Annotated in this window: 49 protein-coding genes and 1 pseudogene (1 of these 50 cut by a window edge); 39 read left to right on the top strand and 11 right to left on the bottom strand. The window is 72.9% G+C overall.

The window, feature by feature from the left end; translation table 11 throughout:
• The 5 genes from AC3EVP_RS11920 to AC3EVP_RS11900 form a co-directional block, all read left to right on the top strand.
• On the top strand, nucleotides 1–63 hold the final stretch of the coding sequence (locus AC3EVP_RS11920; protein ID WP_435129029.1) for a condensation domain-containing protein. 1263 nt of this gene lie to the left of the window's left edge; the window shows 63 of its 1326 coding nt (coding positions 1264–1326); its start codon lies beyond the left edge, outside the window; the stop codon is at nucleotides 61–63.
• 34 nt (nucleotides 64–97) lie between these two features.
• Nucleotides 98–1378: an aminotransferase family protein gene (locus tag AC3EVP_RS11915; RefSeq protein ID WP_435129026.1), complete on the top strand. Its 1281-nt coding sequence runs from the start codon at nucleotides 98–100 to the stop codon at nucleotides 1376–1378.
• A gap of 10 nt (nucleotides 1379–1388) precedes the next feature.
• On the top strand, nucleotides 1389–2324 hold the full coding sequence (locus AC3EVP_RS11910; RefSeq protein WP_435129023.1) for a TauD/TfdA family dioxygenase: 936 nt from the start codon (nucleotides 1389–1391) through the stop codon (nucleotides 2322–2324).
• Between the two features lie 117 nt (nucleotides 2325–2441).
• Nucleotides 2442–3176, top strand: a complete 735-nt coding sequence (locus AC3EVP_RS11905; RefSeq protein ID WP_335974922.1) for a hypothetical protein — start codon at nucleotides 2442–2444, stop codon at nucleotides 3174–3176.
• Between the two features lie 84 nt (nucleotides 3177–3260).
• A complete protein-coding gene (locus AC3EVP_RS11900; RefSeq protein WP_435129020.1) occupies nucleotides 3261–4544 on the top strand; it encodes a pyridoxamine 5'-phosphate oxidase family protein in 1284 nt (427 codons plus the stop codon).
• Between the two features lie 42 nt (nucleotides 4545–4586).
• On the opposite strand, the gene AC3EVP_RS11895 is transcribed toward AC3EVP_RS11900, so the two are convergent.
• The 3 genes from AC3EVP_RS11895 to AC3EVP_RS11885 form a co-directional block, all read right to left on the bottom strand.
• Entirely contained in the window at nucleotides 4587–5360 is a 774-nt protein-coding gene (locus AC3EVP_RS11895) for a class I SAM-dependent methyltransferase (protein ID WP_435129017.1), read from the bottom strand.
• 31 nt (nucleotides 5361–5391) lie between these two features.
• Nucleotides 5392–7848: a non-ribosomal peptide synthetase gene (locus AC3EVP_RS11890; RefSeq protein WP_435129014.1), complete on the bottom strand. Its 2457-nt coding sequence runs from the start codon at nucleotides 7846–7848 to the stop codon at nucleotides 5392–5394.
• Nucleotides 7849–7921: 73 nt separating this feature from the next.
• Nucleotides 7922–9442: an AMP-binding protein gene (locus AC3EVP_RS11885; protein WP_435129011.1), complete on the bottom strand. Its 1521-nt coding sequence runs from the start codon at nucleotides 9440–9442 to the stop codon at nucleotides 7922–7924.
• A 216-nt stretch (nucleotides 9443–9658) separates the two neighbouring features.
• Between AC3EVP_RS11885 and AC3EVP_RS11880 the strand changes: the two genes are divergently transcribed.
• The 5 genes from AC3EVP_RS11880 (at nucleotide 9659) to AC3EVP_RS11860 (ending at nucleotide 18702) form a co-directional block, all read left to right on the top strand.
• Nucleotides 9659–10207 (top strand): GNAT family N-acetyltransferase, encoded by a 549-nt coding sequence (locus AC3EVP_RS11880; protein ID WP_435129008.1) that lies wholly within the window; start codon nucleotides 9659–9661, stop codon nucleotides 10205–10207.
• Between the two features lie 390 nt (nucleotides 10208–10597).
• A complete protein-coding gene (locus AC3EVP_RS11875; RefSeq protein ID WP_435129005.1) occupies nucleotides 10598–13759 on the top strand; it encodes an MGH1-like glycoside hydrolase domain-containing protein in 3162 nt (1053 codons plus the stop codon).
• Nucleotides 13760–13890: 131 nt separating this feature from the next.
• Entirely contained in the window at nucleotides 13891–17361 is a 3471-nt protein-coding gene (locus AC3EVP_RS11870) for a glycosyl hydrolase family 65 domain-containing protein (protein WP_435129002.1), read from the top strand.
• Nucleotides 17362–17479: 118 nt separating this feature from the next.
• A complete protein-coding gene (locus AC3EVP_RS11865; protein ID WP_435128999.1) occupies nucleotides 17480–18049 on the top strand; it encodes a hypothetical protein in 570 nt (189 codons plus the stop codon).
• A gap of 59 nt (nucleotides 18050–18108) precedes the next feature.
• On the top strand, nucleotides 18109–18702 hold the full coding sequence (locus AC3EVP_RS11860) for a YdeI/OmpD-associated family protein (RefSeq protein WP_335974951.1): 594 nt from the start codon (nucleotides 18109–18111) through the stop codon (nucleotides 18700–18702).
• A 31-nt stretch (nucleotides 18703–18733) separates the two neighbouring features.
• Here AC3EVP_RS11860 and AC3EVP_RS11855 read toward each other — a convergent pair whose 3' ends face one another.
• A complete protein-coding gene (locus AC3EVP_RS11855; RefSeq protein ID WP_435128995.1) occupies nucleotides 18734–19720 on the bottom strand; it encodes a dihydrodipicolinate synthase family protein in 987 nt (328 codons plus the stop codon).
• 5 nt (nucleotides 19721–19725) lie between these two features.
• The gene (locus AC3EVP_RS11850) at nucleotides 19726–20895 is read right to left on the bottom strand and encodes a mandelate racemase/muconate lactonizing enzyme family protein (protein WP_335974960.1); all 1170 of its coding nucleotides are present in this window, start codon (nucleotides 20893–20895) and stop codon (nucleotides 19726–19728) included.
• Nucleotides 20896–20981: 86 nt separating this feature from the next.
• Between AC3EVP_RS11850 and AC3EVP_RS11845 the strand changes: the two genes are divergently transcribed.
• The 5 genes from AC3EVP_RS11845 (at nucleotide 20982) to AC3EVP_RS11825 (ending at nucleotide 25289) form a co-directional block, all read left to right on the top strand.
• Complete coding sequence (locus AC3EVP_RS11845; RefSeq protein WP_435128992.1) at nucleotides 20982–21821, top strand: IclR family transcriptional regulator; 840 nt, start codon at nucleotides 20982–20984, stop codon at nucleotides 21819–21821.
• 55 nt (nucleotides 21822–21876) lie between these two features.
• Nucleotides 21877–23208 carry an MFS transporter gene (locus AC3EVP_RS11840; RefSeq protein WP_335974969.1) on the top strand — a complete coding sequence of 444 codons (1332 nt, stop codon included), beginning with the start codon at nucleotides 21877–21879 and terminating at the stop codon, nucleotides 23206–23208.
• A gap of 36 nt (nucleotides 23209–23244) precedes the next feature.
• Nucleotides 23245–23907, top strand: coding sequence for a bifunctional 4-hydroxy-2-oxoglutarate aldolase/2-dehydro-3-deoxy-phosphogluconate aldolase (locus tag AC3EVP_RS11835; protein WP_335974974.1), 663 nt, complete (start codon nucleotides 23245–23247; stop codon nucleotides 23905–23907).
• The gene (locus tag AC3EVP_RS11830; RefSeq protein WP_435128987.1) at nucleotides 23904–24953 is read left to right on the top strand and encodes a sugar kinase; all 1050 of its coding nucleotides are present in this window, start codon (nucleotides 23904–23906) and stop codon (nucleotides 24951–24953) included. Before AC3EVP_RS11835 ends, AC3EVP_RS11830 begins: the two co-directional genes overlap by 4 nt.
• Before the next feature lie 117 nt (nucleotides 24954–25070).
• The gene (locus AC3EVP_RS11825; protein WP_335974982.1) at nucleotides 25071–25289 is read left to right on the top strand and encodes a hypothetical protein; all 219 of its coding nucleotides are present in this window, start codon (nucleotides 25071–25073) and stop codon (nucleotides 25287–25289) included.
• A 10-nt stretch (nucleotides 25290–25299) separates the two neighbouring features.
• On the opposite strand, the gene AC3EVP_RS11820 is transcribed toward AC3EVP_RS11825, so the two are convergent.
• Nucleotides 25300–28440: an AfsR/SARP family transcriptional regulator gene (locus tag AC3EVP_RS11820; protein WP_435128984.1), complete on the bottom strand. Its 3141-nt coding sequence runs from the start codon at nucleotides 28438–28440 to the stop codon at nucleotides 25300–25302.
• A 392-nt stretch (nucleotides 28441–28832) separates the two neighbouring features.
• On the opposite strand from AC3EVP_RS11820, the gene AC3EVP_RS11815 reads away from it, so the two are divergent.
• The 3 genes from AC3EVP_RS11815 (at nucleotide 28833) to AC3EVP_RS11805 (ending at nucleotide 30369) form a co-directional block, all read left to right on the top strand.
• A complete protein-coding gene (locus AC3EVP_RS11815; RefSeq protein ID WP_335974990.1) occupies nucleotides 28833–29258 on the top strand; it encodes a nuclear transport factor 2 family protein in 426 nt (141 codons plus the stop codon).
• 177 nt (nucleotides 29259–29435) lie between these two features.
• On the top strand, nucleotides 29436–29810 hold the full coding sequence (locus tag AC3EVP_RS11810) for a helix-turn-helix transcriptional regulator (protein ID WP_335974994.1): 375 nt from the start codon (nucleotides 29436–29438) through the stop codon (nucleotides 29808–29810).
• A gap of 121 nt (nucleotides 29811–29931) precedes the next feature.
• The gene (locus AC3EVP_RS11805; protein WP_435128980.1) at nucleotides 29932–30369 is read left to right on the top strand and encodes a VOC family protein; all 438 of its coding nucleotides are present in this window, start codon (nucleotides 29932–29934) and stop codon (nucleotides 30367–30369) included.
• Nucleotides 30370–30494: 125 nt separating this feature from the next.
• On the opposite strand, the pseudogene AC3EVP_RS11800 reads toward AC3EVP_RS11805, so the two are convergent.
• Nucleotides 30495–32459, bottom strand: a pseudogene (locus AC3EVP_RS11800) (PfkB family carbohydrate kinase); the annotation flags it as partial.
• A gap of 99 nt (nucleotides 32460–32558) precedes the next feature.
• Between AC3EVP_RS11800 and AC3EVP_RS11795 the strand changes: the two are divergent.
• The 20 genes from AC3EVP_RS11795 to AC3EVP_RS11700 all read left to right on the top strand — a co-directional run bounded on the left by AC3EVP_RS11795 (nucleotide 32559) and on the right by AC3EVP_RS11700 (nucleotide 53380).
• Nucleotides 32559–32897, top strand: a complete 339-nt coding sequence (locus tag AC3EVP_RS11795) for a hypothetical protein (RefSeq protein WP_435128977.1) — start codon at nucleotides 32559–32561, stop codon at nucleotides 32895–32897.
• Entirely contained in the window at nucleotides 32897–34387 is a 1491-nt protein-coding gene (locus AC3EVP_RS11790; RefSeq protein WP_435128974.1) for a GMC oxidoreductase, read from the top strand. Before AC3EVP_RS11795 ends, AC3EVP_RS11790 begins: the two co-directional genes overlap by 1 nt.
• Nucleotides 34384–35433 (top strand): glycosyltransferase family 9 protein, encoded by a 1050-nt coding sequence (locus AC3EVP_RS11785; protein WP_435128971.1) that lies wholly within the window; start codon nucleotides 34384–34386, stop codon nucleotides 35431–35433. Before AC3EVP_RS11790 ends, AC3EVP_RS11785 begins: the two co-directional genes overlap by 4 nt.
• Nucleotides 35430–36479 (top strand): GNAT family N-acetyltransferase, encoded by a 1050-nt coding sequence (locus AC3EVP_RS11780; RefSeq protein ID WP_435128968.1) that lies wholly within the window; start codon nucleotides 35430–35432, stop codon nucleotides 36477–36479. The genes AC3EVP_RS11785 and AC3EVP_RS11780 overlap by 4 nt, the downstream gene beginning before the upstream one ends.
• Nucleotides 36476–37342, top strand: coding sequence for a hypothetical protein (locus tag AC3EVP_RS11775; RefSeq protein ID WP_435128965.1), 867 nt, complete (start codon nucleotides 36476–36478; stop codon nucleotides 37340–37342). The genes AC3EVP_RS11780 and AC3EVP_RS11775 overlap by 4 nt, the downstream gene beginning before the upstream one ends.
• Complete coding sequence (locus AC3EVP_RS11770; protein WP_435128962.1) at nucleotides 37339–38088, top strand: hypothetical protein; 750 nt, start codon at nucleotides 37339–37341, stop codon at nucleotides 38086–38088. Before AC3EVP_RS11775 ends, AC3EVP_RS11770 begins: the two co-directional genes overlap by 4 nt.
• 33 nt (nucleotides 38089–38121) lie before the next feature.
• Nucleotides 38122–40479, top strand: a complete 2358-nt coding sequence (locus tag AC3EVP_RS11765) for a lantibiotic dehydratase (RefSeq protein ID WP_435128959.1) — start codon at nucleotides 38122–38124, stop codon at nucleotides 40477–40479.
• Nucleotides 40480–40539: 60 nt separating this feature from the next.
• The gene (locus AC3EVP_RS11760; protein ID WP_335975030.1) at nucleotides 40540–40782 is read left to right on the top strand and encodes an acyl carrier protein; all 243 of its coding nucleotides are present in this window, start codon (nucleotides 40540–40542) and stop codon (nucleotides 40780–40782) included.
• Nucleotides 40772–42058 carry an ATP-grasp domain-containing protein gene (locus tag AC3EVP_RS11755; protein WP_435128955.1) on the top strand — a complete coding sequence of 429 codons (1287 nt, stop codon included), beginning with the start codon at nucleotides 40772–40774 and terminating at the stop codon, nucleotides 42056–42058. Before AC3EVP_RS11760 ends, AC3EVP_RS11755 begins: the two co-directional genes overlap by 11 nt.
• Nucleotides 42055–43032 (top strand): ABC transporter ATP-binding protein, encoded by a 978-nt coding sequence (locus AC3EVP_RS11750; RefSeq protein WP_335975035.1) that lies wholly within the window; start codon nucleotides 42055–42057, stop codon nucleotides 43030–43032. Before AC3EVP_RS11755 ends, AC3EVP_RS11750 begins: the two co-directional genes overlap by 4 nt.
• Nucleotides 43032–43805 carry an ABC transporter permease gene (locus AC3EVP_RS11745; protein ID WP_435128952.1) on the top strand — a complete coding sequence of 258 codons (774 nt, stop codon included), beginning with the start codon at nucleotides 43032–43034 and terminating at the stop codon, nucleotides 43803–43805. The genes AC3EVP_RS11750 and AC3EVP_RS11745 overlap by 1 nt, the downstream gene beginning before the upstream one ends.
• A gap of 2 nt (nucleotides 43806–43807) precedes the next feature.
• Nucleotides 43808–44569: an ABC transporter permease gene (locus AC3EVP_RS11740; protein ID WP_335975045.1), complete on the top strand. Its 762-nt coding sequence runs from the start codon at nucleotides 43808–43810 to the stop codon at nucleotides 44567–44569.
• A 62-nt stretch (nucleotides 44570–44631) separates the two neighbouring features.
• Nucleotides 44632–46188: an AMP-binding protein gene (locus tag AC3EVP_RS11735; protein WP_435128949.1), complete on the top strand. Its 1557-nt coding sequence runs from the start codon at nucleotides 44632–44634 to the stop codon at nucleotides 46186–46188.
• 23 nt (nucleotides 46189–46211) lie between these two features.
• A complete protein-coding gene (locus AC3EVP_RS11730; RefSeq protein ID WP_435128946.1) occupies nucleotides 46212–47786 on the top strand; it encodes a condensation domain-containing protein in 1575 nt (524 codons plus the stop codon).
• A complete protein-coding gene (locus AC3EVP_RS11725) occupies nucleotides 47783–48739 on the top strand; it encodes a sugar phosphate isomerase/epimerase family protein (protein ID WP_435128943.1) in 957 nt (318 codons plus the stop codon). Before AC3EVP_RS11730 ends, AC3EVP_RS11725 begins: the two co-directional genes overlap by 4 nt.
• Nucleotides 48739–49968 carry a DegT/DnrJ/EryC1/StrS family aminotransferase gene (locus AC3EVP_RS11720; RefSeq protein ID WP_435128940.1) on the top strand — a complete coding sequence of 410 codons (1230 nt, stop codon included), beginning with the start codon at nucleotides 48739–48741 and terminating at the stop codon, nucleotides 49966–49968. Before AC3EVP_RS11725 ends, AC3EVP_RS11720 begins: the two co-directional genes overlap by 1 nt.
• Complete coding sequence (locus AC3EVP_RS11715) at nucleotides 49962–50330, top strand: hypothetical protein (protein ID WP_435128937.1); 369 nt, start codon at nucleotides 49962–49964, stop codon at nucleotides 50328–50330. The genes AC3EVP_RS11720 and AC3EVP_RS11715 overlap by 7 nt, the downstream gene beginning before the upstream one ends.
• Nucleotides 50327–51094 carry a phytanoyl-CoA dioxygenase family protein gene (locus AC3EVP_RS11710; RefSeq protein WP_435128934.1) on the top strand — a complete coding sequence of 256 codons (768 nt, stop codon included), beginning with the start codon at nucleotides 50327–50329 and terminating at the stop codon, nucleotides 51092–51094. The genes AC3EVP_RS11715 and AC3EVP_RS11710 overlap by 4 nt, the downstream gene beginning before the upstream one ends.
• Complete coding sequence (locus tag AC3EVP_RS11705; RefSeq protein ID WP_435128931.1) at nucleotides 51091–52071, top strand: GNAT family N-acetyltransferase; 981 nt, start codon at nucleotides 51091–51093, stop codon at nucleotides 52069–52071. The genes AC3EVP_RS11710 and AC3EVP_RS11705 overlap by 4 nt, the downstream gene beginning before the upstream one ends.
• Nucleotides 52072–52150: 79 nt before the next feature.
• A complete protein-coding gene (locus tag AC3EVP_RS11700; RefSeq protein WP_335975075.1) occupies nucleotides 52151–53380 on the top strand; it encodes a radical SAM/SPASM domain-containing protein in 1230 nt (409 codons plus the stop codon).
• Between the two features lie 99 nt (nucleotides 53381–53479).
• On the opposite strand, the gene AC3EVP_RS11695 is transcribed toward AC3EVP_RS11700, so the two are convergent.
• Genes AC3EVP_RS11695 through AC3EVP_RS11685 form a run of 3 tightly spaced genes read right to left on the bottom strand, consistent with a single transcriptional unit; the run spans nucleotide 53480 to nucleotide 55859 of the window.
• Nucleotides 53480–54274, bottom strand: coding sequence for a hypothetical protein (locus AC3EVP_RS11695; protein WP_435128927.1), 795 nt, complete (start codon nucleotides 54272–54274; stop codon nucleotides 53480–53482).
• Nucleotides 54271–54918, bottom strand: coding sequence for an HAD-IA family hydrolase (locus AC3EVP_RS11690; RefSeq protein WP_435128924.1), 648 nt, complete (start codon nucleotides 54916–54918; stop codon nucleotides 54271–54273). Before AC3EVP_RS11690 ends, AC3EVP_RS11695 begins: the two co-directional genes overlap by 4 nt.
• Nucleotides 54915–55859 (bottom strand): NAD-dependent epimerase/dehydratase family protein, encoded by a 945-nt coding sequence (locus tag AC3EVP_RS11685; RefSeq protein WP_435128921.1) that lies wholly within the window; start codon nucleotides 55857–55859, stop codon nucleotides 54915–54917. The genes AC3EVP_RS11690 and AC3EVP_RS11685 overlap by 4 nt, the downstream gene beginning before the upstream one ends.
• A 294-nt stretch (nucleotides 55860–56153) precedes the next feature.
• Between AC3EVP_RS11685 and AC3EVP_RS11680 the strand changes: the two genes are divergently transcribed.
• The gene (locus AC3EVP_RS11680; protein ID WP_435128918.1) at nucleotides 56154–56717 is read left to right on the top strand and encodes a hypothetical protein; all 564 of its coding nucleotides are present in this window, start codon (nucleotides 56154–56156) and stop codon (nucleotides 56715–56717) included.
• 32 nt (nucleotides 56718–56749) lie between these two features.
• Here AC3EVP_RS11680 and AC3EVP_RS11675 read toward each other — a convergent pair.
• On the bottom strand, nucleotides 56750–56953 hold a 204-nt coding region (locus AC3EVP_RS11675), incomplete at its 5' end, for a zinc-binding dehydrogenase (protein WP_435128915.1).

Raw genomic sequence — 56953 nt, 5'->3', positions numbered from 1 at the left:
GGTGCCCGCTGGCGCCACTGGCTCACCACAGCCCTGTCGCGCTCTCCCGAGCGCACCTCCTGACAACCCGACGATCCATACCCTGGAGAAGCAAGGCATGCTGAATTCCCGGTCAAAAAGTGCACTGTGGCGGCCTTGGACGCCGATCACCCAGCAGGCCGACTCGATGCGGATCGTGGAGGCGCAGGGCAATCGCGTCCGCGACGCGGGAGGCACCTGGTACCTCGACGGAATCTCCGGTGTCCTGAACGCGTCCTGCGGACACGGGCATCCGCGGCTGGTGGAGGCCGCGACCCGGCAGTTCCAGCAGCTCGTCCACTACGACCCCATGGTGTCGAGCCACGATCCCGCCGAGACGCTGACCGCGCGGCTGGCCGAGATCCTGCCGGGCGAGCTCAACGAGACGTGTCTGCTCAACAGCGGTTCGGAGGCCACCGAGGCGGCGCTCAGGATCGCGTTGCAGTACTGGCGCAACCTCGGCGAGAGCCGCAACCGGGTGATCACGTTCGAGGCGGCCTACCACGGCAGCACCTTTCTGGCCCAGCAGCTGTCCGGCCTGCCCTTCACCGTCAGCGAATGGACCCCGCCCTTCCCCATCGACCACGTCTCCCTGCCCGCCTCGCCCCGGGCGGTGCGCACCGAGGAAGGAGCGGACGAGCTGATCGCGCTCTTCGCCCGGGCGCTCGAGGCCGGCCCGCCGGCCGCGGCGGTCATGGTCGAGCCGCTGCTGGGCCTCGGCGGCTGCGTGGTACTTCCCGCGGGATTCCTCGCCAGGCTGCGCCGGTTGTGCGACGAGCACGGAGCGCTGCTCATCCTCGACGAGGTGTTCTGCGGATTCGGCCGTACCGGTCGGATGTTCGGATTCGAACACGACGGGATCACCCCGGACATCGTCACGATGAGCAAGGGCATCAGCGGCGGGTACCTTCCGCTGGCCGCGGTGACCGTCACGTCGCCGATCAAGGAGTCGTTCGTCCGGGAACCCGTCGCCCAGGGGCTGCGGTACGGGCACACGACAGGCGGCCACGCCGTCGCGAGCGCCGTCGCGAACGCGGTGCTGGACGTCATGGCCGACGAGAAGCTCGTGGAGAACTCCGCGGCTCAGGGCGCCACGCTGCTGGACGGCCTACGGCAGCTCGAACCGAGCCCGGTGATCACCGATGTCCGCGGTCTCGGACTGGTCGTCGCCATCGAGGCCGACTCTCCCGAGTCCGCGGCCGCCATCGCGACGGCTTCGGCCCGGGCCGGCGTCATGATGCGCCACGAGCGCGGTGTGGTCCGGATCGCGCCTCCTTTGACGATCACCACCGACGAGACGGCGGAGATGCTCCAGAAGATCGGTGCGGCCGTGGACACCGCGGCTGAGGCACGTCGCTAGGAGGAGCCAAGTGAGCGAGACGACCCCGGCACTGCGGGAGGAGCTGTCCCTGCCTTCCTTCGACGCCCCGAGCGACGCACCGTTCTCGTGGCTGCGTGACATGGCAGGGACCGTTCGTGACCGGATGCTGAAGCACGGGGCGGTGGTCATCCACGGCCTGCCGGTGGATGACCGGGACGGTCTGGCCGAGGCGCGCGGTTCCCTGGGGATCGAGCCGTTCACCCCCACCGAGTCCTTCAACCACCGGAGCGACCGGGGCGACGGCATCCTCTCCCCCATCAGCTGGCCGCAGGACAGGATCATCTGCCCCTTCCAGGAGAGCTCCTTCAGCAGGGAGTTCCCCTCCGTGGTGCTCACCGCGTGCGTCACCCCGCCCGACGGCGACGGGCGGACCCACCTCAGTGACGCCCGCCGAGTGGCCGATCACCTGCCGGCCCAGCTCGCCGACCGGGTACGGACGGGCGGTTGGACGATGACCCGGGTCTTCCACGAGGGGTTCGGCATCTCATGGCCGGAGGCGTTCTCCGTGACGGATCGTGGCGCGCTCGATGATCTCTTCCAGACCGCGGGGATCGATTCCGCGTGGCTCCCCGACGGCACGCTGCACACCGTGCGGCACCGGCCTGGCGTCCTCCGCCATCCGGTCACCGGGGAGGAGTGCTGGTTCAACCAGATCGCTTTCCTGAACGCCGGCAGCCTGGACCCGACCGAGCGCGTGATCATGGCCAACGCCTTCGGGGAGCACCTCCCGATGAACACTTTCTTCGGCGACGGCTCGCCGCTGTCCGAGGAGGATCTGGCGGCCGTGCACCACGCCTACGACGCGGTGAGGATCGGCGTCCCATGGCGTCGGGGGGACCTGCTGATCGTCGACAACATCCTCATGGCCCAGGGCCGGTCCGCCTTCGAGGGGTCCCCCGAATTCCTGATCGCCCTCGGCCGGTAACGCCCGGGAGCACCGGTTCGTCCGTCCCAGGAGCGGAGGCAGGCCGTCGCGCCGGCAACGCTTTCCCCCATCCATCGATCCGCTGATCGCCAGCATCCACAGAAGGAGAAACAGGTCATGGTGCAGGTTGTGCCAGAGGCGACTCTGCAGGAGATAAAGGATCACCTGGAACTGGTCGTCGGCAGCGCTTCCGGCAACACCTTCCAGGGCTCGGAGTCGGTGGTCCGCCGCCTCGCCGACCCGGGGGAACTGCGATCCCTGATCGGCCAGGTCATCGCTGACGGCCAAGCCCTCGCCGAGATCGCCGCCCGCTCGTACTACCACGCGAACAACTTCCTGAAAGTCGTGCTGCTGTCCGGCGACAAGAACCCGTGGAAACTGCGCCTCCACGTCTGGCACCCGCAGCCGGACGCCTCGGGGACGATCACGGAGGACATCCACTCCCACCGCTGGGACTTCACGACCGCCCTGGTGGCGGGGGAGTACTTCGCCCAGGAGTTCACCATCGGCCCCGGAGACGAGTACCACCACTTCAAGTACCTTCCGGTAGGGGCCGGGCAGGCCTTCTCCTTGGAGGCCCAGGGCAGGGAACGGCTCCGCAACGTGTTCTCGGCCCTCCTGCCGGCCGGCACGGTCTACCACATCGATCACCAGGTGCTGCACTGCATCTCGCGATCGGCCGGCAGGGCCGCCGCCTCTATCGTCCTGCAGCAGCCCGCCGAGACCGACTTCACGAACGTCTACCGGACGTCACCTGCCGGCGAGCAAGCTAGGACCGAGATCACGGTGGAGCGGCCTTCCACCGGTCAGCTGCGTGAAGAGCTCACACACTTCCTGTCCTGGCTCGGCTGACCAGGACGGCCGCGCACCCGGGACAACGCGCCCCCGACAGAGCGGGTCGGGGGGCCCGTCCGGCGTCTCAAGGAGGGCGTACACGTGCATCAGGGTGATCGGGACGCGACCGGTGAACTCGGTCGGGCGCCCGCCGTCGAATGGGCGCGGCTGTTCTCGGATGCCGCGCAGCGACGGGGGCTGTCAGGAGACGGTCTTGCCCTGGCCCGAGCTGCCCGGGAGGAGATCAAGCAGCGCGCGCGGAGGACTTCCGCCCTGATCGACCAGGTGCCGGGCCTTCCGCTCACCACGGAGGAATGCTCGATCCTCGAACCGCCCTTCGGACGGTCCACCCATCTGCCCAGTCCTGATCGCCCCTACGCGCATCTGGCCGTCCACACCGGACTGGGAGGCGTGAGCGTCACGCCGCTCTGGGCCACCGCCGCCGGTGGGAACGTGGTCATGAGCACCGTGGAGAACAGGATCAAGGCGAGGGCCACCGCCCTGGACCCGATGGTCGCGCTGTCCGTACCGGCCGGCATCGGCAGCCCGCTCTGCTACGAAGTGGGCGGCTTCGTGCAACAGTCACCGGACCCCGAACGCACTGTCATCCGCGCTCTGGCCGCCCTGTACAGCAAGCCGGGAATCAGCGAACACACGGACGGCAACTACACGAGCTGGGATCGGCGTGAAGGCAACGAGCGGCTCCGGCTGGAGGTGCTGGCCTACCGCGTCCGCAACGACCTCGGCGACGTACCCGTGTTTCGGACCGCCCCTTACATCCGGAGACTGGCGCCGAGGTACGGCGGAACCCGTCCCCCGCGGTGGTCCGCAGCGAACCGGCACGAGGACTTCCGGACGCTTGACGCGCGCGACACGGACGGGTCGGCTCCGTATGGTGCCGGCGACGAGCTGGCCGTTCTCGGCGTGGTGCGCCACTCCGGGCATCCCGGGTACCGGCCGCTGAACGCCACCTACGGCCACCTCGCGTGCTTCGACCGCTCCGGTCTCCTGCGCTGTCGCCAGCTCGGGTTCGACGTGATCGACGTCCGCGGCGAGACCCGCATCTCGTTCCTCGTCGACAGGCGCGACTGCGAGGCCCTGCGCCGCAGTCCCGCGGCCGCCCTGTCCGTCACAAAGTTCCGCGGCGGGAGTACGTGGCTTCAGTCGCGGGGGCTGGTGGAACTCCACGACGACGCGGACGACCTCCGAAGGGCGATCCGGCGCCTCGAGGACAGGTACAGCCGCGACCACCGCCGCCTGGCCCTGGACCTGGGTGCGGCCGAACGGGCCCCCGGGGACTGCGTGCTCGCGACCCTCTCCCGGCAGAAGGTCAGCAGCCGGTACCGGGAGGCGGGGCGATCGCTGCGTTCGGCCGGCGCGCGGTGAGACGGCGGGGCCGCCCGGTCACCGGGCGGCCCCCTGTTCGTCTCACACCCCGTCTCCGGGCAGGTGCGCGGTGTCCACGTACTCGTAGAGGAAGGAGTCGTAGAATTCCGCGTCCGGCGAGGGAACGACCTCGACCAGCCGCCACCCGTCCCGGATCTCCGCGGCGGCCGCGGCGACCGGGGTCTTCTCCAGCTCGGTCCCCTGCCCGTCCGGCTGTCCCCTGCCGGTGAAGCAGAGGACCACGCGACGGGGGTGGCTGCGGATCGAGTCCTCGACCCTCTCCAGGAACGTCAGGGCCACCTCGACGGAGAAGGGTTCGTAGAAGTAGAAGAGCCCCCCGTCATCCGGAATGTCGTAGGTGGTCGCGTCGGCGTGCACGATCTCGATCCGGTCGAAGCCGTCGCGGTTCTCCGCGGCCTTCCGCACGTTGCTCGCGGCGATGCCGCACAGCGTCTCCGACGCCTCCACGCCGACGATCCGGCGGAACGGCAACTCGGCCGCCAGCAGCAGGACCCGGCCCTTTCCGGAGCCGACGTCGACGAACGTCACTTCCTCATGCCTGACGCCGCACCGGCCGAGCGCGTTGCGCACCGTACGGACCGGCGTCGGCGAGTACCTGGCGTTCCGCCCCACCGGCATCAGATCCGCCTCCGGGAGATCCCACAGTTCGACGTTCTGTGCGGTCTCCACCGCGTAGTCCGCGTCGAAGGACGTCTGCCGCTCGATCCGCTCCAGCCGATCGTCGAACACCTGACGGTACTCCAGCGCCCGTAGGAGCTTTCCTCGCTGATCCTGAGCCTGATCGTGATCCGGCATCCTGTCGTCCTCCCTCGGTCGGCGCCCTTACTCAAAGGGCCCGTCTGCTGTCGACCGTCGCCGCGAGGTCGGACAGCACCGGAGTGCGGGCGACATCGAGCAGCGACACCTGTTTTCCGAGCTTGACGACAAGCCGGATCGCCGACAGCGAGCTGCCCCCTCGCGCGAAGAAGTCGTCGTTCCGGCCGACGCTCGAAGCCGGCAGACCGAGCAGTTCCTCCCACAGGCCGGCCAGCATCTGCTCCGTCTGCGTCCGAGGCGGGACAGCCTCGGATCGCGCCACCGGGGAGTGGCCCAGCTCGTTCGCCAGGGCCTTCTTGTCGATCTTCGAGTTGTCCGTGAGCGGCATGCTGGGCAGGCGCTGGATGTGCGGCGGGATCATGTACGCGGGCAGCGCCTCCGCGAGGCTTTCGCGGATCAGCTCGGTCTCGATGGGGGACGCCGCGGTGTAGTAGCCGACCAGTCCGGTGTCGGCGTCAGCGCCTCGTCTGACGACCACCGCGGCATCGCGCACGCCCTCGATGCGCAGCATCGCGTTCTCGATCTCACCGAGTTCGACCCGCACCCCGCGGATCTTGATCTGCTCGTCGCGGCGGCCCAGGAAGTCCAGGACACCGTCCTGCCGCCACCGCCCGTAGTCACCGGTTCGGTACAGCCTCAGCCCCGGCTCGGTTCGGCTCTCGACGAAGGCCGCCCTCGTTCGCCTGTCGTCGTTCGCATAGCCCCGGCCGACGCAGACTCCGGCGAACGCGATCTCCCCCGGTGCGCCCATGGGCACCACCTGGAGGTTCTCGTCGACGATCAGTACCTGCACATTGCGCACCGGCTTCCCGACGGGCACGGACGCCGACGCCGGCGGCCGCCGCATCACATGGTGGGTGGTGTCGTCCGATGCCTCGGTCGCCCCGTACGCGTTCGTCAACGGAATGTCGCAGAACTCGAACCACCGTTCCACGATGCCCTTCTTCAGGGCCTCCCCCGTGACGACCACGTGCCGTACCGCCGGCAGCCTGCGCGCGGGCTCGATCTCCGACAGGCGTGCCGTGAGCATCTCCAGGTAGGACGGAACGACCTGGATCACGGTGGCGCCCACGCGCTCGGCCGTCGCGATGAAGTCGTCGATGTCCCGCACCGTCTCGGCGGAGACCACGGTCGTCGCCGCCCCCACGAGAAGCGGTGCGATCGCCTGCCACAACGAGATGTCGAACGTGGCGGGCGCGCTCTGCACGAGCATGTCCCCGGAGCCGATCTCCAGGTCCTCCAGCTTCGCCAGGAGGTGGTTCACCATCCCGGCGTGCTCACACATGGCCCCCTTCGGGTCCCCGGTGGAGCCGGACGTGAAGTAGATGTACGCGAGTTGGTCCGCGGCCACGGCGATCCCGGGATCACTTTCGGCCGGTTCGGCCGCGGCGGTGCCGATGGTCAGGACCCGCGCGGCATCGCCCAGGGACTCGGTGACGACCGTAGTGAGGGACTCGCTCTCCTCGTCGACGAGCACGACCCGCGCTTCCGCCTGCTTGAGAACCACCCGCAGCCGGTCGGCGGGCCACTGCGGATCGACCGGCAGGTACGCGCCCCCGGCCCGCATCACCCCGATGATCGCCGCAACCCATTCGACCGACCGCCGCAGGTTCACGGCCACCACGTTCTCCGCCGTCAGACCGCCGGCCAGCAGGCAGTTCGCGATGCGGTTGGCCAGCCGGTCGAGCTCCGCGTAGGTGCACGACCGATCCCCGTCCCTGACCGCCAGCGCACCGGGGGTCCGCGCGGCCTGCTCGGCGAAGAGCCGGTGAAACCGCTGTGCCGGCAGAGCGACCACGGGCCCGGCGAACTCACGTAGCTGGACGTCCAGTTCACCCGGCGATACGAGGCTGTGATCGCCGTGTCCGGCAAGGGGGTCACGGAGCAGCAGGTCGAGAGCGCGCAGGTAGTAGCCCGCGTAGCGCGCGACGCACTCTTCGCCGTAGCAGTCCGCTCGATACCTCAGCCGGAGGCGCGCTGAGTCCGCCGCCGTGGAGAAACTCCACAGCAGAGCCGGATCGCCGTGCTCGCTCCCGGTACTCCCGTCTCCGGTCCAACCGGTGACGTCGAGGACGGCTTCGAGATCCGCGGCGAGGTTTCCGGAAGGCCGCGGGCCCGAAGGGGCACCGTCGGACTCCCGCAGCGCCTGATCCGCCTGCCCGATCAGGTCGAGCCAGGAGCCCGCCGGAACCGTCATCCTCAGCAGACGCGGCTCGTCGCAGCCGGCCGAGCGGTAGCCGACAGAAACGCTCCGTTCCCCGGTCAGGACCGAGGCCACCTTCGCGTACGCCGCCGCCAGCGCCGCGCACTGCCGGTCCCTTCCCGACAGTGCGTGACGGACCTCGGCGGGAATCGCGAGTTCGTACGTCTGCCACCCGGTCTCCCGGGACGGGTCGGCCGACGGCCACCGGGGCAGGACGCTGGTGAGCGCGGAATGTTCCGTTGCGGTTCCGGACGAGTTGACCACGGCTGCCTTCCCTTGGACCTGTCACGGGCTGTCGTCTGGCTTCGGGTCGTACCAAGTGCTCGCCCTGAGCGGCTCAGGGCAACTCCGCGGCCCACTTCCGCAGCGTGAGCCGGTCCACCTTCCGGTTGGAGTTCAGCGGAAAGCCGTCCAGGTGGACGTATCGGCGCGGAGCGACGGTGTCCGGCAGCACCGCGCGCACCCCTTCGGCCAGCGAGGTCTCCGGCACCTTGTCGCCGGTGTAGAACACCACCAGTTCCGTTCCGAACTCCGCGGGCCGGCTGACCGTGACCGCGTTGCCCACTCCGTCGCACTGGCGGACGACATGGTCGACCTCCGCCAGCTCGACACGCCACCCGTGCACCTTGACCTGCGAGTCCATGCGCCCGATGTAGGTGAGTTCACCGCCGGGACTGGCGCGCACCCGGTCACCCATGCGGTACCAGCGCCGGCCGTCGAACTCGACGAACCGGCCTTCCTCGTCGGCCGGGTCGAGATACCCGGTCGCCATCTGTGGACCAGTGACCCACAGTTCGCCCTCCACGGACGACTCTTCGCCCTGCTCGGTCACAAGGCGGAAGTCGTGGCCTTCGTGCACCTTCCCGATCGGCACTGTGCCGTTGGCGCCGGCCAGCTGCGACTCCTCGCCCGACCAGCGGTGCCAAGTGATGTTGATGGAGAACTCGGTGGGTCCGTAGAGGTTCTCCACGTTGGCTCGCGGCGCCGCCGCCTGCCAGTCCGCGGCGTCCTGGCAGCGCAGCGCCTCGCCCGCGAAGAACGACCACCTCAGGCCGGCGAGTGCGCCCGGTTCCAGCCCGCCCATCTCCCGGGCCATCCAGATGGCGCTCGGCGTGGAGTACCACACCGTCACCCCGTGCTCGGCGAGGAACCCAGGGAGGTCCCGATACGCCGACGGCGGCACCGCCTGCGCCGTCGCGCCCGCGCCCCATGCCGAGAACACGTCGTGAATTCCGCAGTCGAAATTGAGGTCGAAGGTCTGTGAGAAGACGTCATCAGGCCCGAAGTCGCACCGCCGGTCGAGGAGGTCGAAGTAGTGCGCGAAACCGCCGTGGGTCAGGGAAGCGCCCTTCGGGACCCCGGTCGAACCAGATGTGAACAGGATGTACGCCCGGTCCGAAGGAGCCGCTTTCACCGGTGCCGAGAGTCCGGGACGCTCAAGCATCGGGATCGTCGGAAACCGGCCGGCGAATCCGCCGGTGTCGAGGACGCGTGGAGGCGCCTGCTGATCGCTGATCTCCGGGAGGACCGCCAGGCCGCGGTCGTCGACGATCAGCGTGTCCAGCCCGGACAGTTCGATCATCCGGCGGAGGAGCTCGGCGGGGAAGCCGGGCTGCAGCGGAACGACGGTGGCACCCGCGTACAGGGCCGCCAGCAAGCCCGTGTAGGCCGTCGTGCTCTTGCCCGCCAGCACCCCCACCGACCGGGGAGCGCCCTGCGCGATGAGTGAACCCGCCCAGCGCAAGGCCGTTTCGTGCGCCTCTCGATAGGTGACGACGTCCGAGCCGACCCGTACCGCCGGACGGTCAGGGGATAGTTCCAGCCCCCGCAGGAATCGCTCGGTCAAGGTGAGCGACATACTCTCGTCAACTCCTGTCGTTCGCCTGCGCAATGCGCTTGAGCGCGGTAGTCGATCTCCTATCTCTGCACCAGAGGTTCGCTTATCGGTGCTTCGTGCCGTACTGGCATCCGTCAGGAGACTCGGTCCGCAGGCGGAACCCGCCGGAGACCGTCGTCCAGCCGGTGGAACCGAACCGGGGTCCCCGGTCCGGCTCTGTGCGATAGGTTGCCGACCATGAGTGAGACCGAACTCGCCGCATGGCCGCCTGCCCCGATCAAGACCGAACGCCTGGTGCTCCGCGCGTCCGAGGCCCGCGACCGTGCGGCGTTCGTCGAACTGTTCTCCTCACCGGAGGTGGGCACCTACATCGGTGGCGCGCAACCGCGGGAGCAGCTCGACCGGGCGATGCCAGAGGTGCCCGGGCGGCGATTCGGCGTCTTCGTCGTCGAACTCGACGGCGCCATGATCGGCATGATCACGCTCGACCCGCGTGACGCGGAACGCCCGGGCCATGTCCGTCCGGATGCCGGCGAGGCCGAACTCGGCTACATGTTCCTGCCGCAGGCATGGGGGCGCGGATACGCCGCCGAGGCTGGCGCGGCGGCACTCGGCTGGTTCTCCGACGCGCGTCCCGGCGAGCCGGTGGTGCTGTCCACCCAGATCGCCAACGGCGCCTCGCTGCGCGTGGCGACGAAGCTGGGGTTCACCGAGGTGGAGCGGTTCGAGGAGTACGGCGCCGAGCAGTGGTTCGGCGTGTGGTCCCCGCTCCCGCCGACCGCCTGAGCGCGCGGCCGGCGACTACCGACAGGAAGATCCAGGGGCCCGGGGCGGCGACGCGGTCGGGCCCCTTTTCTGCCCCCATGCCCCGATCGCGCGCGGCCCCTTCAGCGCGCCGCGCAGGCTTCTCTAACGATGTAAATCCGCGGCCCCCCAGGGCTTCCCGCTCCCCCGGGCGGCGCCCCCTCACGCCCTCGGGCCGCCCCGCGCCCGCGGAAAGCCTCCGGAGCCTGCCTGCCGGCGTCACAGCGATGAGCTGCACACGTACGGGTCATGACCGCCCGTCGGCAAAGGCGCTTTGCATCAACTCCTGCCGCAACCCTTGACGGTTCCTGTGTGCCGGTGGCGGAATCTGTGCGTTACATCGTTGTAGGGCGATGACGAAAGGACCGTCAGATGGTCCCAGCAGTGGTGTCCTCGGGCAGGCGCGGGCCGCGATCGATCGGAGCGCCGAGGGGCCGTTGGCTCGCCTTCACCGCCGCCCTGGCGGCCCTCGTCCTGCTCGCGCTGGTCAGCCCGGCGTCACCGGCCCGCGCGGCCGGCGCGTACGACAGCCCCGCCGCCGGCCCCGGCAGCAGCCCCGCCGCCGGCCCCGGCACCCCGGCCTCCGCGGTCGGCGCCGGAACGCACATCCTGGACGACGCGTCCTACCTGTCCGGCTTCGCCGACCCGGACTGGTACGAGTCGAACATCCCGTTCGTCGACCTGCCGGACGCCACCATGCAGAGCGTCTACTACTACCGCTGGCGCACCTACAAGGAGCACCTGCGCTACACCGACCCGCAGGACGGCTGGATCTCCACGGAGTTCCTCGACTGCTGCGGCTACGCCGCGCCCTACCAGGCGATCGACGCGGCCGCCGGCCACCAGATCACCGAGGGCCGCTGGGTCAGGGACCAGACGTACGACGACGACTACATCCGGTTCTGGCTGACCGGGCCCGGCGCGGGCGCCAAGCCGGCGACCGACGACGTCAACGCCGACACCACCGACTGGGCGCACGAGTACAGCGTGTGGCTGGCCACCGCCGCCTACCAGCAGGCCGAGGTGACCGGCGACTACACCGAGGTCACCTCGCTGCTGCCGGCGCTGGTCCGCCAGTACCGCGGCTGGGACGAGCAGTTCGACGCGAGCCTCGGCCTGTACTGGTCGGTGCCGGTGTGGGACGCGATGGAGTACTCCGCGTCCTCCTACGCCTCCGGCGACCCCTACCACGGCGGCGCGGGCTACCGGCCGACGCTCAACTCGTACCAGTACGGCGACGCGGAGGCGATCAGCGAGATCGCGCGGCTGGCCGGCGACAGCGCGCTCGCCCGGGAGTACGCCGGGCGGGCCGCGAAGCTCAAGTCGGCGATGCAGAAGTGGCTGTGGGACCCCAGCCGCGGCTTCTACTACACGATGGCGCGCGACGGCAATCCGGACCACCAGCTGTCCGGCACCCGCGAGGAGATCGGCTACCTGCCCTGGATGTTCGGCGCCGCCCAGCCGTCCGACGCCGGCGCGTGGTCGCAACTGCTCGACCCCCAGGGCTTCGCCGGCGCCTACGGGCCGACCACGGCCGAGCGCCGCAGCCCGTACTTCATGAAGGACGCCGGCACGTGCTGCCGCTGGGACGGCCCGAGTTGGCCCTTCGCCACGTCGCAGACCCTGACCGGGCTGGCCGACCTGCTCGACGACTACCCCGCGCAGGCGTCGATCGCCAAGGGCGACTACGCCGCGGCGCTGGCCACCTACGCCAGGACCCAGACCAAGGACGGCACGCCGTACGTCGCCGAGGCCCACGACCCCGACACGGACGCCTGGATCTACGACGGCGCCGACCACAGCGAGGACTACAACCACTCCACCTACGACGACCTGGTGCTGTCCGGGCTGATCGGCCTGCGTCCCCAGCAGGGCGACACGCTGAAGGTCCAGCCGCTGGTCCCCGCCTCCTGGGACCACTTCGCCGCCGAGAACGTGCCCTACCACGGCCACAACGTCACCGTGCTGTGGGACCGCGACGGCAGCCACTACCACCAGGGCGCCGGCCTGAGCCTGTACGTCGACGGCAGGCTCGTACAGCGCTCGGCGACGCTCCGCGACACCACCGTGCGGGTCGGCGGCACCGTCACCGCCCCCGCCGGCGGCCTGGTCGACGACGCCGCCAACCCGCTGCGCACCGGCTACCCCCAGCCCATCGCCTCCTACACCTGGCAGAACGACAACGCCTGGAACGCCCTGGACGGCAAGACCTGGTACGACGAGGTGCCCGAGGACACCCGCTGGACGAACTACGCCTCCCCGAACAGCAGCGACTTCTACGGCGTCGACTTCGGCGCCCCCACACCCGTCAGCGACATCCGCTGGTCCGGCTACGACGACGGCGGCGGGGTCCGGCCGGCGGCCGGCTACCGCCTCCAGTTCTGGGACGGCTCCGCGTGGAAGGACGTGCCCGGCCAGGTGCACAGCCCCGCCCAGCCGGTGGGCAACGGCACCAACCGCGTCACCTTCCCGCAGCTGACCACCAGCAAGGTACGGCTGGTGTTCACCGACCCGCCCGGCGCCTTCGTCGGCGTCACCGAGTTCCAGTCGTGGACGCCCTCCAGCCCCGACGCCGCCCTCAGCGTCGGGCCCGCCAACCAGAGCGGCCTGGTCACCGCCACCGCGTCCACGCCGATCAGCGTCACCGTGCGCAACACGACCCAGCGGCCGCTCACCTCCGCCCAGGTCGAACTCGGCCTGCCCCCGGGCTGGTCGGCCGACCCGGCCACGCGTCCCTCCGGCGCGATCCGCCCGGGCGCCTCCGCGGTGTGGACCTACACCCTGCACGCTCCCCCGACCGCCGACCCCGGCAGCGCCGCGGCGCTCACCGCCACCGCCACCTACCGGCCCGCGGGCGGCACACGGCAGTCGACCCACCGGCTGCAGAACCTCCGCGTCGCCTACCCGGCCGGCCGCCAGGACCCGGTCGGCACCTGGACCCTCGACGAGGGAAGCGGCAGCACCGCCCACGACAGCTCCGGCTCGCACGACGCCACCCTCACCGGCGCCCCGGCCTGGGTGTCCGGCGTCTCCGGCACCGCCCTGCAACTCGACGGCTCCGACCAGTACGCCCAGACCGCCGCACCGGTCCTGGACACCGCCGGCAACTTCACCGTCTCCGCCTGGGTACGCCTGGACTCCTCCGGCGGCTTCGCCACCGCCGTCAGCCAGGACGGCACCACCAGCAGCGGCTTCTACCTCCAGTACTCCTCGGCCGACCACCGGTTCGCGTTCTCCACCAGCGGCGGCCGCGCGCTGTCGGACCAGGAGCCGCAGACCGGCCGCTGGTACCAGCTGGTGGGCGTCCACGACGCCGACGCCGGCACCTACACCCTCTACGTGGACGGCGTCGCGCAGACCACCGTGTGGAACCAGGCCACCGGGGCCGCCGCGAACGGCCCGCTGGCCATCGGGCGCGCGTTCTCCGGCGGGCACACCAGCGACCCGTGGCCCGGCGCCATCGACCAGGTCCAGGTGTGGAACCGGGCGCTGACGGCCGCGGACGTGGCCGGGCAGTACCACCCGCAGACCTGACGGCCACCCGACTGCCCCACGCCCACGGGCGATCCGGGGCGGGCCGGCCACGCGGTGGCCGGCCCGCCCCGCGCACGGCGTCCGACCACCCACGGACGGCGCCCCTCCACCCGACGGAAGGAACAACGGTGATGCGCAGAGCAGGCCGTGCGGTGGCGATCGCCGCCGCGCTGATCGTCACGGCGGGCACCGCCGGCACGGCCGCCGCGGCCGGCCAGGCGCAGGCTCAGGCTCAGGCGCGGGCTCAGGCGGGGCAGTCCCCCGGCTCCGCGGCCGCCGCCGACCCGTGGACGCTGACCAGCAGCTCCTACACCGCCCAGGACATCACCACGATGCCCTTCGTCGGCAACGGCTACCTCGCCGAGCGGCTGCCCGCCGTCGGGCAGGGCTACGAGGGCGGTCTCGGGCCGTCCGGCTACCAGTTGGACCAGCAGCCCAAGCAGCGGCTGACCACCTCCATGGTCGCCGGCCTCTACAACAAGGGCCTGACCTCCGCGGTGCCCGACATGGAGTACATGGTCTCGCTCCCCACCTGGAGCACCATGGCCCTCGGCGTGGACGGGCACACCCTGGACGCCGCCGCGCCGCAGGAGCAGATCAGCGACTACCGGCAGCGCCTGGACCTCGCGCACGGCTCCGTCGACACCTCGCTGACCTGGACGCCCGAGGACGGCAAGGCCACCGGCGTACGCGTCGAGGTGCTCGCCAACCGCTCGCTCGAGCACCTCGGGCAGGTCCGCCTCACCGTCACCCCGCGGTGGACCGGGAACCTGGACCTGTCCGCGCTCCTGGACGGCGCCGGCGCGCAGGGCGTCAGCGCCACCTCCCGTTCCGTGGCGACCTCCGCGGACACCGCGACCGTCCGGCTCACCACGCCGGGCAACGGCACCCGCGTGGTGGAGACGCAGCGCCTCCAGGCCGGCCCGGGAACGAGGGTCTCCGCCCGTACCGCCGCGGAGCCGTCGGACGACACGGCCACGGCGGGCGAGAACTGGACGATGCCCGTCACCGCGGGCGCCACCTACACCGTGACCAAGTACGTCGGCACAGCGACCTCCGACGATCCCGGCGACCCCGCGGCCACCGCGGCCGCCACCGTCGAGACCGCCGTCCACCAGGGCTGGTCGAAGCTCGTCGCGCGGCACGACGCGGACTGGGCCGCGCTGTGGCAGCCCAACATCGAGGCGGCCGGTGACAGCGACCTGCAGGCCGACATCAACATGTCCTTCTACACGCTGTACTCCAGCGTGCGCGCCGGCAGTTCGTGGAGCATCCCGCCCGCCGGCCTGACCAGCCAGGACTACAACGGCGACATCTTCTGGGACGCCGACACCTGGATGTTCCCCTCGCTGCTCGCCCTCCACCCCGAACTCGCCGAGTCCATCGTCATGTTCCGCTCGCGCACCCGGGTCCAGGCCGAGGCCAACGCGAAGGCCAACGGCTACGGCGGAGGGATCTGGGCCTGGGACAACGGTCCCGGCGGCGCCTGCGGCGACCTCGGCCACCCGATGTGCGTCACCTTCGAGGACCACCTGGAAGGCGACATCGCGCTCGCGCAGTGGCAGTACTACCAGGCCACCGGGGACACCACCTGGCTGAAGGACTACGGCTACCCGGTGCTGAAGGACGTCGCCGCGTTCTGGGCCGACCGGGTCACGAAGGCCGCGGACGGCAGTTACCACATCGACGGCGTCACCGGCCCGGACGAGTACCACGAGCACGTCGATGACAACGCCACCACCAACGCGGGCGCCGTCCTCGCCCTGAGGGACGCCGCGGCCGCCGCCGCCGTACTGCACCAGCGCCCGGACCCGGCGTGGACGGCGATCGCCGACGGCATCGCCGTGCCCACCGACGCCGACGGCAGCCACCCCGAGTACGCCGGCTACACCGACCAGACCGTCAAGCAGGCCGACACGGTCATGCTCAGCTACCCGCTGGGCTACGTCACCGACGCGTCGTCGGCCGCGGCGGACCTCGACCGGTACATGCCCGTCACGGACGTCAACGGGCCGGCCATGACGAACTCGGTGGAGTCGGTGGTCGCCGCGCAGATCCAGCAGCCCGGCTGCCTGGACTACACACTGTTCGAGAACTCTTACCAGCCCTACATCAAGGGGCCGTTCCGCCAGTTCGCCGAGACCCAGGGCGACGTGCCGCTCCAAGGCGGCGGCACCGGCCCCGCGTTCACCTTCGCCACCGGAGCCGGCGGCTTCCTCCAGACCTTCCTGTACGGCTTCGGCGGCATGCGGTGGACCGCCGACGGCCTCACGCTGGCGCCCACCCTTCCGCCGCAGCTCGCCTCCGGTATCACCCTGGCCGGCATCCAGTACCGCGGCAGCCGGCTGGACGTGCACATCGGTGCGAAGACCACCACGGTGACGCTCGTGTCGGGCAAGGCGCTCACCCTCGGCACGCCCGACGGCGACAAGCACCTCACCCGCGGCCGCCCGCTGACCCTGCCGACCGCCCGCCCCGACCAGGCCGCCACCGACGACCTCGCCCGCTGCCAGGCGGCATCGGCGCAGTCCGCGCAACCCGCGATGCCGCCCGCGGGGGCCGTGGACGGCAACGACACCACCACGTGGACGGCTTCGGCCACGTCCTCCTCCCTCCAGGTCGCCCTGTCCGGCCGCAACCTGACCGACCACCTCCACGTGCGGTGGGGCACCACCCGCCCGGACACGTACACCGTCGAGGTCCAGGACGGGCCGGGGGCGGCCTGGCACCAGGTGGACCAGGGCAGTGTGCCGCCGCTGGGCGACCTCGTGGCGCGCTGGAGCCGTACGGAGGCCACCGCGGTGCGCCTGTCGTTCGACGGCGCGGTGGCCGCGTCGGTCGCCTCGCTCTCCGTGCCGCGCGCGCAGGCGGCCGACCTCACCGGGGTGCTGACGGCGGACGGCACCTCGCCCGGCAAGGCCGCCACCGTGCACCTCGCCCTCACCTCCGTCGGCGGCGCGGACGCCCGGCACGTGGAGAGCAGCCTGCGCGTGCCGGACGGCTGGCAGGTCAGCGGCGACCCCGCCGCGGTCACCATCGCCGCGGACGGCCACGCCGACCTCCGGTGGACGGTCACCCCGCCAGCGGGACAGGCGACCACGGCCGCCGGGCTCACCGCCACCACCAGCTGGGACGGCACGGCCGGACGGGACACGCAGACCGCCACCGCCCTCCTCCCGGTCGTGACGCCGTCGCCGCTGGGCTCCACCATCGAGGCCGAGGACGGCGCGCTCAGCGGGGGCGCGCAGCCGGCGAACGACCACGGCGGCTACACCGGCAGCGGCTTCGTGGCCGGCTGGTACGCCGGGGCCGCCGGCACCGTCGCGGTGGATGTCCCGGCCGCCGGCCCCCGCACCGTCACCATCCGCTACGCCAACTCCCTGGGAGGCCAGCGCCCGCCGCTGGAGAACGTCACCCGCACGATCACCCTCACCGCAGGGGGCGCCTCCCACCAGGTGGAACTGCCGGTCACCGGCAGCTGGGACACCTGGTCGACCGTCACCGTCCCCACCGACCTCCCGGCCGGCACCGACCCGATCACCTTGACGGTGGGCCCCACCGACTCCGGCAGCATCAACATCGACAGCCTGACGGTGACCTGAGTCCATGCCCCAGGGCGACTGCAACGGCCGCGTCACGTCGGCATCAAGCAGCCCCCTGTGACGGCGGGCGCCGCTAGCATCACAGCGTGCCGGGGGGCGGCGCACGCCGAGGGGGCGGATGGTGACCAGAGAACGCGGCATGATCGCGGCGGCTGTCGTCCTGGGGCTGGCCCTGGTGCTGGCGACGCTCTACGGCGGGTACGTCGTGCTCCTGCGGGACCGGACCACGAGTCCCCGGCGGGACCTGCTGCTGCCGAGCCTGCCCGCGCCGGGGCAGTGGCAGCAGAGCGGGCGCCTGCCCTCGGAGGACGGCGAGGCCACCCGCACCTGGGGCCGCTCCACCGACGGCTTCGCGGAGGTCGTCTACGGCTACCACTCCAACGGTGCGGCCGCCCGGCAGTTCACCCGGTCCTCGCCCCAGAAGACGGAGCCGTACCTCAACGGCAACGCACGGCCCGACGACATCGGCGTACGGGTCCCGCAGGCGGACCAGGCACAGTACATGTGCGGCGAGTACGACCACCAGGTGTGCGACACCTGGTGGGCGTGGCTGCGGTTCGGCAAGGTCGACGTCGAGCTCCGCTACGAACACGAGGTCGGCGCCTCACCGGCCCTGACCGACCCCGAACTCGCCTCCGTCGTCACCCGGGCGGCCACGACCATCGCGGCCATGGCCGAGGGAACCTGACGCCACTCCCCCTTCCCGCGCGCCGGTGCGTACGGCGGCGCCGGGAAGGGCGGGGGCAGGTGTGGTTCGCTGCGGGGGTGACTCAGGATGGGGAGATCGTGGCGTTCGCCTCTGCCGAGGCGTTCGGGGCGTGGCTCGGCGAGCATCATGGCGACTCGCCCGGGATCTGGCTGAAGCTGCGTAAGAAGGGTCCCGGGGTCGTCGCGCTGGAGTACGCGCAGGCGGTCGAGGTGGCGCTCTGCTACGGCTGGATCGACGGCCGGAAGGCGGGGTTGGACGACGAGTGGTGGTTGCAGCGGTTCACCCCGCGCACCCCGCGCAGCAGGTGGTCCAAGGTCAACCGGGAGAAGGCGGCGGCCCTGATCGCGGAGGGCCGGATGCGGCCGGCGGGACAGGCCGAGGTGGACCGCGCCAAGGCGGACGGCCGGTGGGACGCGGCCTACGACAGCGCGCGGACCGCGACGGTGCCGGACGACCTCGCGGCGGCGCTGGCCGCCGACCCGGCCGCGGCGGCGTTCTTCGAGACGCTGGACCGGCAGAACCGCTACGCGATCCTGTACCGGGTGCAGGACGCCAAGAAGCCCGAGACCCGCGCGCGCCGGATCGGGAAGTTCGTGGCGATGCTGGCGCGGGGCGAGAAGCCGCACCCGTAGGCCGCGGCGAAGGCCGGTCGGGCGGCGGGGCTCACCCCGCGGGGCGGTACGCGGGGAGCGCGGTCTCGGCCAGCACCTCGTCGAGGGCGCGGCGCGTGGCCGCGTCCAACGGTGCCGCAGGGAGGCGTACGGCGGGGCAGGCGATGACGCCCCGGCGCACCAGGACCTCCTTGTGCACCGCCCACGCCTGCCCGGCGCGGATGCCGAGGTGGATGAGCGGCAGCAGCCGGCGGAACGCGGCGCGGGCGGTGGTGCGGTCGCCCGCGCCGAGGGCGTCCAGCAGCCCGCGCAGCACGTCGGAGAACTCGCAGGCGGGCATGGTGCCGACCGCTCCGCAGTCCGCCTCGTCGATGACGTACTGGGCGTTCTGCCCGCCCAGTACGGCGAGTCGCCGGCCCACCGCGGCGGTGACGGCGGCGATCTTGGCGGGCGGTGCGGGCACCTCGACCTTGACCGAGGTGATGCCCGGTTCCGCGGCGAGCGCGGTGATCTGGTCGACGCCGATGCCCACACCGGTGACGCCGGGCGCGTCCTGGATCATGACCGGTACGGGCGCGGCCGCGGCCACCTCGGCGTAGAAGTCGAGGACCTGGCCCGCGGAGGGCTTGGTCAGGAACGGCGGCAGCACCATCAGGTGGTCGGCGCCGTCCTCGGCGGCGCGGACGGCCTGTTCGCGCGCGGTGACGGTGCTGGTGGCGTTGACCCCGGCCACCACCGGCAGGTCCGGCCCGGCGGTGGCACGGACCGTGCGCAGAATCGCGGTGCGTTCGGCGCCGGTGAGCGCGAAGCCCTCGCTGGCCATGCCGAAGACTGCGACCCCGTCGACGCCGGAGGCGAGCTGGAAGTCCACCAGGGTGCGCAAGGAGGGCAGGTCAAGGTCTCCGGCGGCGGTGAAGGGCGTGGCGAGGATGGGTATCAGGCCGTGCGGCTGCCGGGCGGCGGGGGCGGCTTCGGGGCTGTCGGCGCTGCGGGGGCCCTGCGGGTCGTGGGGGCCCTGCGGGCTCTGCGGGGTGGTCACGGCGGTCACTTCTCCTCGGACAGTGCGGTGATCTTCTCCACGTCCACCTCGACGCCCAGTCCGGGCCCGGTGGGAAGCGTGTATCCGGCCGGTGTCGCGTCGAGCGGAACGCGCAGGATGCTCTGGGCCACCGGCAGGGAGTCGGCCTGGAACTCGAAGAAGGGGCAGTCGGCCGTGGCGGCGCTCAGCTGGATGCCCGCGGCCAGCGCGACGCCGAGGCCGACGGAGTGGTGCGGGGCCACGGGCACGTGGGCGGCGGAGGCGAGTTCGCAGATCACGGCGGCCTCGGTGATGCCGGTGCGGGCGACGTCGGGCTGGGCCAGCCTGAGGGCGCGGCGGCCGAGCCAGTCGGCGAACTCGTAGCGGTTGCGCAGCGCCTCCCCGACGGCCACGGGGGTGGTGACGCGGGTGGCCAGTTCGGCGTGGCCGGCCACGTCCTCGGGCGCGAGCGGCGCCTCGTAGAACAGCGCGCCGCGCCGGTCGAGCTCCCGGCCGAGGGTGACGGCCTCCTCCAGGCGGTAGGCCCAGTGGGCGTCCACCGCGATCCGCAGCCCCGGGGCGCCGGCGGCGACGGCGTCGAAGGTGGCGAGGTCCTGCTCGATGCCCTTGCCCAGGGCGAGCTTGACCAGGCTCGCCCCCTTGCGCTCGTAGTCACGGGCGAGGGCGGCCCGCTGCGCGTCGGTCGGTTCCGGCAGGCCGGAGACGTAGGCGGGGACCTGGTCGCGGTAGGCGCCGCCCAGCAGTTCGGCGACGGACAGCCCGGTCAGCTTGCCGTGCAGGTCCCACAGGGCGATGTCCACGGCGGCCATGGCGTCCGCCTGGTGACCCACCAAGTGGCCGCGCTCCCGCATCAGTTCACGCATCCGCTGCCACAGCGGCCGGACCCGGCGGGGGTCCCGGCCGACCAGTTGCCCGGCGAGCAGCCGGTCCACCACGGCGGCGGGCACCTCCGGGCCGACCGGCGCGAGGGCCTCGCCCCAGCCGACGCAGCCGTCGTCGGTGCGGACCTCGACCAGCAGGGTCTCGAAGCGCCCGGAGTACAGGCTGCGCCAGGGCTCGCGGACGACGTAGCCGCGCTCGGCCGTCAGCTCGCCGCCGTCGTCGAGGCGCCCCAGGTAGGCCCGGGGCCCCGACAGCTTCAGAACGTGCGTGACGACCTCGGTGATCTTCGCCATGCGTAGCGCCTTTCATTTTTCGAGCGATGCACTGTGGATTCTGCACGTGGGTTGCAAATAGAGCAAGCAGCGTTAACATCTCTGCCATGAGTTCCGAACGAGGCGGTAACCAGACCGTCGAGCGCGCCGCGGCCGTCCTCCGGGCCTTCACCCACGGGCGTCCCGCCCTGCGGGTCTCGGACGTCGCCTCGGCGCTCGACCTCAACCTGTCCACCACATCCCGGCTGCTGGCCACCCTGGAGGCCGCCGAGCTGGTGCGCCGCGACCCGGTCAGCCAGCTGTACGAGCTGGGGCCCGCGGTGATCTCCATGGCCGGCGTCGCCCTGAACAACGACCCCGTCTACCGGCAGTCCCGGCCGGTCACCCAGCGCCTCGCCTGGGAGCTGGGGCTCGGCGCGAACGTGGCCGTGCGCCGCGGCGGCGAGCTGTTCTACCTCCAGAACGTGGAGGGCCAGCTCGCCCACAAGTCGTACTCGCTGCTGGGCCAGCACAACCCGCTGCACGCCACCGCGATGGGCAAGTGCCTCGCCCTGGGCATGACGGCGAAGGAGCGCGCGCAGCTGCTCGGCGCCGGCCCCTTCCCCTCGTACACCCCGCGCACCCTCACCACCCCCGAGGCGCTGGAGGCGGAACTCGCCGCGGTCGCCGAGCGCGGATGGGCCACCGAGGTCGAGGAACTCGCCCTCGGCCGCGCCTGCATCGCCGCACCCGTACGCGATCACACCGGGGACGTCGTCGCCGCGATCTCCGTCTCCGGTGCCCTGTCCGCGATCGCGCTGCACGACCGCGAGGCCGACCTCGGCCGCCGGATCATCGAGGCGGCGGACAGCGTCAGCGTCGGCCTCGGCTACCTGGGTCCCGCCCCCGCCCCGCGGGCATCGGCCGCCACGTCACCGGCCGCGGCAGAGGGCGGCCACCGTTCGTGAACCTCCCGGAGTTACCGCCGCACGCGGTGACCACCCGCACCCCATCGAGGTCCCCATGTCCCAACAGACCGCCGCCGCGCCCTTGTCGGGCACGCGGACGTCCGCCTCCGCTCCCTCCGGCAGAGTCCTCGTGGCCGGCAGCATCGGCAACTTCGTCGAGTGGTTCGACATCGGCATCTACGGCACCCTCTCGTCCGTGATCGCCGGGAACTTCTTCGCCAAGGGCAACCACACCGCCGCGCTGCTGTCGACCTTCGCCATCTTCGCGCTGGGCTTCGCCGTCCGGCCGCTGGGCGGCCTCTACTTCGGCCCGCTCGGCGACCGGATCGGCCGCAACCGCACCCTGGCCGTCACGGTCATCCTCACCTCCGCCTCCACGTTCGCCGTCGGCGTGCTGCCCACCTACGCCACCGTGGGCACGCTCGCCCCGTGGCTGCTGGTCCTCGCCCGGCTCGTCCAGGGGTTCGCCGCCGGCGGCGAGACCTCCAGCGCCGTGAGCCTGCTGTTCGAGTACGCGCCCCGCAACCGCCGCGGCTACTACACCAGTTACGCCGCCAGCCTCGGCTTCGTCGCCTTCGTCGCCGGCGCCGGCACCGCGCTGCTGCTCACCCTCGGGTTCGGCGACGACCAGATGTCCTCCTTCGCCTGGCGCATCCCGTTCCTGATCGCCCTGCCGCTGGGCATGGCCGGGCTCTACCTCCGGCTGAAGCTCGACGACACCCCGGAGTTCGTCCGGATCGAGAAGAGCGGCGAGCTCGCCGCGTCGCCGGTCCGGGAGACCTTCCGCACCGCCGCCGGGCCGATGGCGATCCTGGCCGGGCTCATCGTCCTCAAGGGCGTCGCGCACTGGATCCTCCAGACCTTCATGATCAGCTACCTCACCGACACGATGCACTTCAGCCGGACGCAGTCCTTCGCCGCCTCGATGGTGTGCATGGGGGCCGTGGCGCTCCTTATCCCCGCCGCGGGGCTGCTGTCGGACCGGGTGGGCCGCAAGCCGCTGCTCATCGGCGGCTCGGTCGGCCTGATCGCCCTGGCCTGGCCCTGCCTGCTGCTGATGTCCTACGGCAACGCGGTGCTGGCGGTCGCCGCGATGGTGCTGCTCGGGCTGCCCATTGCCGCGTACGACGGGGCCGCCAACGCCAGCATGGCCGAGCTGTTCCCCGCGCGGATCCGCACCGGCGCCATCGCCATCCCGTACAACGTGTCGGTCAGCCTCTTCGGCGGCACCGCGCCCTACGTCGCCACCTGGCTGGTCAGCGGGACCGGGTACGACCTCGCCCCGTCGTACTACCTGATGTTCGCCGGGCTGCTGACGCTGGTCACCGTGGTGCTGGGGGTACGGGAGACGGCCGGGCCGCGCGCCGACCCGGAGTTCACCTACTGACGGCACGTCAAACGCCCCACCCCACGAGGAGTTCCGATGTCCCTCCCCGCTCCGCCCGAACGGTCCGACCGGCGCTTCGGCGAGGCTCTGGCGCGGCACGGCCTGGTCGCCATCCTCCGCTCCACCCGGGGCACCCGGCTGCCGGAGGTGATCAGCGTCCTGGCCGGCGCCGGGGTTCGGCTGATCGAGGTCACCGTACGCACCCCCGGGTGCCTAGCGGCGCTGCGGGAGACGGGGGACCGGCTCCCCGCGGGGGTGTACCTCGGCGCGGGCACCGTCACCACCCTTGAGGAGGTCGAGGCCGTACGGGCCGCCGGGGGGACCTTCACCGTCAGCCCGCACTGCGACCCCGAACAGGTCCGGGCCGCCCGCGACGCACGGCTGGCGGCCCTGCCCGGCGCGATGACCCCGACGGAGATCCTCACCGCGTGGCGGGCCGGCGCCACAGCGGTCAAGGTCTTCCCGGCCGCACGGGCCGGCGGCCCGTCCTACACCGCCGACGTGCACGCCACGCTCCCGGAGATCCCGCTGGTCCCCACCGGGGGCATCGGCGCCGGGCAGATCGCCGCCTACCGCGCGGCCGGAGCGGTAGCCGTCGGGGTCGGCTCGCCCCTGCTGGGCGACGCCCTCGACGGCGGATCGCTGACCGAACTCGCCTCCCGTGCACGGGACTTCGTGGCAGCTGCGGCCGCGCGATGACCAGCACGACCGACCGGAACGACGTGACCGCCATGACCGGCCCCACCGGCCCGACCGACCCGACCGACCCGACCGACCCGACCGACCGGACCGACCGGACCGACCTGACCGTGCTCGGCGAGACCATGGCGAGCCTCACCCCCGACCATATCGGCCCGCTGCGGCACGCCCGCGGGCTCGGCCTGTCCGTGGCCGGCTCCGAGTCGACCGTGGCCATCGGCGCCGCGCGGCTCGGCCACCGCGCCGCCTGGATCGGCCGCATCGGCGACGACGAACTCGGCCGCACCGTCCTGAACCGGCTGCGCGGCGAGAACCTCCTCGTCCACGCCGTGACCGACCCCGAGGCGCCCACCGGGCTGATGCTCAAGGAGCGGCCCGCCGCCGGCCACAGCCGGGTGCACTACTACCGCGCCGGTTCCGCCGGCTCCCGGCTGCACCCCGACGACCTGCCCGGGCCGCTGCTGGAACGCACCCGCGTGCTGCACACCACCGGCATCACCCTGGCCCTGTCCGACAGTGCCCGCACGACCGCCCACGAGGCGATGCGCCGCACCCGCGCGGCCGGCGGCACCGTCTCCTTCGACCTCAACCACCGTGCCCGGCTGTGGTCGAAGGAGACCGCGCGCGCCGCGCTGACCGCCGTACTGCCCCTGGTGGACCTGCTGTTCGCGAGCGTGGACGAAGCGGTGATGGTGACCGGACGGCCGGACCTGACCCCGGCGCAGACCGGGCAGCAACTGCTCTCCCACGGCCCCGGCACCGTCGTCCTCACCGACGGGGCCGCCGGAGCGGTGTGCGTCACCGCCGACCGTACGATCCCGGTCGCCGCCGTCCCGGTCCAGGCCGTGGACCCGGTCGGCGCGGGCGACGCGTTCGTCGCCGGCTGCCTGTCGGGCTTCCTCGCCGGCCTGACCACCGAGGAGGCGCTCGCCCGCGCCGCCGCGGTGGCCGCGCTGTGCGTCGCCTCGGAGGGCGACTGGGAAGGGCTCCCCGAACCGGACCGCCTCCCCCAGGCCGCCCACCGGCCCGGCACGGTCCTGCGCTGACCCGGCCGTCGGGCCGCCAATTCGTCGCGATAGCGACGTCATAGGGACGGGATTACGCGGGTTCCTAGCCTCGGAGCAGAAGTTGCCGCCGGACACGCACCGAGGAAAGGACCCCCGATGTTCACCCACCGCGCCTTCCCCACCGCCTTCGCCGCCGTCGCCGCCGCCGTGCTCTGCGTACCTCTGGCCCTCGGCCTCTCCGCCGGCCGCGCGCACGCCCAGGCCGGTCACACCCCGGCCGGCCACACCGCCGCCCGGACCCTGGCGGCCGCGCCCGCGAGCACAGCCGCCGACGACTCCACCGGCGGCACCGACAGCACCGACCCCTGGGGCTGAGCCCGCGAGCTCAGCAGCCGTCCGCGCACTGACCGGTGAGGGCGGCCATGAGCTCCTCCGCCCGCTTCAGTTCCCGGGCCATCTGCTGCTTCCGGAAGACCGGGACCGCCGCTTCCAGCAGGCGGTCGGCCTGACGGCGCCGGTCACCGCGGAGCAGCAGCGCCGCCAGGTCCAAGGAGACCGACGCGACACCGGAGTGGTCGAGGATCTCCTCACGAACGGACAGTGCCCGGGTGAAGAAGTCCTCGGCCTGCGCGGGCCGGCCCATCGACACGTTGACGCGGCCGAGATCGTGCAGCAGATGGCCCTCGCCGATCACGTCGCCGCTGCTGGAGACCATCGCGAGCACGTCGGTCAGGATCTGCTCCGCCTTGGTCAGCTCCCCGCGCTGCTGGTGCACTTGTCCGACCCGCTGCAACGCCCGGGCCTGGCCCCCGAGGTATCCGCTGCCGCGGTAGATCTCCAGCGCCTCCTCCAGTTGCGCGAGGACCCGGCCGGTATGGCCCTGCCGCAGCCAGATGTCGGCGCTCTGCGTCAGCACGGAGGCCCGGCCCACGTGGTCGCCGGCCCGGTCGAAGTCCCGCCGGGCCTGGTCGTAGAGGAGCAGTGCCTTGTCGTCGTTGCCCTGGACACGTTCCAGGAAGGCCAGGTCGCGCCGGCACAGGGCAAGGCCCTTGGGGTCCGCCAGCTCCTCGAACAGCTTCTGCGACTCCGTCAGCGCGGCGCGGGACTCGCCGAGCTGGCGCCTGTTGAGGTAGAGGGTGCCCAGGGAGCCGAGCACCGCCGCGTGCCCGCGCCGGTTGCCGGCCTGGCGGACCGCGGAGAGCGCCTTGCGGTGGGTCCGGGCCCACACGTCCAGGTAGCCGCGGGCCTCGAAGAACGACACGAGGCTGACGGCCAGTTCCCAGCTGACCTCGTCCTCGCCGGTCCGCGCCGCGTGCTCCACGGCGATGCCCAGGTTCTCCCGCTCCCGGTCCAGCCACTCCATGGGGTCGGCCAGCAGTTCCCGGACATGGCTCTCGGGCGGCTGCCAGCGGATCGTCCCACCGCGCAGGTAGTCGGTACCGAAGATCTTCCGGCCGGCCCGCTCCGCGAGCGCCAGCCATCCGCCGAACATGCGGCGCAGTGCCTCCTGCCGCTGCTGTCCCCCGATCTCCTCGGCGAGCCGTTCGCGTGCGAACAGGCGGATGATCTCGTGGAAGCGGTACCGGAAGTGCCCGCCGGCGTCGACGCCGACGACATCCAGCATCTGCACGTCGACGAGCGGTTCCAGCAGGTCCGACGCGTCCGGCCGCCGGTCGTCCACCAGCGCGCCCGCGAGCCATCCCGGCAGCGTCGAGCCCTGCGCCAGGCTGAGCAGGCAGAGCAGTTGGCGCTGCGGACGGCCGAGCCCGTCGTGGGTGAGCGACAGGCTCGCCCGCATCCTCATCTCGCCGTGGGCGAGCTCGTCCAGTCCGCCCCGCTCGTCGGCCAGGCGCCCCAGCATCGACGCCAGCGACCAGTGCGGCCGGGCGGCGAGGCGCGCCGCGAGGATGCGCAGGGCGAGCGGGAGTCCGCCGACCGCTCGGATGAGGGCTTTCGCGGCTTCCGACTCGCGGGCGACCCGGTCGTGGCCGACAACGTTGCCGATCAACTCCAGCGCCCGGTCCGTGTCCAGGATGTCCAAAGTGACGCGGTGGGTGCCGGGAAGGCCGGTGAGCCGGTTCCTGCTGGTGACCAGGACCGCGCAGCTTCTGGAGCCCGGCAGCAGCGGACCGACCTGCGCCTCGTCCGCCGCGTCGTCCAGGACGACGAGCATCCGCCGGGTGGCCAGCAGGCTCCGGTACATCTCGGCGCGCTCGTCGAGCCCGTCGGGGATCAGGGAGCCGGGGATGGCCAGCGCTCGCAGGAAGCGGCCCAGCACCTCCCTGGCGTTGAGGGGATCGGGGCGCACCCCGCGAAGGTCGCAGTAGAGCTGGCCGTCGGGGAAGTACTCGTCGCTCAGCCGGTGGGCGATGTGGGTCGCCAGGGTGGTCTTCCCGATTCCGGGGCGGCCGACGATGGCGACGATCCCCATGGCCCGGCCGGATCCGGTGGCCCGCAGCACGGCCTCGGTCTGCGCGATGACCGCGTCGTCCCCGACGAAGTCGGCGGTGTCCGCGAGGAGTTGGTGCGGCACTTCGTCGCGCTGCCGGTACTCGGACTCGGCCTCCGCCCCGGCCTCGGCGTCGGGTATCGCTTCGGGTTTCGCTTCGGCTTTCCCCTCGGCTTTCCCTTCGGCCGCCGCTTCGGCTTCGGGCGGGCGGGGGGCGACGGCGGCCGGGGCGGAGGCGCCGCCCTGGGGTCCGGGTGACGGGAGGTTCAGGCCGATGCCCGTGCCCGCCCGAAGTGCCGGGTCGTCGGCGAGGATGGCGCGCTCCAGGTTGCGCAGATCCTGGCTCGGCTCCAGGCCGAGTTCGTCGCGCAGCAGCGTACGGCCGGCCCGGTAGGTCTCCAGTGCCTCCGCCTGGCGTCCGGACCGGTGCAGGGCGAGCATGAGCTGTCCGCGGAACCGGTCACGCAGCGGGTACTCGCGGACCATCCGGCCCAGTTCGGCGATGAGCTGGGTGTGCCAGCCGAGGTCGAGCTCCAGTTGCAGATAGGTCTCCGTGGCCGCCAGGCGTTCTTCGTCCAGCTGGATTCCGGTGCGCTCCAGGGCCTTGCTGGAGATGCCGCTCAGGCAGATGCCGCGCCAGATTCCCACCGCGTGGCGCAGCGTCTCCGCCGCTTCGGCCGGTCTTCCCCCCTTCACCAGCGCGCGGGCATCGGCCGTCAGGCGGTTGAAGACGGTCAGGTCGATCGACGCGTCGTCGACCTGGAGCAGGTAGCCCGGGGGCCGGGTCACGACCGACGCCTCGGACCCGGCCGCGGCAAGGGCCTTGCGAATCCGGGAGACGCAGATCTGGACCTGGGTACGGGCGGTGTCCGGCGGGTTCTCGTCCCAGAGGACGTCCACCAGGTGGTCGGTGCGCACGATGCGGTTGCTGTGCAGCAGCAACGCGGCCAGCACCACCTCCTGGCGGCCCGGACGGATGCTCACCGGCCCGTCGGCGCCGAAGACCTCGAGCGGTCCGAGCAGGCGGAATCTCAGCCGTTCGTCGCGGGGCCGCTGCTCGTAGGGTAACTCCCCCACCAGGCCTCTCCTTTCCGGCTCATGGTCGCCTTCGACAACGCCATTCGACTGCGCGAAAGTCCCCCGAGCCGCACACCGGCAGCGGCCTGTGCCCGTCGACGTGCATTCATGCATGTTACGTGAGCAACCCCGTAACTACCCAGCACGCCAAGGGGACACGCCACGCCGACGCGCCTGCCGTTCGGTGCGCGCCGCGGCCGGCAGCTGGATCGTCCGGGCGTCGCCCCGGTCGCGTACCGCTGATCCGCGGCTGCCGGGCGGCGCCGCCGCCCGCCCCCATCGTCCGGGGAAAGCGGCGCGATAGGGCCGGGTTATGCGCCCGCACGATGCTCGAAGGCGTAAGGACCGGCCGTCAAGGGCCCGGTCGCCGCACGAGGGAAACGGCCTCCGACATGAGCCGCGAGAATCTGGAACCCCGTTATCCCAGCACCGCCCTGACGGCTGCCGGGATCACGCACGCGATGCTGACCTACCGTTACCGGGACGCCGGAGACCTCGACGGCTACGGCTCCTTGCTGGACGAGGGAGTCGAGGTTGCGGAACCCGGCGCTCCCCGCTGTCGCGGCCGCGGGGAGGTCCTGCGGTCCGAGGCCGGTGCGACGGGCCGCCGCGGCAGACACCGGCTTCGCCGGGTGGTGGCCGAGGGGGACACCATCGTCGTCATCGGCCGGCTCTCGGCCCCGGACGGCAGCACCGCCGAAGACGGCCCGGAAGACGTGGAGTTCGTCGACGTCTTCACGCTGTCGGACGCGGCGCTGATCCTCGACTGCCGCAGGTACTACCACGCCGAGCCCTGGGCACCCCCGGCCCCGGCATGACCGGCGGACCGCGACCGGTCCGCACCGGTCCCCGCGCTACGCCCCTTCCGGCGGTCGGCGCACCGCGGTCTCCAGCGCGGCCGCCGCCCGGTCCGGGGCGGCGGGGCCCACCCGGGGCCTGCGTCGCCCGCGTTCGACATTCGACGTCATCGATCCGCCCACGATGGGAGTTTGGAAATGACCCAGCCGACCGACCTCATCGGAAGCACTCGATCGTCGTTACGGTCCGCCGCGATCGGCCTGGCCGAGAGAAGCCTGCGGGAAGAGGACCTCAGCCCCACCTCGATCGCCCGCGGACTGAACGTCTCGGTCCGCACCCTGTACCGGGCCTTCGACGGCACCGGGGAGACGCTCATGGGCTATGTCCGCCGCCGGCGGCTGGAACAGGCCCGGGTCGACCTCATCTCTGGCCACGGCCACCTGACGGTGAGCGAGATCAGCCAGCGCTGGCGCTTCGCGGACAGCAGCCACTTCATCCGGGCCTTCCGGCAGCGCTACGGAACGACACCGGCGCGGATCTCCGACGCGCTCGTCGGCGCGGGCGATCCGTAGCCGAGGCCGCGCGGGCGGGTCCGGCCCGGAAGGCCGACGGGACGGCCCGCCCGCGCCGCCGACAGTCACGGGGACTGCTCGAACGAGCAGTCCGGCCCCTCTTGTTGAAAGGCAGGTTGTCGTGCCCTCGTTCTCGATCCGCATGGATCACGTACGCCTCGACGTCACGGATGTGGCCCGGTCGGCAGCGTTCTACGCGGCCGCGCTGCACCTGGAGCAGGTCGTCCGCTATGAGCTGGACCGGCGGACGATCCTCCAGATGGCGCCCGCCGGCATGCCCGCGGGCGTCGAACTCTGGCAGGAGGACGGCCTCCTGCCGGCGCCGCACCCCTCCCAGCACCTGGCCTTCTCCGTCGACGACGTGCCCGGGATCGTGGCCCACGTCCGGGCGCTGGGCTATCAGATCGTCGAGGAACCGCGGCGCATCGGCGGGGAGACCGTCGCGTTCCTCTCCGATCCGGACGGCCACTTGATCGAGATCAACGACTTCCGGGGCCGTGGGGTGGCCGAGGCGGGCAGGGCCCCGGACAGCTCTTCGAGCAGCAAGGTCGTCGAGTAGCCGTCGACGAAGGGCACGGTGACCACCTCGCCGCCCCAGGCCCGCACCGCCTCGGTCTCCGGCAGCTGCGCGGCGTGGTAGTCACCGCCCTTGACGAAGACGTCCGGGCGCAGCGCCCGCAGCGCGCGCTCGGGGGTGTCCTCGTCGAAGACCACCACCGCGTCGACCGAGCGCAGCGAGCGCAGCATCCCGGCCCGGTCGACCGCGGGCAGCACCGGCCGCTCCGGGCCCTTGAGCCGGGACACCGACTCGTCGCCGTTGATGCAGACGACCAGCAGGTCGCCCAGGCGGCGGGCCTCTTCCAGCATGGTGACGTGTCCGCGGTGCAGCAGGTCGAAGCACCCGCCGACCGCCACCACGGTGCCGCCTGCGGCCTGCACCCGCCGCGCCATGGCCAGCGGGTCCTCGTCCGGTCGGGCCTCGTCCGGGGCGGCCGGCCGGTCACCGACGTTCCGGGGGCCGCCGTTCTCCACGTACGTGGTGGCGGCGTCCGTCGCGGCGGCCACCGCCTCGGCCGTCGTGGCGCCTTCGGCCAGCCGCAGGACCGTCGTCGCGGCGAACCGGTCCCCCGCCCCGCAGCTGTCGAGCGCGACGATCCGCCGGCTGTTGACCACCAGCGGGGTGCCGCCGCCGCTGTGCACCAGGACGGCGCCGTGCGCGCCCCGGGTGACCACGGCCTGCTCGGCCGGCCACCGGTCCAGCAGGGCCCGGGCCGCGGCGACGACCGCGGACAGGCCGTCAGGGCCGCCGGTCTCCTGCCGGCCCGTCAGCACCTCCGCTTCCCGCTGGTTGGGGGTGACCAGGCGGACTCCGGGTACCGCGGCGGCGCCCCGCGGATGCGGGTCCCACACCATCGGCACCCGGCCCGCCGCCTCGGACAGCAGCCGGCGCAGTCCCGGCAGCGCGGTCACGCCGCGGCCGTAGTCCGACACGAGGACCGCGTCGGCCCCGGCCAGCGCTTCGGCGGCGCCGTCCAGGCCGGCCGGCCGTATCTCGCCCGCCGGGCCTGCCTCGTCCAGCATCAGCAGGGTGCGGTCCGCGGTACGGATACGGGACTTGACGGGTGTCGGTCCGCTCAGGCCGAGATCGACGACACGGACGCCGGCTTCGTCGAGCAGGGTGCGCAGCAGGGCACCGGGGGCGTCCTTCGACAGCGCGGTCACCAGGGTCACGTCGTGGCGGTCCGTCGCGGCGAGCACCGCGGCCAGGCCCGCGCCGCCGGGCCGGTGGGCCGTGTCGAGCCCGGCGAGGACCGGGACGGGTGCTTCCGGGGAGAGCCGGCTGACCGAGCCGGTGCTGTCCCGGTCGAGCAGGGTGTCCCCGACCACCACGATCCTCGGCCGCGTCGGGGTCCCGCTCCGCTCGGCCGGGACGGCGGCCGGAATCGCGGCCGGAGCCGCGGTCGGAACCGCGACCGGAGCCGCGGTCGGAGCCGCGACCGGGCTCTCCGCGGGGGCCGGCGCGGCCGGCACCGGCGCCGGCTCCGTACCCGGCTCCGACACCGGCCCCGACGCTTCGAGCAGCCGCTCGTCGACCGCCGACGCGAGCAGGTGCACCACCACGAGCTGGCACTCCTGGACGTTGGCGGAGGTGTCCGCCTCGATCGCCAGTGCGTCGTCGGCGAGTTCGGCCAGCGGATTCGGCCCGGGCCCGGTGAGGGCCCAGGTGGTGGCTCCGGCCGCACGGGCCGCCTCCACGGCGTGGAGCAGGTTGGTGCTGCGGCCCGACGTCGACAGCAGCAGCACGATGTCGCCGGGCCGGGCGTGCGCCTCGATCTGGCGCGCGAACACCCGGTCGTATCCGTAGTCGTTGGCCACCGCGGTCACGGTGGAGGAGTCGGCGTGCAGGGCGACCGCGGCGACCGCCCGCCGTTCGCGCTGGTAACGCCCGACGAGTTCCGCGGTCAGATGCTGTGCCTCGGCCGCCGAGCCGCCGTTGCCGGCGGCCAGCAGCGTTCGCCCGGTACTGAGGCGGTCCGCGAGTTCAGCGCCCCAGCGCGTGATCCGGTCCACATCGAGACCGGCCAGCGCCTGCGCCAGACCTGTGAGATGGCTGTGGCTGTGGTCCGCGGACGCCGAATGGGCAGCCATGGTTTCTCCCTCGATGACACGCGACATCGGCCCGTATCCCTCAGGGGTACCGGGAGTCGCGCCGCTCGCTTCGTGGTTTTGCCAGCTACGACCTGATCGATGCCGCCCCTTCCGGGCGCGGAGATCCTGGTCGACGGTGATGCTTCGCCAGTCCAATACGGAATGTATAGCCAGAACAAATTCTCCGACGCCGGGAACCCGGACATTCCGGCCCGGATCGACCAAAGTTGGCGCTGCTTTTCCATTCGCGGCCCGGAAATTCCGTCCGGCTCCGGGGGACGGTCGCCGAACGGCGGACAACCGGCCCGGCGGACGATCCGGAACCTGGCGCGCAAGTTCAATGAACCGCCTTTCGGCATGTCGTACGGTTCCAACTGGACGGCGCGAGGCCGTATCGGCACAACCGGCCGATTCTCTTGTCAGTTTGGCGGGACGTGATGACGACTCCTTGTGGGACACCGAACGGAATTCATCCGCCGTCAGCCGACGTGCTTGTCGTCGGCGGCGGACTCGCGGGGCTTTATCTGGCCCGCCGGATGGCCGCGACTCATTCGGGCAGCATTCTCGTCGTCGAGGCCGGGCCGGACGCCGGACACGGTCACCTCCGGTGGGAGCACGACCGGGAAAAGGCCGACCGGATATGGCTCGACCCCGCGTCCGATCCCTACTTCCGGCGGCCTTACCACCCCACCGCGACGGGGTTCGACGGAATTTCGGGTCTGCGCGGCCGGCTCGGCGGGCGGGCGCTGTACTGGGGTGGCGTCGCGCTTCCGATCGAGCCGTGGGCGCTGGCGGACGGCAGCTGGCCGGCCGAGGTCGTGGCCGATCTGACGATGCCGCGGAACGGCGAACCGCCGCTCTACGACTCGGTCGTCGCCGACCTGGAGAAGTGGGCGGGCGGCCCGCTCTGCGCCGGGCGCGGGTTCGAACTCGGCGGCCGCCGGTTCACCGAGGTGCCCCGGGCGGTGCTCGCCGAGGAGGGCTCCCCGCGCTGGCGGGCCTGGTCGCCGCTGGAGGACCTGCACGACCCGGAGCGGCCCGGCGCGGTGTCCGTGCGCTGCGACCTCCAGGTGGTCGCGGTGGTGACCGGGCCGGACGGTGCCGCCCGCGGGGTGCTCGTCGAGCACGACGGGGAGCGGACGGTGATCGGGGCCGGACGCGTCGTCCTGGCCGCGGGCACCGTGGAGAACAGCCGGCTGGTGTTGCAGGCGCTGCCACCTGACGGCGCCACCGGGACCGCCTCGCTGCCGGGCCTGGTGGACAAGCTGGCGCAGGGTTTCGTGACGGCCTTCGCCCCGGCGGCCGTGCCGGAGCAGCTCCGGCCGTTCGCCGAGGCCGGCGGCCTGTTCATGGCGCCCGGCCCGGCCGGTTCGCGCTCCAACCTGTTTCTGCGCGTCTACACCAACGACCACGGCCTCACCGTCGTGGACTGCTACCTCATGGGCGAGCAGACCCGCGATCCGTCCGGCCGGGTGTGGTGCGAGCCCGGGCCGGAGCTGCCCTGGCCGACGTTCGCGGCCGGCCATGTAGGCGAGGCGGACCGGCGGTTGGCCGGCGACCAGCGGCGGGAACTGCGGCGGATGCACCAGCTCCTGGGCGGGCAGGCGAACAGGACCGCGGCCCCCCTCGTGTTCGAGGACGGGTTCGGCTCGGCCGACCTCGCCGGCCGGATCACCGCCGGGGACAGCATGCAGGTGCCCGGACAGCCGGTGACGTACAGCTTCCCGCTCGGCTGGGAGCAGCACGAGGCCGGCACGCTGCCGCTGGGCGGCGCGGTGGTGGACGAGCGCGCCCAGGTGCGGGCGGTGCCGGGGCTGTACGTGTGCGGGCCGGCGACGTTCCCGCGCACCGGCGCGGCGAATCCCGCCCTGACCGTCCTCGCCCTTGCCGCGCGGCTGGCCGGCGAACTCACCGGGGCGCGCCGATGAGCGCCGCCGCGACCGGCCGGCGCAACGCGCTGCTGTTCCTCAACGGCGGCCTCGGCAACGGCATCATCCTCGCCCCGCTGCTGGCGGAGCTGGAACGGACGCTGCCCGGCCTGCGGTACTGGTCGCCGCCCAACGCGATGCTGGAGGCGGACTGGGTGCGCGAAGCGGCCGGCCTGCGCGGTCCGACCGCCGTCCTGCCCACGCTCTGGCGGCGGTTCCGCCCCGCCGACCAGCCGGCCATCGTGGAGTTCTGCCGGCAGCACGACGTCACGCTCATCGTCAACCTGCGCCACGAGGAGTGGCAGCGCGACGGCGACTACCGCGACTTCCGCGAACGGGCCGCCGGACTCGGCATCGAGTGCTGGGACATGCACGAGATCACCGAGCCGGAGAAGCTCCTGCCGATCGGGAGCCAGGCGGCGGCGTGCCTGCGCCGGCACGGGGTCGAAACCGACGGGGCCGACGCGGCGTGGCTTGCCGGGTACCGGGCGCCGCGGCCGGGGTCGACCGGCATCTGCGTGGGCGCGAGCACCCGGCCCAAGCGCTGGCCCGCGTCCCGCTGGTCGGAACTGATCGGCGAACTCGGCCCGGTCGAGGTCTGCTCGGGGCCGGACGAGTCGGAGCGGGAGATCGCGCGGGAGCTGGCCGCCCGCCATCCCGGCCGGGTCACGCTGCGCCTGGTGGACAGCACCACGGAGCTGCGGGACTGGATCGGCGGCCTGGAGCGGCTGCTGACCAACGACTCGCTGGCGGTGCACCTGGCCGCGGCGCTCGGCTGTCCGGTGGTCGCGCTGTACCTCGCCACCGACGCCCGGATCTGGTCCCCGCTCGCGCTTCCGGGCCGGTTCCGGGCCGTGCAGAGCGGGCGGGCGCGCGCGTGCGCGTTCATGGGCGCGAACGGCACCTGCACCAACTACTACGACGTGTGCTTCGAGACCTGCCGTGACGGGGTCGCCGCGGCCGAGGTGCTGGCCGCGGCCGGCCGCCTGGCGCCGGCCGGCGCGAGCACACCCGACCATCGCGGCGAAGGAGCGGCAGCAGTATGAGGAATCGGGCGATCGCGGTCCTGGGCGGCCGAGCGGGCAACGCTGGTTCCAGCGCGCTGGAACTCGCCGACGCCATCGGCGGGGAGATCGGGCGCCGCGGGTACGGCATGGTCACCGGCGGGGACGGCGGTATCGCGGAGAGCGCGCAACGTGCCTGCGTGGCGGCGGGCGGGCAGACCCTGGGGCTGCTCAAGTGGAACCGGTTGGACGACGCCACCGACTGCACCACCTGGGCGCTGCCCACGTCGATGGACCTGGCCCGCAGCAACATCCTGAACTGGGCCGGGGACGGGGTGATCGCCTTCGAGGGCCGGTACGGGACGCTGGGCGAGATCGCGCTGGCCCTGGACACCGGGCGCCCGCTGGTCGTACTCGGGCAGCAGCCGTTCCTGGACGCCCGAGCCCTCGACGCGCCCACCTGCCGGCACTTCCCCGACCCGAAGCCGGAGGACGCCGCCTCGATCCTCGACGGCCTGGAGGAACTGATCGCGGCGTGCGCGCCGGCCCCGGTGCGGCCCGGCGCGGCACTGTTCGCCGACCAGGCGGCCGGCGCCGGCGGCATCGGGCTGCGCCGGGCGGTGCCCGAGGATCTGGCCCTGTTCGAGCGGGCGTTCCGCGACGCCGAGGTGCGCAGGTGGTGGGACCTGCCCGCGGAACCCGAGCACCTGGCCCGGTTCCAGCACGAGCGCTGCCTGCCCTTCACGAAGGACGGCAGGACGGTCGGCTTCATCGAGTACGAGGTCGACTCCCGCACGGACACGGTGCGTCCGGACGTCGTGGTCGCGGCGCCGGAGGACCGGGGCCGCGGGCTGGGGTCCGCCGCGCTGGCCGCGTTCGCCGCCGCCGTCTTCGCGGCCGGCCACGCCCGGGTGGCCGTGCTGGCCGACGCCGCCAACACCCGCGCCCTGCGGTGCTACGAGAAGGCCGGCTTCCGCCACGTCGGAAGGCTGCGCTCCTACCTGCCGGGCCCGGACGGGCGGCGTGACGCGCTGCTGCTGGACCTGCTGCCCGATGACCTCAAGTCCGCTGAGGAGGACACCAAGTGAGTACCCGTCAGACGACGCTGTCGGCCGAGGCGCAGGACCGTCTCGCCTTCGATCTGGCCGTGCGCCAGGACGTCTTCGGCGACGCGGAGTCGATCCGCGTGGCGGACGAGGACGTGGAGAGCTGGGGGGAGTACGCGCGGTTCCTGCGGTGCGGCCGCCCGATCGAGGTGCGCGGCGGGGCGCGGGTCCCCCGCTATCCGGCGGCGGACAAGGGCCCGGCGCTCTGGTTCTCCGGCGGCGTGGAGTCGACCTACACCCGGGAGGTGCTGGCCGCGCAGGGCATCGAGCCGACCCTGCTGAGCATCCACGACTACGACCTGTTCGACGGGCCGGACCGCAAGATCGGCCAGATCCACTTCCTGTGCGCCGCCATCGCGTCCGCGCTCGGGTACGGGCCGGTCTATCTCGGCATGGAGCGCAACGACCTGCTGCTCGGGCACAGCGAGTTCATGCGCGGCTACTTCGAGCGGCACCCGCGTTTCGCCGACTGGTGGTCCCGGTACCAGCCGGCGCACCCGGTGCGTACCGTCGCCGGCGGCCTGCACAAGGAGGAGATGATCACCTGGCTGCACGAGCGGGACATCCCGATCCTCGGCACCTGCGACCGGCTGACGAACGGCGCGTGGTGCGGTGAGTGCTACAAGTGCTACGAGGCCTTCTACAGCGCGAAGGCCGTCGGCATCGACCTGGGGATTCCGCTGACCCGCCAGGCGTACGAGCTCTACCACGCCGAGTACGAGCGGTTCGTGGCCTCCGGGTTCACCGACAACTTCAACAACGCGTCCCAGCACTACGTACGGCTCCAGATCACCTACGGGCCGCTCTTCGACCCGGACGCGGACTGCTGCGAGGTGCCGGCGTGAGCCCCCGGCCCCCCCGGCACGGCGCGGACGGCGCGGACGGCGCGGACGGCGCGGCCCCGATCACCGTCGTCCTGGAGTTCCCGGGAAGCGGCACCGCCGGACGCATCCGCGCGATGGACCTGGAGAGCCAGGGCTTCACCACCCGGTACCTGCTCGACGAGTTCCGGCCGCGGCGGACCGGGATCGACGAGTACGCCCGGCAGTTGTCCGAGCGGGTCGCGGAAGAGGACGTCGGCGCCGTCGTGTCCTACTGCGGCGCCGCCGCCGTCGGCCGGCACCTGGCCGCGCACTGCCGCCGGCGTCCCACGCTCGTGGCGCTGAACCCGGAGCCGACACCGGCGGCCGGGGTGGCCGGCCTGTTGCGGCGCACGCTGGCCCGGGTCCCGCTGCCCCCCGAGGAGGCGGAGCGCTACCGCGCCGACGCCGGCACCGTGCGCGAGGTCATCGCCGGCTGGCTGCCCGACATGGAGCGGGCCATGGCGCGGTCGTACGCCGGAGCGCCGCTCAACCTCGGGCCGGTGGCCGACCGCCTCGCCGCCATGCAGGCCGACTGGCTCGCCCATGTCACCGCGACCTGCGATCCGGACCGGCGGCCGGCCGGCCCGGAGGAACTGCACCTGGTGGCCCGGGACCACCCTTGCGACCCGGACTGCCCGGCGAAGCACGAGACGGTCGAGGTCGGCCGGGCGGACTTCTTCGCGGCACCGCAGACCAGGGACGCGCTGATCGGTGTGCTCAGCGCCTGAGCACACCGCGTCACACCGGAGGGACCGAAAGACATGCAGACTCTCAGTGCGAACCACGCGGTCGACGGGCGCGCGGGCGCGACGTCCGACTCCCTGCTGCTCCCCGGCAGCCGCCGCCGGATCTGGCCGCAGGCAATGGTGCGCAGCGCCGGCTACCCGGCGTCGGCCGCCCTCGCCCTCGCCGACCCTGCCGTCTGCCGCGCGGCCGACGCGGTGCCCGACGTCTCCCTGAGCCGGCGGATCGACCTCGGTTCCTTCGACCCGGCGTGGCGGGAGTACCGGCGCAGGGCCGACCGGTCCATGGCGGAGCTGGCCGGCTCGTCGTGGCTGCGGCTCGCGGTGACCTGGCAGAACCGCGCTGTGCTCGCCACCGGCATCGATCCGCTGCTCGCGCACATCAACGAGGGCCGGGGGCGGGACGCCAAACGCCGGGCCCGGGAGGCCACGCTCGTCACCTACGTGCAGCGGTACTGCACGAAGAACGAGACGATCGGGTTCTTCGGCCCGATCGCCTGGGCCGGGCTGGACCCCGCCCGCCCGGCCGCCGTGGCGGTCCGCCCGGGCAGCGGCCTGCTCTCCGGTGTGGACGTGCACATGGAGGGCTGGGCGGTGGACGCCGTGGCGGCGCACTTCGCCGAGCGGTTCGACCTGCGGCCGTGGCTGCCCGTGCGGCGCGTGCCCTCGCTGCGGCCGGCCGCGGACGGCATACGGTTCTCCTCCGGCCGGGTGCAGTCGGCCGATCCGGTCACCGCGGCCGTCCTGGCCCGGGCGGACGGCCGGATGCCGGCGTGGCTGCTGGCGGCCGAGGTGGCGCGCGCACACCGGCTGGACGGCCCGGAGCAGGTCATGGCGCTGCTCGCGGAACTGGCCGACCGGCGCTGGCTGACCTGGGACCTCAACCTGGCCGGGCCGCTGCACACCGACGACGAACTGGCCGCGCTGGCGCAGCGGATCACCGATCCCGCGATCGGCGGGGCGCTGCGGTCCGCGGTCGGCAGGCTGGTTGCGGCCAAGCGGCAGGTCGCCGAGGACTGGGCCGACCCCGACCGCCTGGACCGGGCGCTGGGCGCACTCGACGAGACCTTCGTCGAACTGTCCGGGGTGGACGCCACGCGGCGGCACGGAAAGGCGTACAGCGGCCGCACGGTCGCCTACCCGGAGAGCCGGCGCGATGTCGCGGTCGACCTCGGCGGTCCGTTCGTCGACGCGCTCGCACCGCTGGGGCCGTTGGCCGACAGCGCGCGCTGGCTGACCTGGCGGGTGCGGGAGCTGTTCCTGCCGCACGTCCGCGCCGCGTACCGGAAGCTGCTGGCCAGGGGCATCGACACCCCGGACGCGATGGCGCTGTGGCTGGCCTGCCTGCCGCTGCTGGCCTCGGCCCTCCCCGGGGCGCTGGCCACCGCCCGGGAGGAGTTCGACGCGCGCTGGCGCCGGGTGCTGGCTCCGGAGCCCGGGCAGCGGGTGCTGCACCGCACCACCGCGCAGCTCGCCCGCGGCGTCGCGGCCGAGTTCGCCGCGCCCCGGCCGGGCTGGAGCGAGGCGCGGGTGTGCTGTCCCGACCTCATGATGATCGGCGGTGCGGCGCCCGGGGAGCCCTTCCTGGTGCTGGGCGAGATGCACGTGGCCCTCAACACCCTCGACTACCAGGCGACCGCGCGCCAGCACCCGGACATGGCCGCCCTGCGGGACATGCTCAGCGCCGACTTCCCGGAGCCGCGCCTGCTCATGGCGCTGCCCAAGGACGCCCGGCCGCGGCTGACACCGCGCTCGCATCCGGCGCTGGTACGCCCCGCGGACTACCGGCTCCTGCTCAACCCGAAGCACCCGACGCCGGCCGACGGCGTCCTCGTCGCGGCGAGCGACGCACAGGTCCGCGAAGAGGACGGCGAGCTCGTCGTGGTGCTGCCCGACGGCCACCGGTTCGACGTGATGGACCTGTTCGCCGAGCAGCTCAAGGAGCCGGTGTCCCAGGTGTTCGGCCTGCTGCCCGGTGCGCGGCGGCCCCGGATCGTCGTGGACTCGATGGTGGTGGCCCGGCAGAGCTGGACGGTGCCGGCCCGCAAGGCGGCGTTCGCGATGTGCGGCGACGAGCGGGAGCGCTTCGTGGCGGCCCGCGGCTGGGCCCGCCGGCTGGGACTGCCGCGCTTCGTGTTCGTGAAGTCGCCGTTGGAGACGAAGCCGTTCTTCGTCGACTTCGACGCCCCCGCGTTCGTGGAGGTCCTGGCCCGGACGGTGCGCCGGCTCATGCGTGAACCCGGCGAAGGGGACGTCAGCGTCGTGGAGATGCTGCCGGAGCCGGACCAGTGCTGGCTGACCGACCGGCAGGGCCGCGGCTACACATCGGAGCTGCGGCTGGTGCTGGTCGAGGAGGACACCGCGGCGGCGTCATGAGGGCTGCCGGCCGAGCGAGCGGTGAGGGATTCGACGGACGTCGAGATGAGGAGATTGATCATGGCGGTAAACGGGCCGACCTTGGAAGAGTTCACCAGGCTGTGTGCCGACATCCTCGGCGTGCCCGAGCTGTCGGGGGACGCCAACTTCTTCGAAGCCGGCGGTGACTCGATCGGCGCGGCGCAGCTGGCGGTCGAGGTCGACGAACGCTGGGGAGTGCAGGTCGACATGCTGGAGATGTTCGCCGTGCCGAACCTCAGCGCGCTGCATGCCGGGATTCGTGAGGCGTCCGGTGCCAACTGAACCGGCGGGCGCCGGGACCGTCGTCCTGGTCGACCCCTACTCCTCCGGTGTCGCGCTCGGTCGCACCCTGCGCCGTGCGGGCTTCGACACCCACGCGGTGCTCACGTCGCCGCGCCCCGACCCGTCGTACACGCGCACCTTCCAGGCCGCCGACCACGCCGGGACGACCGAGGCCGCCATCGGCTTCGACGAGGTCCTCGACCGTGTCCGCCGGATGCGCCCGGTCGCGGTGTTCCCGGGGGCGGAGTGCGGGGTCGAGTTCGCCGACGCGCTCGCGGCCCGGCTCACCCCGGAGTTCGCCAACGATCCGGAGCGCTCGCAGGCCCGCCGCGACAAGGCGGTCATGATGCGGACGCTGCGCGCCGCGGGGGTCCCGACCATCCCCACGGTCGCGGTCGACGACTGGCGCGGCTGCGTCGAGGCGGCGGCGGCCGGCGGACTGTCCACCGACACCGGCGCGCTGGTGGTCAAACCGGCCCGCAGCTCGCTGTCGGACGGGCTCACCCTGGTGCCCGAGGGCGGCGACCTCGAGGCGGCGGTGCGCGGCCTGCTGGGCGCGGTCAACCTGCTGGGCGCGGTCAACGAGACCGTCCTGATCCAGCGGCGGATGTACGGCACCGAGTACGTGGTGGACACCTTCACCCGCGACGGCCGCCACGACGTCACCAGTGTCTGCCGGTACAACAAGGTCCCGGTCGGCCCCAGTTTCGCGGTGTACGAGAGCACCGACTTCAGGCCCGAGGACGCGCCGGAGAACCCCGGGCTGATCGCGTACGTGCGCCGCGTCCTGGACGCGCTGGGCGTCCGCTTCGGCCCCTGCCACACCGAGGTCCTGCTCACCGCCGACGGCCCGGTGCTGATGGAGTCGGGCGCGCGCCTGGCCGGGGCCGGCCTGGCCGGCGCGTCCGAGCTGGCCACCGGCGGCAGTGCGCTCTCGCGGTACGTGCACAGCCTCACCGGCGCCGCCCCCGACGAGGGCGACTACCGGCTGCGCCGCCGGGTCCGCGGGGTGTACCTGATCTTCCGCCGGGCCGGCACCGTCGGCAACACGGCCGCCCTCGGCCGGGTGCGGCAGCTGCGCAGCTGCCGGCACTTCCAACTGTCCCTGCGCGACGGTGATCCGGTGGCGCCGACCACCGGTCTGATGTCCACCATGGACCGGGGCTGGGCCCTGCTGGCCGACCGGGACATCCACCGGGTCGAGGCCGACCACGCCGAGTTCCGCAGGATCGAGCAGGAGCTGCGCGTGGTGGCGGACGAGGACGGCACGCCATGACGCCGGCGATCGAAGTGCACGGGATCGGCCGGTCGTTCGGCCGCCCCGGTGCCGAGGTGGCGGTCCTGCGCGACGTGACGTTCGAGGTGGCGCCCGGGGAGATCGTGGCGCTGCTCGGCGGCAACGGCGCGGGCAAGACCACGCTGCTGAAGATCCTGTCCACGGTGCTGGTGCCGGACCGGGGAACCGCCCGGGTGCAGGGCTTCGACGTGGTCACGCAGGCCCGCCGGGCCCGCGGCGCGCTCGGTGTCTCCTTCGGCGGGGACCGCGGGCTGTACGGGCGGCTGAGCGCGCGGGACAACCTGCGGTACTTCGGGATGCTGCGCGAACTCGGCGGCCGCGGGCTGCGCGAGCGCATCGCGCAGGTGCTGGAGCAGGTGCACCTGACCGATGTGGCCGGCCGGCGGGTCGAGACGTACTCCAAGGGCATGCGCCAGCGGTTGCACCTGGCGATCGGCCTGCTGGGCCGCCCGTCGGTGCTGATGCTCGACGAGCCGACGGTCGGCCTGGACGCGTTCGAGGCGCAGAGCCTGCGCGAGACCGTGCTGTCCCTGCGCGACGAGGGCGTGGCGATCCTCCTCACCAGCCACTACCTGCTCGACGTCGAGCGCCTCGCGCAGCGCGTCGTGCTGCTGCGGGACGGGGCGGTGCAGCACCAGAGCGAGCTGGAGGAGTTCACCCGCCTGGCCGGGTACGTCGCCACCATCGTGGTGCGGGGCGAAGGCCCACTGCCGGATCTGACCGGGCCGCACCTGCCGGAGGTGCTGGTGCGTCAGGAGGGCGGCGGCTGGGAGATCGGGCTGCGTCCGCAGGCGTGGGAGGCGGGCGTCTTCACGGAGATCGGGCGGCTGCTCGGTGATGTGACGGTGCACGAGGTGCGGGTGGAGGACACCCGCCTGGAGGAGGCGTTCACCAGCCTGAGCGGGCGCACGGCGGCACCGGCCGCGGCCTCGGCGCCGGGACGGCGGGCGTGATGCCCGGCTCCGGGACGGGCGAGGCGCTCGCGGTCGCCGCCCGCCACCAGATCCTGATCTACGCCGCGGAGTGGAAGTTCACCCTGGTCCTCGGCTTCGTCCAACCGGCGGTGCTCCTGGTGGTGAACCTCAACTCGACCACCGACCCGGTGGCGGCCGGGCGGGTGGTGTCCGGCATCCTGCTGATGGCGTTCTGGACCTCCACGGTCTGGAACGGCGCGGGCATCCTGAGCCTGGAACGCGCCGAAGGCGTGCTGCCGGCCGGCCTGTTCGGCGTGCGGTCGGCGCTGGTCGTGCTGGTGGGCAAGTCGCTGGGCTCGAGCGTGCTGTCCGTGGCGTCGATCCTGGCCACGGTCGCCGCGACACTCGCCGCCCTGCGCCAGCCGATCGCGTTCGGCGACCCGGGGTGGCTGCTCGTCGGCCTGCTCGTGGTGGTGTGCTCCGGCACCGCCCTCGGCATGCTGCTGGCCTGCGTGTTCCTGGTGAGCCGGTACGGCTCCCAGATCTCGGGCGCGCTGATGTACCCGGTGTTCCTGCTCGGCGGCCTGCTGATCCCGCTCCGCCTGATCCCGCGGCCGCTGGGCGCGCTGTCCTGGCTCATCAGCTTCCGCTGGGCGATGGAGTTCCTCACCTCCTGCACCCAGCGGACCCCGGACCTGCGCTTCCTGGGCCTGACGGTCCTGCTCAGCGCCGGCTACGCGCTGCTGGGCCACCGTGTCTTCACTTACGTGTCCCGGCGGGCCCGGGTCCTCGGCACCCTGGATCTGGAGTAACCGTGGTGGACTACACGACCGCCGCACGGCTGGCGTGGACCGAGCACGTCGCGGCAGTGCCGCCGCGCATCTCGCTGACCGCGGCCTGGCCCAGGGCGGTGCTGCAGTGCCTGTTCTGGGTGCTCGTCGGCCGGGTCAGCGGTACCGGCGCGGCCTACGCCTTCCCGGGCTCGGTGGCGCTGAGCGTCACCCTGTCCACGGTCATCGGCCTGTCCGACGTGCCCATGCTCGACCAGCGGTCGGGGACGTACCACCGGGTGCGGATGGCCAACGTGTCGATCGCCGGCCTGTACGCGGCCCGGAGCGTTCCGTGGCTGGCGGATGCCACCGCGGTCTACCTGCTGTGCGTGGTCGTCGTCGGCCCGGTGTCGGGCCTGGGTGCGATGACGCCGACGCTGCTGGAGGCGTGCCCCCTCTACCTGTTGATGATCCTCAGCAGCGCGGCGGCCGGCCTGGCGGTGGCCTCGCTCGGCACCCGGTTCAACAGCAACGTGCTGCTCGGCAACACCCTGACGTACCTGATGCTCGCGGCGGGCAGCCTGGTCACCGCGACGACGCGGGTGCCGGTCCTGGGCACGGTCGGCGCGGGGCTGCCGATGACCCACGGAGTCGCCGCGGTCCGCGCGTTCGCCGACGGCCGGCCCTGGTGGCCCGACACCGTCCGCGAAGCGGCGGTCGGCGCGGTCTGGGCCGTCCTGGCCGCCCTGGCCTACCGGGTGCAGGCGGCGCGGGCCCGGCGCACCGGCAGGGACTTCCCGATCTGATGCGGCCTCACGACGCGACGGCCCTGCCGCGCTCTCCCCTTTGCGAATCCGATGGATCACTGATGCCGAAGGCGGTGTGGACAATGCGGTGCCCGGTCCTGGACAGGGTCGAGTTGGCGGCCCGGACGTATGCCGACCGGACGGCGGTCGTCGCAGGAGGCGCGGGAACCGGGAAGGCCCGGGAGGAACTGACCTACGCCGAACTGTGGCAGGCGGTCGGCAACGTCGCCGACGCGCTGCGCGACCGCTTTCCGGCCGGCTCGGCGGTGGCCGTCACCACACGCGGCGGCGTCGGCCTGCCCTCGGCGTTCCTGGGTGTGCGGGCGGCCGGGCTGGTGCCGTTCCTGGTCGACGCCTACCTGCCCAGGGCCAGGGCGCGGGCGCTGCTGGAGATCGTCCGCCCGGCGGCCGTGATCGAGGAGGGCGCACCGGAGGTGGTGTCGCCGGGTGATCCGCACCCGGCGGTCCTTCCCGAGGGCGCCGGCTACCTGGTCTTCACCTCGGGCAGCCAGGGCACGCCCAAGGGCATCGTCGGCAGCGCCGCGGGCCTGGCCGCCTTCCTCGACTGGGAGGCCGCCGAGTTGGGCCTGGCGCCCGGGCACCGTGCGGCGTCGCTGACCTCCCCCTCGTTCGACGTGGTCCTGCGCGAGGTGCTGCTCCCCCTGGTCTGCGGGGGCCGCGTGCACATGGCGGGCGCCCGGGTCCGCACCAATCCGCGGGCGGTGCTGGGCTGGCTGCGCGACGAGCGCATCGACCTGGTGCACCTCGTGCCGAGCATCAGCGCCCGCTGGCTGGCGGCCGCGGACGGCACCGTGCTTCCCGATCTGCGCTGGTCGGTCTTCGCCGGGGAGCCGCTGTTCGCGCGCCATGTGCGGCAGTGGCGGCAGGCCGCCCCCGCCTCCCGGATCGGCAACCTGTACGGGCCCAGCGAGACGACCCTGGCGAAGTTCTGGTACCCCGTCACCGATCAGGCGGGCGAACTGCCCGACGGGCCGCTGCCGGTGGGCCGCCCCCTGCCCGGCACCGTGCTGCACCGGCTGCCGGTCCCGGCGGAAGCGGCCGCGGTGCCGGGAACGTTCCGGATCGGCATCCGCACACCGCACGGCTCGTTCGGCTATCTGCGACCGGAGCGGATCGGGCCGGCGGCAGCGGCGCTGCGGCGCGCGGACGGCATGACGGTGTTCGACACCCAGGACCGCGGCCGGCTGCTCGCGGACGGCGCGCTGCTGGTGACCGGCCGGCTCGACTCGGTGGTGAAGCGGCGGGGGGCCGCGGTCGACACGGCCGCGATCACGGCGGCGGCGCTGCGCGACCCGACCGTCGGGGCGGCCTGCTGCTTCCAGGCCGACTGGCAGGCCGAGGGCGAACTGGTGCTGGCGCTGGAGAGCGCGCCGGACACCGACCGCGACGCGGTGATCGGCGCGCTGCGCACCGCGCTCGGCGCGGAGATGCCGGACGTGGTCCTCGGCTGCCCCCAACTGCCGCGGCTGCCCAGCGGAAAGGTCGACGCCCGGTCGGTCGCGCACGACGTGGCCGCCGGCGGACCGGGCTTCGTGACGATGTACGGCCGCCGGCCGGCGAACCGGGACATGACGAAAGAAAGGACGCACGCACGGTGAACTCCCAACACACCGAACCCTCCATGACCCCTGAGACGATCAGGGCCGCGGTCCGCGCGGCGATGGCCGAGGTGACCGACCAGGCGGGCCTGGACGAGATCGGCGACCAGGCGGACTTCTTCGCGGCCGGCCTCGACTCGATGGCCGTCGCCGCGATCGTGGCGCGGCTCCAGCAGCGGCTGGGCTTCGACGTGCCGTTGTCCGCGGTCTTCGAGTACCCGAACGTCAACGGCCTGGTCTCCTTCCTGGCCGGGTCGGCCCACGTCCCGGTGGAGCGGATGCCCCCGCCGGCCCTGCCGGGCGCGTACTTCCCGGCGCCCGCCATGACCACCTACCTGGCCCGCCGTATGGGCCCGGACTGGGAGCGCACCCCGGCACCGGTCTGGGGGGCCGTCGAGCTGCCGGCCGGGACGATCGACCCCGGCGTCCTCCGTACGGCGCTGGACACCCTGGTCGAGCGGCACGAGGCGCTGCGGGTCTCCCTGCACCGGCGCGGCGACGAGGTGCTCGCACGGCTCGATCCGCCGGCCCCCATCCCGCTGGAGGTGGTGGACGCGCCCGGCGCCGACGACCACGAGCTGAACCGGATCGTCCTGGCGCGCAGGGAGCACCTCTTCGACCGCACCCGGACCCCCATGGCCGCGGTCACCCTGATCCGCGGCACGGAGCTGGAACTGCTGTTCATGGTCGTCGACCACAACGTCGCCGACGCGTGGTCGCTGCGGATGCTGCTGCTGGAGATCGGCGAGTTGTGCGCGGGCGGGCAGCCCGAGCCCGCCGCCGAGCCGCAGCTGACCCTGTCCCAGTGGTGCGCGACGGAGAACCGGCTGCTGGCCGACAAGGGCAAGGAGGCCGCGGAGTTCTGGCGCGAACTGCTCGAGCCGTCCTGGCGGACGCCGGGCCAGGGCGAGGTACCGGGCAGCGCGCCGGACCGGTTGACCACCCGCCGGTTCGAGGTCGGCGCCGAGCCGCGCCGCCTGCTGCTGGAGCGCGCGGCGGCCGAGGGCCTGAGCCTGTCCTCGCTGCTGGGCGGCCACCTCCTCCACGCGGTCCGGGCCGGCCTGGGCGCCGACCGGGTGCCGGTGGTCGTGCACTCGATCAACCGGGACCTGGTGGGCACCTCGACGCTGGTCGCCTCGACCTCGCGCGAGCTGTGGCTGTCGGTCGACCTGACCGAGCGCGGCACGCCCGAGCAGGCGGCCGCGGCCCTCCAGAGCTGCCTGCTCCAGGCCGTGTCCCGGCAGATGACGCCGCCGGCGCTGGTGCTGGGAGCCGACGGCTTGCGGTTCGGCCCGAAGTGGAAGCCGTGGCTGTTCCTCGAGGTGAGACTGTGGCAGCCGGTGCTGGACTTCCCGTCCGGCCCGGTGCGGCTGCGGTCGATCCCGGCGGCCAAGGACGCCAGCGCCCCGCTCGACCTGCACGTCGTCGACATGGGCAGCCACCTGGTGTTCGAGCTGACCAGCTGGCCGGGCGCCATCACACCCGAGACGACCGATCAGGTGGTCCGGACGCTGGTCGAGAGCGTCGCCGCACCCTCCGGACCGCTCCCCCGGGTCCAGGACCCGGACGCGGCGGCGCAATCCCCGGCGGCGCCATGACCGGCCGCGGGGAGTTCGATCCGCGCATCGCGATCAGCGGGACGGAGTTCCGCGACGAGCCGATCGACACACTGCTGCGCACCGCGGACGAGGTCGGGGTGACCGCGATCGAGCTGTGGTACCCGGAGAACCTCCGTGCGGACGCCGACGGCGTTGCCCTGGCCCGGCTGGCCGCCTGGCCCGGGCAGGTCGCCGCGGTGTCGGCCGGCGTCGAGATCGGGGAGACCTCCGACGTGCCGGGCAGCCGCTCCCGGCTGATCGAGGCGCTCGAACTGGCCGACCGGCTCGGCGCGCCCGTGGTCAACACGTACTTCGGCGCGCCCGGCTACCGGGACGACCGGCGCTCCGGGGAGGTGCTCGCGCGCAACCTCGAACCGGTGCTGCGGCGCGCGGAGTCCCTCGGGGTGACCGTGGTGCTGGAGAACGAGTTCGACGCGTTCGGCCGCGACCGCTACGGCGGCGACCTCACCCGGCGCCCGCACGCCCTGCGGGAGGCCGTGCGCCGGATCGGCAGCGCGCGGCTGCGGCTCAACTTCGACGCGGCGAACTTCTACTGCGCGGGCGTCGAGCCCTTCCCGTACGCGTACGAGGTCCTCGCCGACGACGTCGAGTACCTCCACGTCAAGGACATCAGGCGCGCCGACCCGGCCGTGCCCGCGCAGGACGGGCCGTCCGTCCGCTACCACGACTACGACCGCGCGTACGTGACCACCGCGCTCGGCTCCGGGGCGGTCAACTGGCCCGGGCTGCTCGCGCGGCTGGCCGCCGACCGCTACCCGGGTCCGCTGACGCTGGAACCGCACGTCCGGCCGGAGCACCGCACGGCCGCTCTCGCCCAGGCCGCCGGCTGGCTCCGTGCCGAGGTCGCCGGCCTGCGCGGGCACCCCACCGACCCTTCCCCGCCCGTCCCCCCGTTGTCCGCTCCGCAATCCATCCTCATGGGAGGTCACTGATGCCAGGACCCGGTTTGTCCATGATCGGCCTGGAGGAACAGGCCGAGGTGCTGGACGTCCTCACCAGCCGCGAGCTCAGCCGGTACCGCTTCGACGGCGACCCCACGCCGTCCAAGGTGTACCAGTTCGAGCGCGAGTTCGCGGACCTGACCGGTTCGCCGCACTGCCTGGGCCTGAACAGCTGCACCAGCGCGCTCTACACCGGGCTGCTCGCGGCCGGGATCGGCCCGGGCGACGAAGTGATCGTCCCGGCCTACACGTTCATCGCCTCGATCGCGGCGATCGCCTACACCGGCGCCACCCCGGTGCTCGCCGAGATCGACGACAGCCTCCTGCTCGACCCGGTGGACGTCGCCGAGAGGATCACCCCGCGGACCCGGGCGGTCCTCGCGGTGCACATGCTCGGCGCACCGTGCGACCTCGACTCCCTGGCGGAGATCGCCCGCGCCCACGACCTGCTCCTGGTGGAGGACTGCGCGCAGGCCGGCGGCGGGACGTTCCGGGGGCGGCACCTCGGTACCGTCGGCACGTTCGGCGCGTTCAGCCTCAACGTCTTCAAGACGTTCACCGCCGGCGACGGCGGCATCCTCACCACCGCGGACCGGGCGCTGTACGAGACCGTGTTCGCCCTGCACGACCACGGCGCCGCGCCGCTGCGGACGGGCGTGACCGACGGCCCCGCGCTGTTCGGGCTCAACCTGCGGATGCACGAACTCACCGGCGCCGTGGCCCTGGCCCAGGTGCGCAAGCTGCCGGACATCCTGGCGACGCTGCGCGCCAACAAGAAGGCGCTCAGCGCGGCGATAGGCGAGGTTCCCGGCGCCACCGAGCGGGTCGTGCACGACCTGGACGGCGAGTGCGCGACGGCGCTGGCCTACACCTTCGAGTCGGCCGGCCTCGCCGCAGAGGTCGCCCGGCTGCTGGGCACCATCACGCTCGACCGGTCGGGCAAGCACAACTACGCCAACATGCCGCAGTTGACCGGCGGCGGCGCCGCCGGCCCGGACCTGCCGCACCCGGCGGCGGCACGACCGGCCTACCGGCGCGGTGACCTCCCGCGCACCGACGACAGGCTCGCCCGCACGGTCGCGCTGAGCGTCGGGGTGGTCGACTCCTATCTGGGAACGGCCGTCGGGATCGACATCACTTCGGACGAGGAACGCATCGACGCGGCCGCCGCGAACTTCCGCACGGTGGTCGGGAAGGCGCGAAAGGAGTCGGCATGCTGAACAAGGTCCGCATCCGGGGCTGGTCGGTGGTCGGCACCGGCGAGCCCACCGAGCTGGAACCGCGGTGGCGCCACCGGGACGACGTGCCGCTGCCGGCGGACCGGTGGAGCCGCGCGCAGGGCGTGGCCCCCGGGGCGCCGGTGGGTGAGGCCGACCGGCTGCTCGTGCTGCGGGCGACCGGAGCGCGGCCGGTCGAGATCGAGTTCGTGCTGGGCAGCCAGGGATCGGCCGAGCCTTCGCGCACCGCGCCGGCGGAGCGGATCACCCTCGCCCCCAGCGAGACGCTGATGCTGGACGCGCGCCTGTGGTGGCGCGGCGACGCCTCCGACGGCGTCGTGGCCGAGATCTGGGAGCAGATATGACCGACCACCTCGACGAGCTGCGAACGGCCGGCTTCACCGTTGTCCCGGGCGCCTTCCCGGTCACCGAGGTCGACGCGCTGGCGGACCGCATGGACGCCCTGCTGGCGGACGACGAGGCCACCTGGGGCAAGGACCGGCTGCTGAAGATCCACCAGTGGGGCGCGCTGCGCAACCTGGCCGACCGGGGACCGGAGTTCGAGCGGCTGCTCGACACCGAGCCGCTGCACGCGATGGCGGCCGAACTGCTCGGCCCGTCCTACCGGCTGCACTCCTTCGACGGACTGGTACTCCAGCCGGGAGAGGGGCGGTTCCCGTGGGACTTCCACACGGACCTGGACGCCCTCGCCGGCACGGCCTTCCCCGCAGACTCCCCGCCCGGGCTGAACAGCCTGGTCGCCGTCGACGAGAGCGGACCGGAGAACGGCGCCACCTGGCTCATCCCGGGCAGCCACCGGTCGGTGGTCCGCGACCCCGGCCCCGAGGAGCTCGCCGGGCTGGCGATCCAGCCCCGGCTGCGGCGCGGGGACCTGCTGCTGTTCGACGCCCGGATCTGGCACTGCGCCGGGGAGAACCGGTCGGCCGCCGTACGCCGCCTGATCAAGATCGAGATGGTGCGGCCCTGGCTGCGTACGCAGATGGACTACGCGCGATCGGTGCGGCCGGAGGTCCTGGCGCGGCTGTCGCCTCGGGCCAGGGCCGCGATCGGCGAGCCGCTGCCGGCCAGCGTCGAGGAGTTCTGGCAGGCCGTGGAGCGTGCGACGTGACGGTCGCGACGCCCCTGCGGGTCAGCCGCGGCGACGCGGTGGTGGCCCAACTCCCGGGCGCCGGTGCGCCGACGCCCTTCCAGAGCGCCGGCTGGTGCCGCGCCTGGATCGCCGAGGCGGCCGCCGCCGAGGGCGCCGCCCCGCTGCTCCTGCGGGCCGCGACCGCGGCCGGGCGACCGGTGTACGCCGGACTCCAGGTGCACAGCGAACCGGCGGGCAAGGTGCTGCGGCCGCTGTGCTGGCCCTGGGCGGACTACCACCGCGCCTGGTGGCCGGAAGGCGAGCCGGAGCCGGAGGGTGCCGCGGCCGCGCTGGCCGCGGCGCTGGCCGAACTCCAGCGGATCGAGGGCGCGGCCCTGGACCTCCAGGACGTGGCCGAGGGGGACCTCCTGCACCGCGCGGCGCTGCTGGCCGGTGCCCGCAGCAGCCCGGCCAGCCCGGTGGTGGCGTTCGACCTGACCGACGCCGAGCGGGTCGCCGCGGTGCTCGGGCGCAAGGAGACCGTGCGCAAGGCGCGGCTGCTCGCGCGGCGCGGCCGGGTCGAGCTGATCCACTGGCATGATCCGGCGGACCTGCGGGAGCGGTTGCCGGTGTTCTTCGCGATGCACGCCGCGCAGTGGCGGGACCGGCCCGACGTCGTCGCGCCGTTCGACGGCGGGCCGGTCGACCGGACTTTCGCCGCCGCGGCGCAGCGCGGGGACTGCGGTGTCGTGCTCAGCGAACTGCGGCTGGAATCGGTGCCGTTGGCGATGTACTACGGCTTCCTGCACCAGGACCGCTACTGGGCGTACCGGACCGCCTTCGACCAGGAGTACCGGCGGCTGTCCCCGGGCTACCAGCTGGTGGCCGGCATGATCCGCGACTTCGTCGCAGCGGGCGTGACCTGCTTCGACCTCATGCGCGGCGACTACCCGTACAAGGCCGACTACGCCGAGGGCGTCAGCCACAACGTCCGCCTCGAACGGGCGAAGCCCTGACGGACTCCCCGAGCGGGGCGCTCCTGCCATGTCGGCGATCTGCCCGCCGGGTTCGGGCAGCAACGGAGAGAGAAGAAGAATGTACGTCACGCCTTTCTGGCACTACGAGACCACCGACCGCGAGACCGCGCTGTCGAACACCGTGACCGGCCGGCAGGTGACGGTCCCCGCCGGGGCGCTGGACACGCTCGGCGCCGTCTTCGCCGACCCCGGTCTGCCGATGCCCGGCGAGCTGCTGGCCGCCCTCGCCCCGGCCGAGATCGTCTTCCCCGACCGCGAGGCAGCCGACACGTGGCTGGCGGGTTCCCTGGCCCAGGTCCGCGAGCGCCCCCTGATCGACCAGATCGAGCTGACCAACCGCTGCCCGTACACCTGCCAGATGTGCCCGCGGACGAGCTCGATGACGCGCGAACTGGGCAGCATGGAGATCCCGCTGTTCGAGCGGATCATCGAGCAGATCGCGCCGTACCAGCAGTACACGGCGCTGCACCACTTCGGTGAGTCCCTGCTGCACCCTGAGATCGACACCGCGGTGCGGGTGGCGCGCGCCCACGGGGTGAAGACCGGGCTGTCCTGCAATCCGCCCAGCCTCACGCCGCGGCTGAGCCGGCGGCTGCTCGACGCCGGCCTGGCCAACATGGTGCTCTCCCTGGACTCGCTGGACGCCCGCACCTACCGCAGCATCCGCGGGCACGCGGCGCGGCTCGACAAGGCCGACAAGCACGTCCGGCGCATCGTCGAGGCACGTGACGAAGGCGGCTACGACACGTGGATCACCCTCCAGATGATCGCGATGCGGGCCAACCAGTCGGAGATCGACGGGTTCCTGTCCTACTGCGAGGAAGTCGGCGTCGACCGGGGCATCGTGGTGCGGCTGGGCCGGTGGGACTTCGAGGACGACAAGGTCGAGGACCTCGGCGGCCACGACAGTCCCGGCTACACCGCGCCCTGCACCCTCCCGCAGAGCTCGGTGGTCGTCCTCTGGGACGGCCGGGTGGTGCCGTGCTGCCACGACTACGACGGCGACGTGGTGCTCGGCGACCTCAACACGCAGACCCTGGAGGAGGTCTGGGCGTCGCCGGCCGCGCAGCGGTTCCGTGAGCGCAACGAGGACTACGAGCTGTGCCGGCAGTGCGCGTTCAGCCGCTGGTTCAAGGAGAGCCAGCGGGAGAAGGACGGGTTCACCGACTTCCACCGCAAGCGGACCACCGCGCTGTCCGTCCGGTACGAGTGGACCAATCCGGCCTCGCTGAGCCGCGGGGACGGGGGCGAGCTGTTCGACCGGTTCGACGTCTACACCAGGGACTGAAGCGCGGTCGGGCCCCGGGCCGGTCCCGGCCCGGGGCCTTTCCCGGCACTACGCCGGCCGCGGTACTCCGTCGATGTCGGCACTGCTCCGGTGTCGGCACTACGCCGGCCACGGCTCGAAGTCCTGCGCGGCCAGCAGCGGGTAAACCGGCGAACCGGGCGCGGGGGTCGGCACGAAGACCAGCCGTTCCCACAGCCACCGCGCGCCCGGGGTGGCGTCGGCGGTGCATCCCGGCATCGGCCGCTGCCAGCACCACGCGCCGACCCCTTTCGCCCGGAGCCGGTCGATGGTCGCGTCCCGGGTGGCGGACAGCAGCGGGAGCAGCGTCAGGACCTCCGACGCGACGGTGCGCGGCGGCAGCAGGGGGCCGAGCGCGGTCCGGGCGGCGCGGTCCGCGGCGAGTCCCCGCGCGACCTCGGCCGCGCGGTCGAGGCGGTCCCAGCGGGCGCCCACCGAGGCGTCGGCACCGACCGCGCCCCGCAGCCGCGCCGCGCCGCCGCCGACCGCCAGACCGCCCTCGGGCCACAGGAACTCCTTGCGCGGGCTGAACACGACGAGCGGCCCGGCGGGGGGCGCGGCCATGCCCAGTGCCGTCCGCAGGCCGAAGCAGGCGTCCTGGATGACGGTCAGGTCGTCCCTCGGCGGCGGGGGCAGCCAGCGCCCGAAGGGCTGGTGCCACACCAGCGTCCGGAACCGGTCGTCCGTGGGAAGGCGTACCGGCGCGAGGTCGGCGCCCAGGTCGTAGACCCGCACCGGGACGCCGGCCGCCTCGATGTCCTCGGCCACCTCGGCGCAGTACAGCGCGGGCAGCAGCACGCCGCTGCCCGCCTGGCCGCAGGCGGCGGCCAGCAGGTGCTTCGCCCGGTCGGCGAGCAAGGGGCGGTCCCATGTCATGGCAGCTCCGTTCCGCTGTCGCCGGGCCCGGTCCCGCCGGGCGGTGGGTCGGCGGGCGCGTCCCGGGGTCCAGCCAGGAAGTTCGCGAGGCCGGCCGCTGTCTCGGCCGCGGACCGGAAGGCGATGGCGCGGCCGCCGAGCCCGCGTACCGCGTCGACGTTGCGCGCCTTGTCGTCGACGAGCACCAGTCGGTCCGGCGTCGCACCGGCCGCGGCGCACAGTTCCGTGAAGTATTCCGCGGACGGTTTGCGCACGCCGTGCCGATAGGAGGGAAACCATTCCACCGCGATTCCGGACAGGAACCTGCGGCGGAGCGACTCGGCCCATTCCGGGCAGTTCGTCGCGATCACCGTGCGGTGCTTTCCGGCGTAATGCGCCACGAGGTCGCGCATTCCGGGAATCCACCGGCAGCCCGCTTCGTGGACCCGGTGGAACATTCGGGAATCCGGTTCCGTCCCGAGCGCGCGCAATCGGCGCCAGTATTCCGCCTCGGTGATCTCGCCGCGCTCCAGGCTGTGGTAGAGCGGCTTCATGCCGATAGCGAGGAGCCGTGCCATCGGCAGCCCGGTGGACGCCTCGTGGGCCTGCTCGAAAGGATCGGTGAGCAGGGTGCTCATGAGGTCGAAGGCGAGCAGCGCGGTCAAGGCTTGCCGGCTTCGAAGACGTCGAACAGCTCCCGGGCGCGGGCGCGGACCCCGCCGATGTCGAGGCGGCCCGCGCCGGGCAGGGCCGCGCGCAGCTTCGTCATGTCCGCGCCGGTCCAGTACTGGTAGCGGGCGGAGAGCGGGTTGGCGACCAGCCGGACGTCGAGGGGTGATCCGGTGAACTCGGCGCACCACTCGAGCAGGGTCGCGAAGCTCACCGGCAGGCCGGAGCCCAGGTTGTAGATCCCCGAGGGCACCTCCGCGTCGACCAGCCGCAGGCAGACCCCGGCCACCTCCCGCACCGGCACGTAGTCGCGGCTCGCCTGAAGGGTGTCGGCGAACACCGGTATCCGTTCCCCTTGCGCGGCTCGGCGCAGGATCTGCGAGATGATCGAGGCCATCGCCTTCTTGTGTTCCTCGAAGGGGCCGAACACGTTCGTGTAGCGCAGCCCGACCCAGGTCGGGCCGGCGGGGCGGCGGGCCATCTCCCGGTCGAGGGCGAGCTTGGAGGCGGCGTAGCGGTTGAGCGGACCGGAGCACTGCCCGGGGCCGGCGTCCTCGGCGATCAGGGTCCCTTTTTCGAAGGTGCCGTAGACGCTGTGCGAGGACGCGTAGACGAAGCGGGTGCCGGAGGCCGCGCAGGCGTCGGCGAGGGCGAGCGGGCCGTCGGTGTTGGTCCGCCGCAGCAGGTCGCGGTCGCTTTCGGTCGTGCTGCTGATGCCGCCCTGGTTGATCACGGCGGCGAAGCGGCCGGCGCGCACCTCCTCGAGCACGTCCGGTTGTGCCAGGTCGGCCCGCAGGACCCGGCAAACGAGCGCCACGTCCTGCGGCGCCGGCTTGATGTCGAGAGCGGTCACCTGATATCCGGAGGCGGCACACAGAAGCGCGCAGTGCCGCCCGATGAATCCGGCGGCACCGGTGACCAGTATTTCACCCGGCATTCACATGACTCCATCCGATGACAGAAACAGTGATGCGCCGACGATAACACGGCACCGGTACCTTTTCCGAGCGGAAAACCGGCCCGACAATGACAGCGAAATACAATCTCGCGCACCCCGGCGTCATGTATGACGGGCGCCGCTATTTCACCGTTCAGCCCTCCGCGAGGGCCCGCCCGAGCGGGTCCGCGCCGACGCAGCCGGCGAGCGCGGCGCGGGCGGGCAGTGCGGTGGCGACGTTCCCGGACCGACGCCGCGGCGCGGAGGCGTCTGCGGGAACAGCTCAACGAGGCGGTGCGCAGGCCGGAGGAGTTCGGGGGCCTTGCGACGGTGGCGGGTCTCCTCGACGAGCTCGCGGAGTTCGCTCCGCAGGACGGGGACCACGTGTGGCTTCCCGACACCAACCGCCGGCCGGCTCCGTCGACGATGGTGCGGCTGGCCTTTCCCGACGCGGACATCCACGTCGCCGCATCGCAGTTCGGCGAGGACGCCCACCGTCTGGGCCGGCTCCGGCTCGACCGCACACTGACGCGTACCGAGCACGCCGTGCTCGTCGACCGTGCGGTCGCCTGGTCGAAGCACGACCGCTCGCTGGACGAGATCATCGCCGCGTTCGGGCCTCCGTCGGTCACGTTCGGGTCCCCCGACCCGGACCGCCCGAAGACCCTCGGCCACGCAACTGCCGACCGTACGGCGCCCGTCGTCGCCTTTCACCTCGGCCACGCACAGGCAGGGACGGAGCCGGCCGCGAACGGTGTGCCGCCGGACGGTGTGGCCTTGCTCGCGGTGCGCGTCCGCGAGGACTTCGTCCGCGGCCGGCGGGTCACACCGCGCGGCGGCAGCTACTTCTCCTCCTGAGCTTCGACACGAAGGAGCCCGCCCGGCGCGGGCTACGCGAGGTCGAGGACGAGTTTGCCGCGGGTGCGGTTGGCTTCGCCGAGGCGGTGGGCCTCGGCGGCCTGGTCGAGGGGGAAGGTGCGCTCGACCTCGACGCGGAGCGCGCCGGACTCGACGAGGGCGGCGACAGCGGTGAGGGCGGGGGCGTCGGGCTCGACGAGGAGCGGGCTGGTGCGGACCCAGGGGGGGGGGGGGGG

Source organism: Actinacidiphila sp. bgisy144 (assembly GCF_057708105.1).
This window is presented reverse-complemented; position numbering and strand designations above follow the sequence as displayed.

Excerpts from the sequence above, each read along its gene's own strand:
- AC3EVP_RS11850 (WP_335974960.1), bottom strand. The coding sequence starts at position 20,895 with ATGGCGAAGATCACCGAGGTCGTCACGCACGTTCTGAAGCTGTCGGGG.
- AC3EVP_RS11725 (WP_435128943.1), top strand. The coding sequence starts at position 47,783 with ATGACCGGCCGCGGGGAGTTCGATCCGCGCATCGCGATCAGCGGGACG.
- AC3EVP_RS11735 (WP_435128949.1), top strand. The coding sequence starts at position 44,632 with ATGCCGAAGGCGGTGTGGACAATGCGGTGCCCGGTCCTGGACAGGGTC.
- AC3EVP_RS11700 (WP_335975075.1), top strand. The coding sequence starts at position 52,151 with ATGTACGTCACGCCTTTCTGGCACTACGAGACCACCGACCGCGAGACC.
- AC3EVP_RS11840 (WP_335974969.1), top strand. The coding sequence starts at position 21,877 with ATGTCCCAACAGACCGCCGCCGCGCCCTTGTCGGGCACGCGGACGTCC.
- AC3EVP_RS11780 (WP_435128968.1), top strand. The coding sequence starts at position 35,430 with ATGAGGAATCGGGCGATCGCGGTCCTGGGCGGCCGAGCGGGCAACGCT.
- AC3EVP_RS11875 (WP_435129005.1), top strand. The coding sequence starts at position 10,598 with ATGGTCCCAGCAGTGGTGTCCTCGGGCAGGCGCGGGCCGCGATCGATC.
- AC3EVP_RS11695 (WP_435128927.1), bottom strand. The coding sequence starts at position 54,274 with ATGACATGGGACCGCCCCTTGCTCGCCGACCGGGCGAAGCACCTGCTG.
- AC3EVP_RS11785 (WP_435128971.1), top strand. The coding sequence starts at position 34,384 with ATGAGCGCCGCCGCGACCGGCCGGCGCAACGCGCTGCTGTTCCTCAAC.
- AC3EVP_RS11865 (WP_435128999.1), top strand. The coding sequence starts at position 17,480 with ATGGTGACCAGAGAACGCGGCATGATCGCGGCGGCTGTCGTCCTGGGG.
- AC3EVP_RS11745 (WP_435128952.1), top strand. The coding sequence starts at position 43,032 with ATGCCCGGCTCCGGGACGGGCGAGGCGCTCGCGGTCGCCGCCCGCCAC.
- AC3EVP_RS11750 (WP_335975035.1), top strand. The coding sequence starts at position 42,055 with ATGACGCCGGCGATCGAAGTGCACGGGATCGGCCGGTCGTTCGGCCGC.
- AC3EVP_RS11885 (WP_435129011.1), bottom strand. The coding sequence starts at position 9,442 with ATGTCGCTCACCTTGACCGAGCGATTCCTGCGGGGGCTGGAACTATCC.
- AC3EVP_RS11905 (WP_335974922.1), top strand. The coding sequence starts at position 2,442 with ATGGTGCAGGTTGTGCCAGAGGCGACTCTGCAGGAGATAAAGGATCAC.
- AC3EVP_RS11685 (WP_435128921.1), bottom strand. The coding sequence starts at position 55,859 with ATGCCGGGTGAAATACTGGTCACCGGTGCCGCCGGATTCATCGGGCGG.
- AC3EVP_RS11830 (WP_435128987.1), top strand. The coding sequence starts at position 23,904 with ATGACCAGCACGACCGACCGGAACGACGTGACCGCCATGACCGGCCCC.
- AC3EVP_RS11715 (WP_435128937.1), top strand. The coding sequence starts at position 49,962 with ATGCTGAACAAGGTCCGCATCCGGGGCTGGTCGGTGGTCGGCACCGGC.
- AC3EVP_RS11915 (WP_435129026.1), top strand. The coding sequence starts at position 98 with ATGCTGAATTCCCGGTCAAAAAGTGCACTGTGGCGGCCTTGGACGCCG.
- AC3EVP_RS11845 (WP_435128992.1), top strand. The coding sequence starts at position 20,982 with ATGAGTTCCGAACGAGGCGGTAACCAGACCGTCGAGCGCGCCGCGGCC.
- AC3EVP_RS11895 (WP_435129017.1), bottom strand. The coding sequence starts at position 5,360 with ATGCCGGATCACGATCAGGCTCAGGATCAGCGAGGAAAGCTCCTACGG.
- AC3EVP_RS11880 (WP_435129008.1), top strand. The coding sequence starts at position 9,659 with ATGAGTGAGACCGAACTCGCCGCATGGCCGCCTGCCCCGATCAAGACC.
- AC3EVP_RS11760 (WP_335975030.1), top strand. The coding sequence starts at position 40,540 with ATGGCGGTAAACGGGCCGACCTTGGAAGAGTTCACCAGGCTGTGTGCC.
- AC3EVP_RS11795 (WP_435128977.1), top strand. The coding sequence starts at position 32,559 with ATGCCGCCCCTTCCGGGCGCGGAGATCCTGGTCGACGGTGATGCTTCG.
- AC3EVP_RS11790 (WP_435128974.1), top strand. The coding sequence starts at position 32,897 with ATGACGACTCCTTGTGGGACACCGAACGGAATTCATCCGCCGTCAGCC.
- AC3EVP_RS11815 (WP_335974990.1), top strand. The coding sequence starts at position 28,833 with ATGAGCCGCGAGAATCTGGAACCCCGTTATCCCAGCACCGCCCTGACG.
- AC3EVP_RS11720 (WP_435128940.1), top strand. The coding sequence starts at position 48,739 with ATGCCAGGACCCGGTTTGTCCATGATCGGCCTGGAGGAACAGGCCGAG.
- AC3EVP_RS11765 (WP_435128959.1), top strand. The coding sequence starts at position 38,122 with ATGCAGACTCTCAGTGCGAACCACGCGGTCGACGGGCGCGCGGGCGCG.
- AC3EVP_RS11710 (WP_435128934.1), top strand. The coding sequence starts at position 50,327 with ATGACCGACCACCTCGACGAGCTGCGAACGGCCGGCTTCACCGTTGTC.
- AC3EVP_RS11810 (WP_335974994.1), top strand. The coding sequence starts at position 29,436 with ATGACCCAGCCGACCGACCTCATCGGAAGCACTCGATCGTCGTTACGG.
- AC3EVP_RS11835 (WP_335974974.1), top strand. The coding sequence starts at position 23,245 with ATGTCCCTCCCCGCTCCGCCCGAACGGTCCGACCGGCGCTTCGGCGAG.
- AC3EVP_RS11870 (WP_435129002.1), top strand. The coding sequence starts at position 13,891 with ATGCGCAGAGCAGGCCGTGCGGTGGCGATCGCCGCCGCGCTGATCGTC.
- AC3EVP_RS11730 (WP_435128946.1), top strand. The coding sequence starts at position 46,212 with ATGACCCCTGAGACGATCAGGGCCGCGGTCCGCGCGGCGATGGCCGAG.
- AC3EVP_RS11825 (WP_335974982.1), top strand. The coding sequence starts at position 25,071 with ATGTTCACCCACCGCGCCTTCCCCACCGCCTTCGCCGCCGTCGCCGCC.